Origin of the sequence: Mycoplasmopsis mucosicanis (assembly GCF_006546935.1) — a bacterium.
Taxonomy (GTDB): Bacteria; Bacillota_I; Bacilli_A; order Mycoplasmatales; family Metamycoplasmataceae; genus Mycoplasmopsis; species Mycoplasmopsis mucosicanis.
Map to the genome: position 1 here is coordinate 1 of NZ_SMDN01000005.1, position 57,671 is coordinate 57,671.

Here is a 57,671-nt window from a genome sequence, read left to right on the forward strand (position 1 = left end):
CATTAGACTTAACAACTCTGCAATATCTTGCTTTCCCGTTTCCCATCATCATAACTATTAGATTTTTCATAGTTTAATTATATCACAAAAATAAAATTATGTTATGTAATGTTATGTAATTTTTTTGCTTAAAAATATCCCTATGTACTACGTACATAAGGACTTAAAAATATTTTGATTTTGCTTGTAACTCCGAAACTCAGGACTTGATCCTACAGATCAAATGACACTATTTTAGGAGACAAATGAAAAATAAAATAAAGAAACCAACATTTTGAAATGTTTTTTTGCTCATTTTAATGGTAACTTTTATTGGTTTTGGTGGCGGTAATGCATTAATGCCGGTCATTAAAAGATATGCAGTTGATAAATATCATTGATTAGATGCAGATGAATTTGATAAGAATGTTGTAATTACAAATATGTTGCCTGGTCCTATGGCAATTCAAGCACTTTCGTACATATCGATAAGATCGCTAGGTTTTTGAAAAGGTTCATTGGTTGTTATACTTGCGGCCATGCCACATGTTGCATTAGTTGTTGGTCTATATTTTGCCCTAACTCAGCTACCACAAAAATATTTAGTTGTTGTGCAAATAGGTGTCTTAAGTGCAATTGTTGGTTGCTTAATTGGTTTTGGTTGAAATTATTTTAAAAAAGGAATAAAAGAGAGCAAAATTTCACTTTGAATTATTTTGTTTTTAAGCACTATATTATTTTCTCTTTTTGTTCCTACACCTTTTAATGTACCAGTCGCAATTATGCTCTTATTTATTGCAATATTCACCACTCATTACATAATAAAGAAAAAACGAATCAGTAAAAGCACACAAAATTCAGTACAAAAGACTGAAATTACTGATAAAAATGATGCAAAAGGAGAAAAATAATGGCTATAGTTGCTTTATTAGTTTCTCTAATTCTAATTGCGTTAATCTCACTTTCAGTCTTTGGTGGTGGACAAATATTTATGCCAATATTCACATGACTTTGGAATTCACTGAGTTCATGATTTGGCACTCCAATATCAAATGAGCAAATTTCAGCAATTTTTGCAATTTCAAATTCAACACCAGGTATTTTAAGTCCAAAATTCGCAACCTTGACAGGTTATCTGATAGCACAAGGCCAATGATGAGGCTATATTGCGATGTTTTTAACCTATTTAGCATTTGTTGTACCTGCGATATTGATGATGCAGTTGGCTCTTAAATATACAGATAAGTTTCAAGAATCTAATTACCTTAAAAAGTTAATTAGATTCATGAATCCGGTTGTAACTGGTATCATTTTTGCTTTAGCAATTCAACTTTTTATAGGATTAATAGCACCAAACGTCATATTTAATAAATCAGCTAATGAGTATTTAGGCTTTAAAACTTCTGGAGCATCAGTGGAGTTCTTGGTTGGTTATAGAAGAATAATTCTATGAGTTTATGTACCGGTAGCAATTATGATTAATTTATGACTTTATCTTAAAAAAGTACCACTTTTTGCACTGATTTTATCCAATGTTGTCCTTGCTATATTGATTTTTCACCCTTGAGTGTAGGATGAATAAAACTTATATACATATGAACTCATATGTATATTTTTTTTGTTGTTTTTTATAACATGAATATATTTAGTGGTTTTTTTCATAAAATACTCAAAAATGAGTGTATTCGTAAAATATTAACAGGCTCAAATTACTCTCTATTGTATAAAATTAAGGATGAAAAGATAATATATTTTGTTGATTATGTGTGGAATTTAACAATTTTTAATATAAATACTAATCATAATGTAATATAAATAGGAAAAGGAAAAAAAATGAAACTATTATCACATTTGGTCAATATTGCCTCTAATTCAATTAGTTTAACAAATCAGGTTTTATTCAACGATCAAACACAAATAGATAATCTAGGTTAAGAATATGACATTATCATTTATAGTAAACCCTTTTGGCATAGGTTCAATTTTGATGGCGTTTTATGGAGGTATATTAATCTATTGAGCCACATCATATAGAAAAAATGATTTTCTTTGTTATGGTTTGATTAAAAATTCGATGGTTCATAAATATAAGTATGAAAATAAATTTTTTAAGTTTTTACTTAAATATTCTCTCATAAAAATAGCATTAATACCGTTATTTATGATTTCTGCTTGAGTTCTATTGTTGTATGTTGTAGGTTGCATTATATATTTTAAGGATGATTTCGTTCGTTTATATATCAATAACAAAGACTTTGAATTTCTTGTTATTTGTACATTGCTATTATGTATCATAATTATTTTATCTTCAATACCAATCATAGTTAGACAAGCAAAAATTATTATATCACTCAAGAAAGTGTGAAAAATCACTGCTACCAAATACAATCAAACATTAGATTTTTCTAGTTATAAAAAAGACGTCGATTTTGTTAATAGCATTACTCAAAATAAGATACTAAAAATATGTATAAGTTTACCTAAAAAACATTCGTTTAATGAACATTCAAATCCGGGCTGAATAAAAATGAATGATGAATGAGTTACATTAGCACTTAGAACTTTAAGCTTTAAAAAGTATGAGATTGTTTTATATTTATTTTTATTTGCTTCCTTTAACCAAACAAATTCAATCAGTAATCAAGCATTGAGTTTTGATGAAAAAGCATTGATATGAGTAAATAGAAAAGAAATATTTGAAAGAATAATGTCAGAACTAATTTTGAAAAGTCGCTTAATTAAGTATTAATCAATTGATATTGCTTGATAAATAATTACATCATTACACTTTTGTTCAAATTTGAACTTTCAAACTCAGAAGTTGGCTCTTAAATATACAGATAAGTTTCAAGAATCTAATTACCTTAAAAAGTTAATTAGATTCATGAACCCGGTCGTAACTGGCATCATTTTTGCTTTAGCAATCCAACTTTTTATAGGCTTAATAGGACCAAACGTGATATTTAATAAATCAACCAAAGAGTATTAGGTTTTAAATCATCTGAGCATAATTATAGTTCTTGATTGCTTATAGAAGAATAATTCTATGACTTTATGTACCAGTAGCAATTATGATTAATTTATGACTTTATCCAAAGTTGCTCTTGCTTATATTGATTTTTCTCCTCGAGTGTAACATGAATAAAACTTATATACATATGAGTTCATATGTATTTTTTTATATACCGTTAAAAAAAATAAATGCAAAATTTACTAAAAGTACTCAAAAATGAGTATATTGGTAAAAAAAATATACAATCAAAAAAATAGACTCAAATTTCTTATATTGGCTTGTGTCTATTTTTATGTTTTTGTTTAATTGCTTTAAGATGAAAATTTTCACAAAAATGTATACAAAATACATCAAATTCCTTAATTTCGCATTCTATACTTGTTTTTTTTTTTTTTTTTATAATACGTGTGTAAATCCTAGACGGAATTTACAAATGATAAAGCATTTAGGTTCAACAATTCACACCTAAATCAAAAAATCAATATAAGAAACTAGGGATATATATTACAAATCTGCACACAAAATATATTTATTTTGAAAGGATATATGATGAAAAAAATCTTAAGTCTTATTCCGGTAGCGCTTACACCGCTCACCGCGTTCTCTTGTACCGTTACTAAAAAACAACAACCGCAACAACAACCGCAACCAGACGTTCCGCCTGTAAAACCACAACCTAAACCACAACCTAAACCCGAAGCACCACAAAAACCTAAAAAAGAAATTAATAAAGATATCACTAAAGAAGACTTCGACCGTCAAATACACGGACATCAAAAACCTAAAAAAGAAATTAATAAAGATATCAAAAGAAGTGATTACCTAAGACAAATTGGATACTATACTCCTTATACATCTTCATCAACACAATTTCAAAAACATTGAGATGAAGTTGCCGATAATATCTTTACAAAAAGTTTAATTGATGAAGATAAAGAATTTAAACTTAAAGATTTACAAAAATCTAAATATGATGAAATAGTTGTTAAAACTAAAGAATTAATAACTAAAAAACAAAGTGATATTAAGTTATTTTACTCAACTGAATTCATTAACAACAAAAACATTCAACAATTAACATCTTCTATTGAAACATATAATGAAGAATTCTTTAAAGATGGTAAAAAAACTCTTGAAGAATTCAAAGACCATTTAGCAAAAATAGATAAATATTTTGCTAAAGTAAGATTATTAGTATTCTGATACAGTGATGTAGCAGAATTTGGAGATAAATTTGCACTTCAATCAACAGGAAAATATGCTCATAAAGTCGATGTTAAAAAACTTATCGGACAAAAAAATGATGAATATTTTAAAAAATTAATTGAATATCGCAAAAATGCACTTCAAACTTTAGAAACTAAAATAGCATTCACAGAGTGAAACAAAAACACAAAAGATAAATTCTATGAATTAATTTCTAATGAAGAATTGAAAAAAATGCACAATTATAACATCACACTTTCACAAATAGATGCTATTACAAAAAATCTTGCAAAAGGTCAATTTATTCTTCATTTAGATACAAGTGTTTTAGATCCATCTAAATACACTGAAAGCCAAATTAAAGAAGCAATCAAAAACAAAACAAACAATACTGATTTATGAAATACAATAAATAAAGCATTCTATGCAGTGTATTTATATGAAGAAAACGGGCAAACTAAAGAAAAACGAATTTATTCACTTTTTGATAAAGGTGGTAAAGATAGATATATCAATCTTCCTGATGGAAATGGTTGAATTGAATATTTAGGTATTGTTGATAACAAAGATAATAAAATCAAAATTGCAGTAAGGTTTAAATATGATAATAAACAAAAAGATGGCTTCTATTTAGCAACCGATAGGTTTTATAGACAATCATTGCAAAATGTTACTTGAAAAGCAGAAAGCGGTAGCAAAAAATAAATAATAATAAAAAATAGATTCAAATCCTTAATAAGGATTAGGATCTATTTGGAAGCATAAAATTTAAGTACTGGTGCGCACCACACTTTAATTTTATGGTTCGAAAAAAACAAAAACACACAAAATTAGCAATATTTTAGTTATTTTTGTGTGTTTTTGTTTCTGATTGATTGGTTTTGCTTTCTATTAACTATAATAAATGTATATAAAAAAGGAGAATAATGAGATTAATTTTTCCCACAATAAATACTTTCACAAATGTTACAAGTATTGTTAATAGTTCTGTAGTACTAAATATTAATATGATTGATAGTGATTTAGGTGTTTATTTGGCCGATGAACGATGAGTTGTGATTAATGAAGGTGTATAGTAAGTCGCAAGGTTGATACATAAATACACTGCCAAATAAAATTAAATCAGATAATTTAGGTTAATTATGTTTATAAATTATTGAATAGATGTTATTCCAACTTTTTATTGATTTACTGACATCACAATATCACTCATAATATTTTTCTATATTGGAAGAAATTTTAGGTTTAAACAATGCCTAATTATGCAAGCAAGTCAAGAGATTAAATTTGATGATAAACTGTTTCTATCAAGACATTTTAAATATTTATTAAATGATTTTTTCGCCTTTTTAATATATGTTGTTTTTGGTTGTTTGCTTAATATAACGTATATATTTTTGTACGTTTCCCCCTTTATTGTAGATTATGCAAAAACTAGTGAAATTTTTTCAAATAATACTTATTTTTCAGTGTTTTTTTGCGTTTCTATCATTATTGTTTCAATTGTTCTAGCATGATTTGTACATTATTTAATTCGTATTTCACATTTAATAATAAAGTTAAAATTTCTACATAAAGCATCCCTAAATAACAGCGCCGAACCACCTATAATTTCGAGTTTCTCCAATGAACAAAATAAGTGAATTGAATCAATTATTTATCGAAATCTAATTCTTATTAACATTGAATTTGTCATCCAAAAACAAGACTCAAAACAAAAATATACCTTTAATGAGCAAAAAATTTCGCAATATCTTAAATCAAGAAAGTATGATGTATTTGAATCTAGACTTTATATATTGTTGTACTGCTCTCAAAAACATTTATTTAACACTGAGGGTGAATTATTGCAAGATTCTCAAATTGAGTTAATTTTAGAAAATAGAAAAAAGATTTTTGATGTTGTTAATAGTCAGTATGTTACATACTAAATTAGTATAATTAGGAACATTATTATGATAATATTTACAAATATTTTTATTTATATCTCAATTGTTGTTGCCGTCCCATTACTTTTAAATATAGTCTATTCAGCAATTTTTCAGGTTAAATGCTTTGTGGTTACAAGAGTTGTTGGAAATTTATTAAATTTAAAGACACACGAACAAGATAAATTGCATTCAAAACACTATAAATACCTATGCAAATTGATTATTTTGTGAATAATAACGGCGTCTATAAGTTTGTTTATTTTACTCATTTTGTTGAGTGTTTTTTCAGTTTTGTTTATTATTCATTATGCTAAAATAATTGATTTAATTATGACACAAAGCAGCACTCGAAATATGATGGTTTTTATTGTAACTTTTTTATTGTTGGCATTTACAGCAGTTTTTATAGCACTTCTTATTTTTTTCACAAAAACATATAGAGAATTTAAGGCACGTCAAACAAAACCTTATATTGAACAATGTACAAATATTGATCGTATTGATTATGAGCAAGAGGACTTGATTTTAAATAAAGTAACAATTCGTAATTTATTTGCTATTGAAGCAGTTGGAAAAAACACCATTATTCGCAGTAATTCAAAAATAAAACATATTGTAAGAAATTCTCGAATAAATGAATACTTAAGATGTAAAAAATATGAAGAATTTGAGATCAAACTATACCTTATTTTGTTTGGTTTATCTGAACATTATAATTTAAAAACACACGAATTCTTGACCGAACAAGAATTATTAAATACTTATGCTGCTCGTAAAAAACTTTTCATAATGTTAAACTCAAACACAAAACATTAGTATATTTGAATAATGATTTAATTTTTAGTTTAGAAAAATGAGCAACAAAGTGTGACTAAATTACACGTTTTTGAGTATTATATGTTAATAATTTAATGTTATTTTGACCAAACATCCAGCAATATTTAAAAATATATCACATACGTACCTGTATAGGTTGTAATAAAGAATTAACTGATTAATGATTGCAAATTGATTTATTGTTAATTTATTAGACGTCTAGACCAAATACAACATCATTTAATGTTTTAAATTCTTCTTTATTTGATGGTTTAAAATCTTTATCAGCAGTCGAGAGTGGTTGCTGAATTTTTTTTTGATATTCTGAGAGTGGAATAAAACCTTTTTTTCTTATTGATTCTTGAAAATTATTGCCAAGTAGATTTTTGACCAAAAGTACTGATTTTTGTGTATTAACGTCAAAAATAACATTCAATGGACGTACAAATTTGTATGTTTTATTTTGAACATTTTCAACAGTAGGAACTCAAATACTATTGCCTTTTGAAATTGATGCTAATTGAACATTCTCAGTCATATTTTGTAATGCATAACCTAGTGAAATATAAGAAATAGAGCCTTCTTTGTCATTAACTAATTTATGCACAATTGAATTTGGTTCAACAGTTTTGTTTTGTGGTTCCAAAACATTGTGATTCAATATATCTTCAACATTATCAAATTTTCTGTGTTCAATGAGTTTTTCAATAAATGCTTCAGCACTACCAGACTGCGACTTACCACCTATACGACCAAATGGAATCACGGTTTTTAATGATTTTGTTGATTCAAGGTTCATAACTAATTGAGATCAAAAAACATTTTTGCCTAGATAAACATCCACAAGATACTCAAAATTCAGTATTGGTGGTTCATTTTTGATGGTTTTTAGTTCTTTAGGCAAATGAACTATAAGCACAATTGCATCTAATGCATATGTTAATGTTCTTAAATTTGGATTTTTTCATTGACCCTGTGCAGGAATTTTACTTGAAGAAGTAAAAGCAACGTCTATTGAGTTGGTTGCTTGGTTAATAAGATTGAATGCACTCCCTGAACCTGTAGGTGTGTATTGAAATCTACCTTGATATTGAGACTCGAGTTCGCCAATAATTGGAAGTACTGTTGAAGAACCTTGAGCTCGTATTGTTTTTGAGTTTTCTACAGAAGCGCACGATGCACTTAGTGACACAGGTAAAGTCACAAGTGATAACGATACAAGAGAATGCAATCTTTTATTCATAGCACTATTATATAAATATTTAAAATTTGCAAAAAAATACAGACACAAAGTCTGTATAAAAGTGATTATTTTTTTTCTTTGTGAGCTGTGTGTTTGTTGCATTTGCCACAGTATTTATTTAGCTCAACTTTTTCTGGATGATTTTTTTTGTTTTTCTTGCTAATGTAATTTTCCATTTTGCAAGCTGTACATTGGAATGTAAATCCTTCTCTTGGCATAAGTCTCCTTCTATTAAATTATTGTGCTTTTGCTCACATAACAAATACACACGATATACGAATTATTGAGTGCATTTAACATACTTCTAATTGCTTTGAATGAAGTCAAGCATTATTATACTAAAAAGTTTTATTTTGATATCTTTAATTCCAAAATTTTAAGCTTATTTATTGCTTTTTTAACACTATCATATGCTGCCGAACGTGTAGTTGCTGTTATCTGTGCAATTTCTTGATAACTCAAATTCTCAAAAAAATATAAACTAAACGCTTGAACTTGTGTTTGTGTTAAAAAATTTTTGAACTTTTCAAAAAGGTTTATATAGTATTCTCTTTGTTCTATGTCATTAATCTCTGATTTCACTAGCATCTACCAATTCTTTGGTTAAAGCATAAATGAATTTTTCAAGGTCAAATTCCTCTAAATCATCCATTTTTTCGCCTAAACCAATATATTTAACATTGAGATCAAATTCATCTTTGATTGAGAGTACAATACCACCCTTACTTGTTCCGTCCATCTTAGTTAGAATTATTCCAGAAGGCTGAGCAACTTCAGCAAAATGACGAGCTTGAGAAACTCCGTTTTGCCCCGTTGTTGCATCTAGAACCAACAAGCATTCATGAGGCGCATCTTCTTGAAATCGTGCAATAATGTTGTACATTTTTTCAAGTTCTTTCATCAGATTTACTTTATTTTGTAATCTTCCTGCTGTATCAATAAGTAGTAAATCATAATTTTGTTCTTTTGCTTGTTTTAACGCATCATAAACAACTGATGAAGGATCAGCTCCTTCTTTTGAAGGTTTAACTATGTCAGCACCCGCCCTATTTGCTCACACATCTAGTTGACTTACTGCACCAGCTCTGAATGTGTCAGCAGCAGCCACAAGAACTTTTTTACCTTGTTTGATGTATTTATAGGCAATTTTGGCTACTGATGTTGTTTTTCCTGAACCATTTACACCCATAAAAACGAAAATATTTAATCTGCCATCCTCAAAATTAAGTGTTGTATCAACCACTGATTTATTGGTATAAATAACAAACATTTGATCAGCCACTAGTTCACCAATATCTTTGGTATCAGATAGGTTTCTTAATTTAACTTCATTTTTAAGATGAGAGATTATTGCATAAACGAGATTTGCACTAATATCAGCCATAATTAAAATTTCTTCAAGCTCATCAAAGAATTCTTCATTGATTTGCTTGTGTTTATTTTGTAAATTAAATATTTTACGACCAAGACTTGAAGCGTTTGAAAGACCAGCTGAATATTTATCCAATTTTTTGGATTCTAATAATTCCTGTTCTTGTTTTTGTTCTATTTTTTGTTCAGTTTTAGCAACTTTATCCTGTTTTTTACCAAAAAGCTTTTCTTTTAAAAATTTAAAAAATCCCATATAACAAATTTTAAATTATTTAAGCAAATTAAAATATAAATATTATTGAATCATAAAATATTTTAAAAGATATTCTTGCTTGATTTATTTAAGCAATATTTGAGCGATCGTTATGGATCAAAATTTTTGCAAAAACTTCTAAATATATTGAAATTTCTTTAACAAAATTGGATTATTGAGTATTAAATTTCACGTGTTTATATAATTTAATTATTATATTTCAATAAATTAGGAGAATAAAATGAAGTTAAAAAATATTGTTTCTATAGCTGGTTTTTCATTATTGACACTCCCTAGTTCTGCAGTCATTGCGAGTCATAAGTTGGAAAACAATAGTAAAAATGAAAACGATAATGATTCCGAACATTTAGCTACTTTAAAGTCCTCTGAAATAATTGAGACTGATTATTATGATGCAATGCATATGTATGATGAAGCATATAAATCGATCGGAATATTACCATTTAAAAATCACTTATTAAATGGTGGAGCAGGATATTATGAGAAGATTAAGGTTGGAGTTTTGGATAATGGACACATTAATTTTGATGCAATTATTAAACCTAAAAATATTAAACTAAATTATGTTTATTATCCAGATTCTTCAAGTAATAATAGTTTAGAATTTTCTAATCACGCTACACATGTTGCTACATTTATTGGTGGCGTTTCAGGTATTAACCCCAATGCAGAGCTTTATAGTTTAGGTACTGCTAATGGTAAAATTAATGAATTGCGCTCTAAACTTGATTGAGCTGTGAAAAATGGTGTCCGAGTAATAAATATATCAATGGGTGCTTTTGTTGATTTTAAGAAAATTAACAAAGAGTTAACACTGTTTGAAACGAATAATGATTTTAAACATCTGGATAAAGCATTAGAGTACATTAATAAACCATTTTCTTATGAATTAACAGGGGGCGTCCTTGATTGATATTCATATAAATATGGTTTAATTTTTGTTAATTCTAGTGGTAATGACTTAGATTCTTATGAAGATTTATTTGAGAGATTAAATGAATTAAGTAAGAAATATCCTGATAATAAAGGTATTGAGAACGTTTTGAAAATATACAATAATGATAATATGTATATTCCACTATGAATAAATAGCAGTTTTAATGCTATATCGGTAGCAGGAATTCTAAAAGATAAAAAAATAGATCCAACAGTAAATAACCCTGCTCATTATAAATACACTCCAGATAAAAATTTTATTTCAGCAGTTCAGAATTTTCGACCTAAATGAAAAAATACAAACTCAATTTACTTTAAAAAACTATGACCTATTTTAAATGGAACTAGTTTTTCTTCTCCGATTATAGCAGGGTTAATCTCTTTAATAATTTCAACATATGAAAAGAATAGTGATTGAAAATTTGACGCAAGTGATATCAAAAACATCTTGGCATTAAATTCAATTTATGTAAAAAACTCATCCTCTCAAAAACATCTATTTAATGATATTCTTGATAAACAAAATCGCGGCGGAAAAAAAACTATTTCAGGTTATGGTTACCCTAATTGAGTGCAAATACGTGATTTTTTTGAACATAATAATAAAGCAAAAATGTTTAAATTCAACAATACTGAAAATGGTATTTTTGGTACTTATAATAAAGATAATATAGTTAAAAATGTTGGTCGTGTCGCTCCTAATCATAGATATAAAGCAGCATTAAGTTGATTGCATTATGGTATCGATCCCTATAGATACAAATATCTTTTGAATGTTAATGATGATGAATTGCTAAACAAGTACTTTAGCACATCTGCCGATTATTCACTTGAATTACATAGTGAATATGCTAACAAATTGACTGATTTAAAATATGGAAATCATGAATTTATAAATTCTATTAATAGAACAGATAAAACAATTGACTTTGACTTAAATGTTCATTATTATAAAGACGAGTATGATTGATACCAAGAAGGAAACTTTATTGATAAATGGTCAAGAACCTTAAAATTTTATTTTAAAGAAGGTGAATATGCAAAACCGCGTTAAATTGCTTTCAATTATACCCTTAACATTACCTTTCATCGCAACATCGTGCAGTACGTCTTTAAACAAAATTAATTCATTGATAACTAATAATATTGATAAATGGAACCTTTTTACTGATTTTGATCATAAAATAATTTTTAATCAAGATAACTCGCCTAAAGATACAAATGTTGAACAAATTTCAACTAAAACTATTGAGTCAAATCAATATAAAGATTTTTTGACAAGTGAATTATCTACAATAGGTTTAGCAAAAGAACTTGCTTTACCTTTCGACATTTTTAATTCTGATGATGAACGAGTAGAGAAACTTGAACCCGACCATATTTATTCATTAATTAGGGGAAGGGACTCATCATTACCTAAAAGTTATGAATATCATTTCAAAAACTTTGAAAAGCAAAAAGGTTACAAAAACAGATATTTATTTGATTATAAAGATGAGTTTAGAATTACAACTGGTGCTGAATTACTAAAGCATAATCCAAAGATTGATCAACTTAATAAAATACTCTATACAGTCAAAGACGAAAACACTTATACTTATCTTGATACAAACAAACATACACAGGGCTGAAGACAGTATATTGATGGTTTTAATGGTTCTCTTTTTGAAGAAGATCATAGAAAAATAAATCCTATTAAAAAATATCTCGTCTTTAATACTGTAGTTTTAAGAAATTACAATTGAGTACATTATACAAATGAGGACAATATTTTTGATTGATTTATACAGGTAAAAGACCATAAATTATTATTTAATAGACTATTGATGAATCAAAAATTGAACGAGCGAGTAATAGATCAATCTTGAAGTTCTGCAGGTCAAAGTTTTTTTAATAACATAGTGCGCAATATTGTTGTAAAAAATTATATTTTCGAAATCGATAAATTGAGTGAAACTCTTAAAATTTCACCTGAAGAATTTTCAGTTAAAAATAATATTGTTTTAGATCGCAAAAATTACTATAAAAACTTTAGTGGTACTGCACCTAAAAACTGAATTAATACAAAAGAGGAGCTGTATCTATTTTTGAGATTAAGATTAATATCACAAAGCTCAATTCAAAAATATTTTGATAGTATTAAAAAGAACAAAGACAAATGAGAACCAACTATTGTTGCTACACCTACAGTTAAAAAATAAGTAAATATTAGATAAGTAAAACCATAAAATAAACCAACATATAATTTTGGCTCAATGCATTTGAATAAAAAACTTCTTTGAAATAATTTGTCAAAAACTGCAAAACACTGAAAAAATAGCATTTTTTCAGTGTATTTTTGCTTAATTGTTTAACAAAAAAGAATTTTTTAAACAGAAAGACTATAATTTTATTATTGTTTTTTAAAACAATAAATTTAGACAAAATTTGGTAAATAAAGCGATTAGAGCTTAAATAATAACTAGTTAACTAGTCAAGAAGGTATATATGCCATCAGATAAAAATAAAAATATAGTGTTTCCTCTGCTGGGAGCAATGGTTAATGTGCAAGGTTATAAGTATAATGGCTATCTTTACAGACAATGAAATGGTGTAAAAGTTATTCGAAATACTGAAGATCATTATGTGTTATTTATGTATAAAACAAAGGTGTCGGAAACTGAAAAATCATCGTGAGTTTATAGAGAACCAGTAATTTGATTCATGCCTAAACACGAGAATTATAATGCATTAGTTATGTTGAAAAAGAAACACAATTATATCTATGTTAATCTCGCGTCTAAACCTATTTATGAAGACAATACCATAAAATTTATTGACTTTGATTTAGATGTTAAATTGTATCCGCATCGCGATCTAACGATTGTTGATCGTGATGAGTTCAATTACCATGCTAAAAAATTTAACTATCCTAGTGAACTTAAACAATTAATTTTCACCACACTTGAAGAAATAGTTAATAAAAAAGAAGCACAAAATTATTTTTTTAATCCTAGACTTATCGATTATTATGTTGATGTTGTTAAGAAGGATTACTCATTACCTAAAACGTTTAGGTTGGCCAAATAATAGACATTAAATTTTTCCAAAAGTACTCAATAACGTGTGTAAACAAAAAAGTTGCAATAGCAACTTTTTTAAATTTTATTAAGTGAAACAATAACCATTGGCTCTTTATTAAATGTTTTGAAAATACGTTTTTTGACTATATGGCGTGCCTTATTTTGAAAATCTTTAAGACCATCAAATTTTTCTGTATCCATTAGGTTGCTAAGAACAGAAATAATGAGTTCTTCTGCATTTTTTTTGTCTTGTTTTGCTAGAGAACCAACAATATTTATATTAACTTTACCAACAATTTTTTTAGTAGCAGAATTAAATGAGGTTGTGATGATTATTGCTCCATCACGACCTAAAACCTCACGTTCAGCTATAACTTCAGTACTGATATCACCAATACCAAAACCATCAATTATGACATCGCCTACACCTTTAATTTTACCTTTTGTACTAGCTAATTTACCATTTACAAAGTGCGCGATTTTACCGTTTTGTAGTAGTAAGCAATTTTGCTGTTTCATTGATGTTTCTGATGTGATATATCTTATTGCGTCTGCTAAATATCTATAAAGACCTTGCACAGGGATTACATATTCTGGTTTAAGAGTTTTTACTAAATCAATAAGGTCTTGTCTAGCTGGTCTATGTCTATAGAATTCTTTGCTTGTTACATCAGATATTTTTGGTGTTATACGTGCAATTTCATCAAGAGATATAGCAGCAATACTTTCAAGACCAGCAATTGGTGGAGCAATCATTATGACATTATCAGTTGGTCTTAATTTAAGGAAAACATCATTATTATCAGTGATTCTTAAAAATCTTGCATAGAGGCGCTCAATTGAACCGGTGACTAAAATCACTGCATTATTGGCCTTATTTGCATTTTTATAGTCAATTAATTCCGGTAGTTTTAAATCTGGTTGTTCTTTAGACATAAGAGTGAATAATTGACCATAAGTTTTTCCATATGTAACAATTGGTCTTTTTGCTTCATATGCTAAATCTAATATTTGGTGTATTGCAACCATTTCTTCATCATATGCACCAATAATAATTCGTTCATCTGGACTAGCTGCTTGAAAAACATCTTTTATGTTGCGTGGCAGATTGATTTTATCAACTGCCTTACCTGAATAGTTTGCTCGACCAGCGTCAACAACTAAAGCTATTAATTTACGTTTGGTAAATGCTTTTTGTAAGGTTTCAAAGTGCAATTTACCATAGATTCCTAAATCACCCTCAACAAAATTAAACATAAACAATATATCACCATCAGGAGTAATGAAATCAAAACCAATATGACCAGGCATTGAACCTGCAAGTTCAATAGGTTGAATAAAAATATCACCTAATTTAGTCATTTTAGAAATTGTGTTAATTTTGAAGTTTTTATTTTCAATTTTATATTTTGAAAGTCTCTCCAAAATCATCATTTTATTAAATGCAGAAGTATAAATGTTTAGATTTGGAATATGCATCAATAATCATGGAAGTGCAGAAAAAGTTTCATTTTTGACATCGCTTATAAAGACTGCTTCGATTTTATCCTTATTTTTTTCCAAATATGAAAAGTCGGGAATTAATGTATCTACACCATTTTTTGAATTAATCGGAACCTTTGTACCTGCATTTATAACATATATTTTGTCATTGTATTCTAGTACATAACAGTTTTTACCATTTTCATCAAGTCCACCGAGTGCAAAAAAGTTTATGTTATTCATTTATTCTCCTTTTAATGTATTATTTTAATGAATGAAAAAAAGATAAATATTTTTGATTATTATACTAAAATAGTTCATATCAAATTTATAAAGGAATAAAAAAAAGTTGTGAAGAAAATTTTTAGTTTAGTGTCTATTCCGCTTGTGTTGCTGCCTGCAGCAAGTTGTTCAATATTAAATTTACACAACAATAGTTTAGCAAGCAAACGTGCCAAATTATACATGGAAGCCAAGCAATTATTAAATCGTATTTTAGACCAAAACACACAAAAATCAGTACTTTACGCAAAATTAAACAATGCGATCTTAACCATCAACCAACTTAACGAAATTTTAAGTGAAGCACGTAATATTTTAGATCACCAAACAAAAAATTCTCACCCTAAAAATTCAATTCCTTGAACACCACTTATTCCAGGACTCAAAAACAAAAACGATCTTCCACCAAGCATAGATAATGAAGATAATAAAATAGAAAAACATGAATCGCCTCTTATACCTCTCGAGGACTCTAAACCAGTTTATCCTCTCACTCCACTAGAAAAAGCAAAACATGTTATTCCTTGAACACCTTTAGAGAATGCAAAAAGACATAAAAAACCGCAAAGCAATCCATCAAAATTATTACGTCACACCTTTAGTTTAGAATCTATTTATAATAAGGCCAAAAATGAATTTATTGATGCTAATTCAATAGTTACTTCTACTCCTTTTTATGTAAAGACACTTGAAGAATTTAAAACTAACTTAAAAAATCATTTAGGCAAGACAAAGTACCTTGAATATGTCTCAAAAGTCGGAATTTATGGTGATTATGGTTCAACACCTGATGAAAAGTTAGACTACTTCTATGATGGTTACAATAAAGATTATATGATGAAGGCTTCGTTTTTAGATAGTTTTGACGAAGATATTCTCAATAGTGTAACGCAAATAGAAACGAGTTCTGAAATTGTTAATAAACTAAATAATTTTATTGAAATTAATCCTTTTGGGTTTTTGCCAAGCAATTTAAGTCAATTGCTTAACTATATTGATCTTAATGATTTATCTAATCATTTTGGTTTTGATAAACAACTTGTTGAAATCAAAGCTAATTCAGATGATAAAAAAGGTTCAGTAAAATTATTATTTAAGTTTAACGATAATACACAAAAATGAGTACTTTTGGACAAAAATAATTCTAAATTAAGATGTAATAAAGAGTTCTTTCAATATATTTATGATAGAACATTTTCGTTAGGTTGAAGTGCTGATATAACTAAAAAAGATGGTTTTGGTAGACCCGATCCAGGTTGGCGAACTAAAGTTTCTGGTACTGCCTGGTTAGTTGATAGGGTTGGCAAAGGACCAAAAATTAAAGGTCCTAATGAAATGGAGGATCAATATGAATTCTTAGTTGCTACAAATGCACATGTTGTTGCATTTGGTGATGTTTATGATCGAAGTATTTTTTACAATGACTTGATTGGTTATAAAAACAAAGATCAATTTGTTGGAAAACTACATAGTAACTTTGATTTTGGAAAATATAATTATGAATTTGAAAACGGTAAACCTATTCACGACTATAGTAAATATTTGTTAAAAGAAGCAACAAGTCATCTAGGAACATCTGCTTTAACACAATATCTAGATATGATTTATTACACTCCAAGATTTACCTCTAAATCAGTCAGAGCATTTAGAAATAACACAACTTTTATGGATAAAGTATACAATGAATCAACAAGAATTGGAGAAGTGAGAAATTCTGGAGCTGATTTTGCAATCATAAAATTGCGATTTACGAAGAAAAATATTAAAGAACTTTTCCCTACACTTTATGAAGTTTTTGGTACCAATAAAGAAAAAGATTGATATGTTGGCCTTGGAAACGAGAATAAAGACACAAAAGATCATGAAACTCCTATTAAAACACATTTTGTTCTTGGTTATCCTGACAGAAAATTAAATGCTTTTAGATCACAAGGTGGCTATATTGAAACACAGAACAGAATTGTGGATAATGATAGAAAAGGGAAAAACGAATTCAATAGACTTTGAGTCAGATACAACAAAGAAGAAAATGAAGACTGAAATAGATTGCGAAATTGATATAAAGAATATGAAAAACCATTTGTAAGTGAGGCAACGCATGGAATGGCTAAAGACATATTGCAACAAATGTCTACAATTTACTTTGATAATGAAGATGGAATTTCATTAATTGGTGGAAGTAGTGGTTCAATGGTTATTGATTCAAGATTTAATGTAGTTGGCATAAACTTTAAGCATGTTGAACAAATTGACTCCAACAATAAAGGTAATCAAGCAGTCTTATTTAAAGGTTATAGTGATTATGATCCTATGGAATTTTCAGGTGATATAAAACAAGAATTGCTACAAAAACTTAAACGTGAGAACCTCGAAACTATAAAATTAAATCCAAAAAAAGTCTAATTAAACATTAGACTTTTTTATTGGTTTTTGAAAATTCAGCATACTTGTTAACTTTTTGTTTTTGTTCAGCAAGTGGTTTTAGAACAATTGTAAATTCACCTTTTTTGGAAGTATTATTTAACTCATTTTTAATAGTAGAAATTTTACCAAAATACAGAGATTCGTGTATTTTCGTCAATTCGCGAGCAACAAAAACATCGATTTTTTCACCTCAAATTTCTTCTATATCGTCTAAAAACAAATCGAGTTTATGAGGAGAAACATAAAAAATATGGGCCATATCACAAGTAAGACTTTTAATCTGATCTTTTCGCTGTCCTTGTCGTTCTTTAGGGAAACCATGAAAACTAAAGGTGTTTGAGAGGGCTGATAGCGCAAAAGTTGAAATCGCAGCATTTACTCCTGGAATAAGTTCGATTTCAATATTATTTTGACGTGCAAGATTAATAAGTTCAAAACCAGGGTCGCTAATAAGAGGCATTCCCGCATCTGAAACTAGTGCAATTTGTAAGTTATTTTGCATTACTTCATTCAAAATGAATTGTGCTGACTTGGCTTCATTTATTTTGCTGTATGAGACTAGTTTTTTAGATATTGTAAAATGATTGAGTAATTTAGCTGTAACTCTTGTGTCTTCACATGCAATAAAATCAACATTTTTGAGTGTTTCAAGTGCTCGTAATGTGATGTCTTTTAAGTTGCCTATTGGTGTTCCAACAATAAAAATTTTACTCATAACACTCCATTAAATTAACTATCAATGCTTGAATTTGTAGAAAAATATTCACATTTGTTGATATTGAAGACAAAAACTTATCACAAGCTAGAAACGCATTTACAAAATTAAATTTTACTTTTTTGAATGTTTTTAGATATTGAGAGAAATGCTTATTGATATTATTTTGATTTAGTCAATTTCAAGAAATAATGAATTTTAGTGCATTGACTGCAAAGAATAAGTCCTCATGAAATTCTTTTTTATTCATTGAACCAAGAAAAACACCGAGTATTGATGGATTGTTAAAAGATTTTTTAAAGACATCAAGCAAGTTAGAAACTTTTTCAAATGTATAAAAACTGCGTTTTTCAATTAAGTCATTAATATCTGAAAAAATATTAGAAAAAAATCACGCCTCATATGTTTGAAATCCAATTGCAATAAATTGTTTTTCAAGTTCATCATTATTTTGTTTATTGATATTTATGATAAAAGAACGTGATTTTATTGTTGAAAGTAGTTGATTAATTTTGGTTGTTGTAAGTATAAAAATTACATTGTTGTTTGGTTCTTCGATTGTTTTAAGTAATGAGTTTAGTGCGATATGGCTAGCTTGTTCGATGTTTTTAAACACAATTATTTTCTGATTATTTTCTAAGTAATCAGTGAAATAACTAGATTCAAAAATTTCGCTTATTTCATCTTTTTTTATTCCTGAACCGCTAATCTTGGAAGCAACCGCGACAATTACGTTGGAATAATTATTTTGTTCAAGTGAATCAAGTTGTATTCCACTAAATGACTTAATCATGTATAAAATAATTTCATCAAGGTTGACACCTTGGTAAGTTTTGAGTAAATAACAATGGTTTATTTTTCCCGATAATACTGAATTTTCAATGATTTTAGTCAAATTAGCCGGTAACATTTTCGCCTACCTCACAAAGTCATTTTGAAAATTTTTCGTTATTTAAAAGTTTGCTAATAATCTCGTTTTTTACTTCTTCAACACTGCGAGATGCATCAATTACAATAAATCGATCAGGTTCATTTTCAATTAAAGCAAGATATCCTTCGTAAACTTTTTTTCTGAATATATCACTTTCCTTGTCCATTCGGTCATGTTCATCAACGATTCTTAAATCGTCAAGACGTGCTTTTGATTGTTCAGGTGTAATCTTTAAGAAAAATGTTATGTCAGGCATTGTATTTTCGATTACTAAGTTAGTCAAACTTCGAGCAAAATCTAGACCTAAATTACGTGCAATACCTTGATATGCAAAAAAACTATCAACATATCGATCGCAGATAACAAGATTATTTTCCTTTAAAGCAGGTCATATAACTCTTTCTAGATGAATTCGACGGCTTGCAGAGTATAACATTGCTTCAGCTTCTGGACTTAATACTGTATTTTTGTCTAGGATAATTTTTCTAATTTTTTCTGCTTCAACAATGTTTTTTCCACCTGGTTCTCTTGTTGTTATATATTTGAGATTTGGAAATTTTGCAGACAAAAATTCAGTAAGCTTGCTAATAATTGTTGTTTTACCACTAGCGTCAGGGCCTTCGAATGTTATAAACATATTTACTCCTTAGATTTTCTATTATTGATTGCTTGCTTAATTGTAAATGAATCGAGATACTCAATATTAGAGCCGAGTGGTAAACCAATAGCAGCCCGTGAAACGTTTAATTTCTGAGCTTCTAGCAGTGTAATTAAGTGATTTGTTGTTAATTCGCCTTCAAGCGTAGGCGAAAGAACAATAATCACTTCTTCAAACTCATGTTGGTTAATAAAACTCAATAGTTGCGGGTAGTTGTAGTCTACTGCTGAATTTGTTTTTTTTGCACTCATTAAATAAGGCAAAACAAAGTAGTAACCTAAAAAAACTCCCATTTCATCAATTTTATTCAATGATGTTGAACTTTCAACAATCATTAGATTTTTGGTTTTGAAAACATCATCACAATTTAAACATTTATTGTGCTCTTTGATGAAGTTGCACTTTGAACAAAAACTTATTTCTGTGTGAATATTATTTAACTTTTGAGTAAGTTCATCAGTAAAATCTTTTGGTTGGTTCAAAATAAATGATGTGATTTTGTCAGCTTGTTTTTTTGAAATGCCTGGAATTTTTCTTAAAAATTCATTAGCTTCATCTATTGTTTTTATTTTCATTAAAGTCCTAAACCACCTGGTAATTGTGGAGTTAGTTTATCTTCTTCCTCATCAATTGTTGTAAATAATTGATTAATAACTAGTGTCATCAAGTCTGTAAGAGTTTGATGATCGTCGGGGTCAATTAAATCTACATCTTTAATTGTGATTGATTTAATTCTTTTGTTTCCGTAAGCCTCAACTTCAAGGCCATGTTTTTCAAGTTTGAAAGTTAAGTTTTCAAACTCATTAATTTTTTCTTCGTATTCAGCTTGTATTTTTTTTACTTTTCTTAGCATTGATTGATCCATTTTTTTCTCCTAGATATTTTTTAATTCATTGAATAATTTTGCTGTTGCAGTTTCATTTAAATCGATTTTTATTTCAGGAATTTCAATTGTTTGTACTTGAACATTATTGTTGATTTCTGATTGAACTTCCAGAGCTGCCTGACGATACATGTTTCTATCTCCAAGCGTATATAAGTGTTTGTAATTTCCAAAATACTTTTTAATAAACGACTGTAAGTTGCTGTTATATTGAACATCTGAAATATATTTTAATTTTGATAAATCCTTGGCCGTAACTAATACAAAATTATATGCAGCCGCAAGAATTTTTACTTCTTTATTTTTGAACATATACAAAAAGTTTTCAAATTCAAGAGGTATTTCAGTTTTGATTGTTAAATCTATAAGTTTAGTGACTTTTTCAACTTCACTGAGTTCAGATAGTCTTAATAAGTTTTTGATTTCCTCATATGTTAATGAATCTTTATAAAGAAGTGAATTATGAGTATTTTCAGGGTCATAGATTGGTAATAATTGTGCTGGTTTGTTAAAATTTTTAGCCTGCAAAACTTGATCATCGAGTGTTATTTCAGTAGTTGAAATTAATGAGTCGTCGTCAAAATCAAAATCATTATTACTGCTTAATATATCATTGTTTACATCTTCATTGGCTACCTGTGTGGTTATTGTTTCGACAAGTACTTCTTGAGTTGCTTGCAATATAGCATTTATGTCTTCTTTGTTATTCTTGTCTTTTTCCATTTTATTATCATCTCCTTTATGCTGAGTGTTTGGTATATTATTTTTTTCGTCTTGATTTTTGTTTAATACACGTTTTTCAGTACTATTCGTCAATTTTAACAATGTTAACTCAATGAGTTGGAAAGGCGTTTCAGAATAGATAAGTTCCTTGCTCAATTTATAAAGCAATTCAGATGATCGCAAGCCATATTCATAATCAATTTTCAAGTTTTCGAGTTCTTCAAGTGTTAAAAGTTCCAACAATTTTGGTTCATAAGTACGCTCGTAAATAATAAAATCCTTTATTACGCTTGTTAGTCCGAGCATAAATTGGTTAGAATCTAAACCTGCATTTTTAAGTTCATTAAATAATGAAATTGCATCACTAATTTGACCAAAATATAGATAATTGAGTATTTTTATTAAATTTTCATTTGAACTAATTCCAAATGAATAAATAATATCATCTAATTTGATATGTCCATTTCCATAAGCCAATGCTTGATCTGCAATTGATAATGCATCTCTCATTCCACCTGTGGCTAATCTAGCAATATAATTCAATGCATTTTCTTCATAAGATACATTTTCATCATTTAGAACCGACTTTAATTGTTCAACAATTACCGCAGTAGAGATTTTTCTAAAATTGTATCTTTGAACTCTTGACAAAATTGTTAGTGGTATTTTTTGTGGGTCAGTTGTTGCAAGTATGAATATTGCGTGTTTAGGTGGCTCTTCTAATGTTTTAAGCAGGACGTTAAATGCTCCTTTAGACAACATATGAACTTCATCAATAATATAGACTTTATATTGACCATTTGCAGGAGAGTTTTGAATTCTTTCTCTTAAATCTCTTATCTCTTTAACTCCATTGTTTGAAGCAGCATCCATTTCAATAATGTCAAAATTTTCCTCAATGTTTTTTGAGCAAAACTCACAAATATTTATTAAGTTATCGCTATGACCGCAGTTTAATGTTGAAGCAAAAATTCTTGCAACTGATGTTTTACCAACACCGCGTGGTCCCGAGAATAAGTATGCATGCGATATTTTTTGGTTTAAGATGATATTTTTGAGAGTTTGGACAATATGATCCTGTCCCTTTACTTCGTCAAAAGATCGTGGTCTATATTTTCTATACAAAGCTTTATAGGTCATCTAATCTCCTTAATATTTAATAAATTATATTGATAATAATAAAACTTAAATTAAATTAGAGAAAAAATGTTAAAAGAGGCAATAAAGAGTGCAAAATGTGAAAAATGATTTTTACATTATTTATGTCATATTAAGCGATAAAAATACCTTGTACAATCTGTATTTTAAAGTGTTAATTACATAAAAATATAGCAATATATAGAAGTATTAAAATTTACAAATATACACATTTTTGAGTATTTTTGGTAAAAAATATTTAATAAACCTTTTCAAAGATAAACAAAAATATATTTTTAATAAAGTAATAAAATTTAAGCATTATATTGAAAGGTAATTAGTATGAAAAAAACAGTATTAATAGTAATTGATGGTTTAGGTTTAGGAAAAAAATATGCAGGTAATGCATTTGACATTGCTAAAACACCTACATTAGACAAATTTTTAAGCGATTATCCTCATTCAACAATTCAAGCATCTGGTGAGTTTGTTGGTCTTCCTGCAGGTCAGATGGGAAATAGTGAGGTCGGACACTTAAATATTGGAGCAGGACGTGTAGTTTACACTGGTTTAAGTCTTATAAATCATTCAATAAAAACTGGAGATTTCTTTAAAAATGATGTATTTTTAAACACAATTGAACATGTAAATAAAAACAACACAACACTTCATTTAATTGGTTTATTAAGCAATGGTGGCGTTCACTCACACGAGGACCACTTATTTAATTTAATTGATTTAGCAGCATTGAAAGGAGTTAAAAACGTCTCAGTTCATGTTATAGGTGATGGTCGTGATGTTGCTCCACAGTCTATTGAAGAGTCTCTTAAAAAATTGAGCGATAAAGTTGCTAAACATAATTATAAAATCAGTTCAATTGGTGGAAGATATTATGGTATGGATCGTGACAAAATGTTTGATAGAGTGCAATTACACGTTGATGCACTATTAGGTGAAAGTGAAAATAAATACACAAATATCAATGAATATGTCTCAAAAATGTATGCAGAAGGTATCTTTGATGAATTTATTGTCCCTGCGCAAAATGTTGAAGGGGACTTTATAAAAGATAACGATTCTGTCATTTTCTTTAACTTTAGACCAGATAGAGCACGTCAATTATCACATTGTTTGATAGGTTCAAAATTATTTGATTATCAACCTAAAAACAGTGTAAAAATAGCAAACTTTATCTCTATGATGAAATATGAAGGAATAAATTCTCAAGTTGCTATAGAAGAAATGAAGGTTGTTAATCCTATTGGCGCAGCAATCGCAAGTCAAAACTTAAAACAATTAAGACTAGCAGAAACACAAAAATATTCACATGTGACTTATTTTATGGACGGTGGAATTGATGTTGTTTATCCAAATTCTGACAGAATCATGGTTGATTCATTGAAAGTTAAAACATACGATTTAGCACCACAAATGAGTGCAGAAGAAATAACAAACAAATTGCTTGAAAGAGGTCTTGACTATGACCTAGTAATTGTGAACTATGCTAACCCTGATATGGTTGGTCACACTGGTGTATTGGATGCAGCAATTAAAGCAGTAGAATTTTTAGATACTCAATTAGCTAGAGTTCTTGATTGAGCAAATAAAAATGATGTTACTCTCTTTATTACTGCAGATCACGGAAATGCAGAAGTTATGATTGATGCTAAAGGTGGTCCAGCAACAAAACACACAGATAATCCCGTTATGTTAATATCATCAGATAAAAGTTTAAAACTCAAAGATGGTAAATTAGCAAACATTGCTCCAACAGTTTTAAAATATATGAACTTGCCAATTCCTAGTGAAATGAATGAGGAACCTTTAATTTAATATGCAACAATTTAAGCGTATTGTATTCAGTGATGCAGATGGAACCATCTATGAATTTCCTGATCATAAATTATCCCTAAATACACAAAAATCAGTACTTGACGCAAAAAAAGAAGGAGTGGAGTTTGTTGTTGTAACTGGTAATCCACTCTTTGAAAAAATGACTAAATTAGCTCATAATTTAGAATCAAATTACATTATTACTTCAAATGGTGCTGAAATTTATGATTTAGTTAACAAAAAACATTTGTTTTCTTGCGCAATTGATGATAATGAACTACATAAAATTGTTGAAATAGTCAAACAAAATAATGCAGGATTAATGTGAAATAATTTTGAACATTTTGGCCTTATCAATTTAGACAAATCAACTCAAGATTTCTATTGCTATTTTAATGATTTCAATGATTATAAAATTGACGAAAAGTACTTAAATTCAGTACTTAAGGTCGAAATTACATCACCTATAGACAACCTACAAACTATTTATGATTCAATTGCAAAATTAAATCTAAATATCAATATTATCAAGATGTCTAACTACATTGAAATAACACACAAAAATGCTTCGAAAGAACACGCTGTTGAATGAATGTGTAAGAATATTTTTAATGTTGAATTATCTAATGTAATGGCAATTGGAGATAATTTCAATGATCTTAAAATGCTTAAGTCAATAGGTTTTGGTTATATTATGGATAATGCTCCTGCAGAGTTAAAAAAAGAAGTTAATTTGTATGCTTGTTCGGTCGAACAAAATGGCTTAGGTGAAGCAATAAATGATTACATTTATAGAACAAGACTTCTTAAAGAAAAAGCCGATATAGCTAAAAAAATCTATGATAGAGAGCAAAAATTAAAAGCAAAATACAATTATTAAAAAAACTCGCTTGAGTTTTTTTGATTGCTTTTTGTCATCGATTCATCTAAATTTTCGTCAATAAAGACTCTAAAATACACAAAATCTATGCTTGCAAGTTAAACTAAATATTGAATTAGTAATCTTGCGTAGTTGAAAATTTTAATATTAAATTGTTGTAAAATTAGTAAATATGAAACTATTAGACTTTAAATCAACTGAAATGCGTATTGCTGAAAAGACATTGAAAAAAATCAATCAATATGAGCCTTTATTTGAAAAATTATCAGACAACGACCTAAAGAACAAGACTGTTCAGTTTAAATCTAGATTAGCGAACGGTGAATCTCTTGAGTCAATGAGGGCCGAAGTTTTTGCTGTGTCTCGTGAGGCTACAAAAAGAGTGCTAGGTAAAAGACCTTATGATGTCCAAATGATTGGAGGTCTTTTGCTTGATTTAGCATCGGTTGCTGAAATGAAAACTGGTGAAGGTAAAACAATTACATCGATTGCGCCAGTCTATTTGAACGCTTTAGCAGGCAAGGGCGCAATTGTTTCAACAGTTAATGAATATCTTTCTGAACGTGATGCTATTGAAATGGGTGAAGTTTTTAATTGACTTGGCATGACTGTAGGTATTAATAAAGCTCAAATGGAAGAAGACTTAAAAAGAGCAGCATACGCAGCAGACATAACTTATTCAGTGCATTCTGAATTAGGTTTTGATTACTTGCGTGATAATATGGTTAAAGATCCTGCGTTAAAAGTTCAACGTGGTTTGCATTTTTGTTTAATCGATGAGGCTGACTCGATTTTAATTGATGAGGCAAAAACACCTTTGATCATTTCTGGTGGTGAAGGTGAAGACACTCGTGATTATTATTTAGCCGATCAATTTGTTCGTACATTGACTGAAGATGATTATGAAATAGATGAAGAATCAAAAGCAATTTCATTGACTTTTAGTGGTATTAAAAAAGCTAATGCATATTTTGGTTTTGATAACTTGTACCACATTGAAAACTCGGAAATGGTACACAGAATCCAAAACTCTTTAAGAGCGCACAAAGTAATGAAAGAAAATGTTGAATACATTGTTCGAGATGGAAAAATTGAATTAGTTGACGCATTTACAGGCCGTATTATGGAAGGTCGTGCGTATTCTGAAGGATTGCAACAAGCTATTCAAGCTTGTGCAAATGTTGAAATTGAACCTGAAACAAAAACACTAGCAACAATAACGTATCAAAACTTTTTCCGTATGTTCACTAAACTTTGTGGAATGACTGGTACTGCAAAGACTGAAGAACAAGAATTTATTGACATTTACAATATGCGTGTAAATGTCGTGCCTACTAACAAACCAGTTATTCGTGAGGACTTACCTGATTCAATTTTTGCAACTGCTTATGGAAAATGAAGTGCTGTTACTGAAAAAATTAAAGAATTGCATGAAAAAGGTCAACCAATTCTTGTAGGTACTGCGCAAATTGAAGATTCAGAAGTTCTACACCAATTTTTAAATCAAGCTATGATTCCGCATACTGTTTTGAACGCTAAACAGAATGCTTCTGAGGCTGAAATTATTGCTAATGCTGGTCAAGTTGGCTCAGTAACAATTGCTACAAATATGGCTGGTCGTGGAACTGATATCAAGCTATCAGAAGAATCAAGAGCTCTTGGTGGTCTTTATGTTATTGGTACTGACCGTGCTGAAAGCCGAAGAATTGATAATCAGTTGAGAGGACGAAGTGGACGTCAAGGTGATCCAGGGGTTTCTAAATTTTATGTTTCATTAGATGATCAATTGATGCGTAGATTTGCTAACTATCAAGAATTTAAGGAGCAATTTGCTTCAGAAGGTGATAATGAAATCACTTCAAAATCACTGATAAAAGGTTTTATTGCAGCACAGAAAAAAATTGAAGGATTCAACTATGATTCACGTAAAAGTGTGCTTCATTATGATGACGTTATTAGACAGCAAAGAGATCTATTTTATGCTCAAAGAGATTTAATTTTAGTGCATGATGAAATTGATTTTATTATTGAAAGAATGATTATAAATGCAACTAATACAATAGTTACAAATCCTGAATTTTTAAACAAAACGGGTACATTTATCTATGAAAAATTAGTTGACTATTTAAACAATGATTTTCTCGGAAAAGGTGTTCGAGACAAATATAGTCTTGAAGAAGTTTCAAAAATTCATGAAACAGATATGAAGGAATTTTTAAGTAATGACTTACTTGCAAAATATCGTCATTGACGTGAAAATTATATGCATGCAACCGTGAAGGAATTGTTGTTATATACTGAAAAACAAACGGTTTTAGAAGTGATTGATAATTATTGACAAAATCATATTAACACAATGGATAAACTAAGATCAAATGTCAATCTAGTTCAATATTCACAAAAAAATCCATATCAAGTTTATACTCAAGAAGGCTCATTAAAGTTCAATCAAATGTTAGCAAACATAGCTACTGATGTTGTGCGAACTATCTTCAACGATCGCCAAGGTGCTGATACGTTAATTCCTTATGAAGTTAAAAATGATCCTCTATTTATTAGCATTCAAAACGCTATATATTTAGATGAAAACATGGATGAGAGTGAAAAAGAAAAACAACTTCTAGAAATGTATTATCAAGTTAAAAATTCTGAATCAGGTGACTTAATTGATACAGATTTTCTTAATAGTGAAGTGCAGAGTGATTTTCTAATGGATTTAAATGAGCAGAGTGGTGCGGATCTAGAAAATGTTGATGAAGTATATTCAGATGTGCAAGATGATGATGGTTCTCATGATGTTTATGATGATGAGACACAAAATGGTGAATAAAAATAACTCAAAAAGTTGAGTTATTTTTTTGTTTAATATAACCTAAAATTTTACGTTTATACACGTTTTTGAGTATATTTGGTAAATTTAGTCATTATTAACTGCGTTAATTTTCAACACTCATTTGAAGCAACCAAAATTAAACCAAGTAGTATAGAAGAGATAATTAATTGTGGTGTTTTTGTTATATCACTCATACGAAATACTTGAGCAATATTAGGCACTAGCGCAATAATTAAAATCGTTGAAGCAGAAAAAATAATAGCTAATCAAACAAGTCAATATTTTTTAATTGAACTTATAAATATTGATTTAGAAGACATGAAATTTATTGTGTTTATACCGCAAGCTAGACCTAATGTTATAAATGCACATGATGAAGCAATTTCAGCAAGGTTAGCATTATTGCTTTTGGCATATTCAGCTCCAATTACGTATGAAATTAAGGTAGCTAAACTTAATAGAATTGATTGTCAAAGTAGATTAGAACCCATTCCTCGGGCAAAAATACTTTCTTTTTTATTGTATGGATTTCTATTCATTACATCTTTATCGCTATTGACAAAACCTAAAGCAATAGCAGGCAAACCATGAGAAACTAAATTTATTCAGAGTAGTTGACTTGCTCCAAAAATATAGAATTCAGTGATATAGTAATCTTTGTAGGCTAAGAAAAATGCAATCATACCAATTAACATAACTATAATTTCAGCAATTGAGGAAACTAGTAGATTCATTATTATTGTTTTAATTTTATCAAATGCAGAACGTCCATTCTTAACAGCAGAAACTATAGTGTTAAAATTGTCATCAATTAAAATTAAGTCAGCAGCTTGTTTGGATACATCTGTACCAGTAATCCCCATAGCACAACCTATATCTGAAACCTTTAATGCAGGAGCATCATTAACACCATCGCCAGTCATAGCGACAACTTTTTCATGTGTTTGTCATGCTTTCACAATTCTTAATTTATCTTCTGGATTAACTCGAGCATAGACTGAAATTAGAGGCACTTTATCAAGGAGTTCTTTATCACTCATTTGTGATAATTGAGCACCTGTGACGCATAGATCACCTTCTTGATATATTGTTAAATTTTTAGCAATTGATTTTGCAGTTACAATATGATCACCAGTTATCATAACTGTTTTTATTCCTGCGTTTCGCGCTGTAATAACACTTTGTTTCACGTTGGCACGTGGAGGGTCAATCATTGCTATCATACCAACAAATTCTAGGTTATCTTCATCAGTAAAACTTAACTTTTCACTAGTCACATTTTTTTGAGCTATAGCGATAACTCTATAGGACTCATTGGCTCATTTTTCGTTCAATTTTAACATTTGAGTTTTGTCGATGTTGTTGCATTTTGAAATTAAAACGTCTGGAGCACCTTTAGTAATCATTAAATTGTTGCTCTCTTGTTTGACTAAAACTGAATGCATTTTTCTATCACTATCAAAAGGTAATGAATCAATAACTATTTTATCTACATTTAAATTTTGTTTGCTTATGTTAAAGGTTTTTGCTCAAATAAGCATACCTGTTTCAGTTGGATCACCAATTTCATTATGTTTTTGAGTTTGGTTATCAAACTCAATAAATGCATCATTACAAATTGTTAATTTTGTAGCTAAATTATTAAAGCTATTTTTGTCGTTAGATACTGAAAAATGAGTATTTGAGGCAAAATCATATGCATCAACAACAGTCATTTTATTTTCAGTAAGAGTTCCAGTTTTATCAGTACAAATTATTGAAGCAGAACCTAGAGTTTCAACAGCCATAAGGTTTTTTACGAGTGCTTTTTCCTTGCTTAAATTCTTTACACCTATTGATAAAAGTACAGTAGTGAATGTCAATAAACCTTCTGGAATAGCAGCAACTGCTAAACTAATTGCAGTTACTGTTGCATGCGTATAAACATCATAATTTGTTCAAATACCTGTGTATAAATTATTTAGTAATATTTGAATAATAAGGCTCACGAATAAAAGTATTACACCAGAAATACCGAATAATTTTCCTAATTTATTGAGTTTATATTGTAAAGGAGTAACATTTTTACCTTGTTTTTGTATTAATTCATTGATTTTGCCAATCTGTGTATTTTTTCCAATCGATTCTACTATAGCAGTGGCTTTTCCGTTTGTAACATATGTGCTTGAGTATAAAAGATGAGTGTTTTCAGCCAATATTGCATTCTCTACAGCATCTCAATTTGCTTTTTTTTGTATTGCTAAATTTTCACCAGTTAAACTAGATTCAACAACACTTAAATTGCTTGAAGTTATTATTCGACAATCTGCACTAATTGTGTCACCAGCAGCTAATAATAATAAATCACCAGGCAAAAGATCACTTGCAGGAATTTTTTGTACAACCCCGTCGCGAATGACATTTGCATATGTTTCATTGAGTTTTTCAAGTGCTCTAACCGCTCTATCAGACTTCACTTCTTGATATGCACCTAACAATGAGTTGAGAATAATTACTAAAAATATTATTGCTGGCTCAACATAACCAATTGTCAAATCAATACCACTTTTTTTGCCTAGTGAATGTTCAGCAACAATAATACTTAATGAGATTACTGCGCCTATAATTAACAAAATAATCATTGGATCAATAAATTGTTTTAAAAAAGCAACAAAAGGATTGATTTTTTTAGTTTTTAACAATGTGTTTTTACCGTATTTTGATTGCAAATTGTTTATGTCTTTTGAATTTAAACCTTTATAATTGAGTGATTCTTGTTGATTCATATTGCTCCTTATCACAATATTTATATTTTAATAAAATAGTAATTTAGCGATAAAAAATGAATAAAAAAAATGGCGGAACAGAGAGGATTTGAACCTCCGCGGGTGTTGCCACCCCTACAGTCTTAGCAGGACCGCCTCTTCAGCCACTTGAGTACTGTTCCGTTTTGCTAGAACATTATATATGAATTAGCAAAAAATGTATTAAAAAAGCTTAAAATGATTTTTTAATAAGTGTTTTTTATGTTAAACATCCTTAATTTTTTTTAGAAATAATAAGTATAAAGAGTTTAGTGAAGAAAGAACCAATTCATTTTGCAAAATATCATTAAATGAATGTTCATCGTACCATTTGTTATATGAAACAGATTCAAATATTGAACCATCAGTATGAATCTCGTCTGGTATCAATTCGCTTACATCAACGACAAAATTAAAAACTTTTTCATTCATTTGAGTAGTTGCTATAGAAATTGATGATGCCTTGATGTTTTTCTCACTGATTTTGTAGCCGGATTCTTCAAAAACTTCATTTAAGCAACATTCAATAGGACTTTGATTAGGCTCAATACTTCCAGTTAAAGCGGAAGGATAACATTGATCTCATGATTTTTTTTCGACAATCTCAGGTAAAGGTTGGTAATGAATCATAAAAATGTATTCATCATTTATTTTTTTATAGAGTAAAGCAGCAATAGAATTAATGCTTTTTCGTTGACAATATGTAAAACCTTTTTCAGATTTAAATACACTCATTCACTCGTTGCTAAATAACTCAATATTTTTTTCTTTCATATTAATCCTTATCAACTAGTGTGTTGAGTGCTATCTCAAACATTGTAGAGAATTCTAAAAGACGTTCATCTGATGAGAGTGATTCACCAGTGATTATATTTTCAGAAACAGAAAGAAGCGCAGCTGCTTGTTTATTGCATCTTTGTGCAGTTGCAAATAATGCAAAACACTCATTATCAACTACTTGACATTGAGTTATTTCTCTTGTCTTTTTAATGTCTCTAAGGCCATAAAAAACATCAGTTGTGTGACAAGAAACCTCTTTTAAGTTGATATTCATTTGCTGTGCTTTTTTCCCTAAAGCACTCATTAATGAGTGCGTAGGGAAAAGTTCATGTGTTTTAATACCTAGCATTAATTCAACAAAACCAAAGCCATCAGCATATGCACGATTGACTAAAACTGGTTGTTTAACTTTTAATTCTTCAATGTATGAACCTGTTGATCCAACACGAATTATTTTTTCTACATCATAAAATGTAAATAGTTCATAAGCGTAAATGCCCATAGAAGCAGCGCCCATCCCTGATGCACCAATAGTTATCGGTATGCCTTTATACTCACCTGTGTAAAAGTATATATTTCTTACTGATGATACTAGTTTAGGATTGGTTAAGAATTTTTTAGCCATATATTCTGCTCTCAAAGGGTCGCCTGGTAGCAAAACAAATTTTGCGATTTCATTCTTTTGAGCACTGATGTGTGGAGTAGACATTAGATTTCCCTTAATTTATTTATAATTGATTGTAATTCTTTAATTGCAAGTTTTGCATTTTCGTTACTTGTGTTGATTGAAACAACAGCATTATTATGTTTATTCAATACTTGTTGCGCCTGCTCAATTAGGTGTTTAATATCTTCAACTCTTTGAGCATCATTAATCTTATTTTCCATAATAGTTTTTTGAATACTTTTAACTAAATTTTCTGCTATTGTGTAATTTTGTCGAAAATTTCAAACATTTTGAGCTTGCAATGTGATTGAAATAAGTTGGTTTTTTAATTCAATAATACTCTCATCTTTGCTGTCTTTTTTGTTTATTTCACTTTGAACTTCATTAATTTTATTTTGCAACTTTTCTCTTGCTTCTTTAATTTCATTATTATTTTTTCAAGCATCAACATTTAATTGGTTAATGATGTTTTGAGCCGAGTTAATGACATTTGTTGCTTCTTTTTTTACTTTTGATTGACAACTACCAGCAAGTGCAATTACTGATATTGGTGCAATTGCGGTTATTGAATAAATCAGTTTTTTCATAAGACTCCTTATTTGTTTTTAATATATTCTTTAATTTTATCTTTGATTTCTTGATTTTCTAATGCATAATCAATTGTTGCTTTAACAAAGCCTTCTATTGAGCCTAAATCATAGCGAGTACCTTCGAATTCAAAGGCATAAATTTTTTGATTATATTTTGTAAAAAGTTCATTAAAAGCATCTACTACTTGAATTTCATTTTTACCATCATAAGGAATTTTTGAAAGAATTTCAAGTATTTCAGGATTGAAAACATATCGTCCTAAAATTGCTTTATGAGAAGGTGCTTTTTCTAAAGAAGGTTTTTCAATCGCTCCTTTAATTTCGAAGTATTTATTTTCCCTCTCACTTGAATTTGTAGGTTCAACTATTCCATATTTGTGTACATTTTCTGGACTGACAGTTTGGACACCTAGAATATTAAAGCCAGTTTCATTATAAAACTTGATAAGTTGACTTATTGTAGGTGTTTTTGATTTTATTAAGTCATCACCTAGAATTATTGCAAAAGGTTCATTGCCAACAATATCTTTTGCACATGCAAGTGCATGACCTAAACCATTTTGCACGTCTTGATAAACTAATTTAATTTTATCTGCTCTATTAGTTTTTTTGACTAATTCTAGTAATTTTTGTTTATTTTTGCTTTGTAATTCAGTCTCTAATGCTTCATTAACATTAAAAAGTTTCAAAATATCTTTTTTTCGTTCACTAATAATAAGAATAATTTCCTCAATACCTGAATCAAGCGCTTCATCAATCAATAAATCTAATGAAGGACGATTTAATATTGGAACTAATTCTTTATGAACTGCCTTTGTCATTGGTAAAAATCGTGTTCCTCATCCTGCTGCGGGAATAATAAGTTTTTTGACTGGTTTAATCATTTATGCCTCCTATATGAATTGCTAATCATTTAGCGTACTTGCTAGTGTGAGTAATTTTATGAACCTCATTTGCTGAAATTTTTATGCAATCACCTTTGTTTAAATTATATTCTACACCTCTTGAATCAATTATTGTTGCGTTGCCTTCGAGCAAAAAAGCAAATTCTAGATTGTTTTGCTGCATTCAATCACTTTTTGCACTATATGAGTGAATTATGCTGATTTTATGAGTATTTGAATCAAAGACATCAATAATTTGCTCATTGTTTTGGTTTAAACTTTTGTGCTTGGGTTCATTCAAAATGCTATTAAGAATTTTTAAATTATCTTTATTCATAATTACATTAATTAATTATATATTAAAGGCTAAAAACAAATAAAAAAAGAGTGATTATCACTCTTTTGGTCAATAAATGAAATGGTGCGAACGAATGGACTTGAACCATCGACCTCACGATTATCAGTCGTGTGCTCTAACCAGCTGAGCTACGCTCGCATATGCGTTGCGGGAATATTATACCGCAACTTTTTATTTTTGAAATAAAATTTATTAACGTTTTGAGAATTGACGAGAACGACGTGCTTTACGTAAACCAGGTTTTTTACGTTCTTTAACACGTGCATCTCTAGTGAGCATTCCTGCAGGTTTAAGTTTTGCTCTATATGAATCACTTGCTAACAATAAAGCACGAGCAATACCTAATCTAATAGCACCTGCTTGACCACTTAAACCACCACCACGAACATTAACAGTGATATCAAATTGACCAACAGTTTCAGTTAGTGTTAATGGTTGTGAAGCATCTTGAAGGAATAAATCTGAAGCTAAATATTCTCTTGCATCACGGTGGTTAATTTTAAATTCACCTTTACCAGGTCTTAAAATTACACGTGCTGTTGAACTTTTACGACGTCCTAAACCACGGTATTCAACTAAATTTTTAGTAGCCATATTATTTCACCTCTAAACTTTCTGGTTGTTGTGCTTGATGTTTATGTTCTGGTCCTGCATAAACAAATAGATTTCTCATTTGTTTGTTACCTAGTTTTGTATGTGGTAGCATTCCTGCAATTGCTTTTTCAACAATAGCGGTAGGTTTTTTAACTCTAAGTTTTGCTGCAGTAATGCTTCTAAGACCACCAGGATAACCGGTGTGGTGGTAGTAAACTTTGTCTTGTTCTTTGTTAGCTGTTAAAACAACTTTTTCAGCATTAATAACAACCACATAGTCCCCCATATCTGCATTAGGAGTAAAAGTTGGTTTATTTTTGCCTCTTAAAACTGAAGCAACCATTGCTGCTAAACGACCTAGAACTTGACCTTCAGCATCAACAACGTATCATTTTTTGTTAGCTTTTTCTTTATTTACAATTGTTGTTTGTCTCATTGTTTCTCCTCAATAATTTATTTTGACATCAGTCAATTCGTTAACGGGATTTATTACTGGATTTTTATTCGTCGAACCGAATTATATCGAGTTCCGCGACACAACTTCGCTCGGTATGTCTATAACTATACTATAAAAACAAAAATATCAAAATTAAATTATCAATTTTTATTCATTTTATATTAATGCAATAAAATTAATGATATGAAATCACTTCGCGACCATTTTAAAATGACCAAAAAAATAATTTATTTTGACAATGCTGCATTAGTTCTTAAACCAGATATTGCTGTGAAAGCATGTTCTGATTTTTACAATAAATATTCTGTTAGTGTTCGCACATCTAACTCAAAATTAGGGATTAAAAATGCAAATTTAATTGATGATTTACGTCGTAAAATTGCATCTCTATTAAACACAAATTTAATTGAAACTTCAATAATTTTTACTAGCGGAACAACTAATTCACTCAATAAATTTGCACGACTTGTTGAGAAAAAAATATCTCATAATGATCAAATAATAATAGAGGCTCAAAATCATTCATCAAATTTTATTCCTTGAGTTGAATTATCTAAACAAAGTAAGGCTGACTTATCAATAGTACAAGACGTATATTTAGCAATAAATAACAAGACAAAGCTTATTGCTTTGAGTCAAGTTACTAATAATTTCAATGTGCAACAAGATTTAGACAAAATCTATCAAAAAGCAACTGAAGTTGGTGCAATTGTAGTAAATGATGCTGCTCAAGCATTGGTTTATGAACCTGTTTCAATGCAAAATTGCGATGTGGTTGCTTTCAGTGCAAACAAGTTTTATGGCCCTACAGGTTTAGGTGTTTTAGCAATTAAAAACAAGTTATTAAAAGACCTTGACCCTGTTGATTTTGGTGGTGGTTCAGTTCTAAATATAGACACAAATGGTGAATGAATCAAATCAAATAATATTAGTCTTTTTGAACCGGGTACAGCAAATTTTTCAGCAATGTATATGTTTGATAAATCTATTGATTTTTTCAATGAGTATATAGGCTATGAAAAAACACGAAAAGTACTCAAAAATGTGTGTTTTTATGCATATAAAGAGCTCAAAAAAGTTCCAAATTTAATTCTATATTCACAGCCTGGAGATCATATAATTTTATTCAATATTAAAGGTTGTGATTCACATGATGTCGCACACTATTTAGGTATGAATGATATCTATGTTCGAAGTGGTGTTTTCTGTGCACACTATTTAAAAAACATTAAGAATGAAAACTCATATGTACGTGTATCATTAGCTATATACAACACAAAAAGAGAGATAAGAAAACTTGTTGAAGTACTAAAAAAAGGAGGTGATTTTGTCATTATTTAGTCAAACACAAAAACGCGAAATAATTATGCAACATTATTTGAGTCCTGAATTTAAAAGAAAAATGGATGATGAGCATAAAATTAAAAAATATGGTCAAGCGTGTGCTGACTATCTAGAATTTAATTTTGATGTTGTGGAAGGGACTATTCAAAATCTTTATTTTGATGCTAAAGGTTGTGCATTTATGGTTGCTTCTACTGACTTATTTATTAAACTAGTTCAAGGCAAAAAGATTGAAAATGTATTGCAAATTATTGAAAAATATGAGTTTTTGCTAAAAAATGGACATTGTGATGATCTTGAAATATTAGGTGAATTAGCAATATTTGACAATGTTATTCAGCATCCTAATCGTTATTATTGTGCTACCATGCTTTCAAGTGCCTTAAAAGAAGAACTAAATGGATAAAATTATCTTTCATGTAGACTTTGATTCTTATTTTGCTAGCGCTCATAGAGTTTTGAATCCTCAATATGAGAATAAACCTATTGCAATAGGAAAAAATCAAAGAAGAGCAATTGCCGCTTCAGTAAGTTATGAATTAAAAAATAAAGGTGTTAAAGCTGGTTGACCTAATTTTAAAATTATTGAAGTTGAACCAAAAACTATTTTTATTGAACCAAATTTTGAACTTTATGTTAATTTAAGCAATAAAATATTTGATTTTTTAGCAAAAAAATACACAGACAAGATTGAAGTATATTCAATTGATGAATGCTGAATTGATATGAGTAATCTTTGCAATGAAAAAAATGCAGTGTATGTTGCTCAAAAAATGCAAGCTCAAATTAAAGCAAAATTCCGTATTCCTGTGTCAATTGGAATTTCATACAATAAATTTTTAGCCAAAATGACTACAGATTTAGCCAAACCTTTTAATGTTTTATTCACTCATCCTAGTGATATAAAGGATCGTATTTGACCTTTGCATATTGAAAAATACTTCGGAATTGGTAAAAGTACTGCTGAAAAACTTATTGCATTAGGGGTTGATACAATAGGAAAATTAGCCGCAAGAAGCAAACATGACATATATTTGTATGAGATTTTTCGTTCGCAAACTCCAAAATTTGTTAATGAAGCAAGAGGTCAAGGCTGCGATAAATTAAATTATCAACATAACGAGCTAAAGTCAATAGGTAATGAGATCACATTTTTGTCAATTGACCTTGATGATAGAGATGAAATATTGAAAATTTTGTATAAATTATCTGAAAAAGTATCGCTTCGAGCTCAAAACAGAAATTTATTAGGCTATGTAATTACACTTTCTCTTCGCACAACTGAACGAGTATGAAAAAGACAACAAACAACTCTTAAATTTCCAATAAACGACCATGAGAAAATTTATGAATATGGAGCCAAAATTTTTAATCGGATTTTTAAAGATGACTATATTCGTGGAATTGGTATTAAATTGTCTAATTTAGTGAGCGAATTTGAGATCGGTCACCCACAGAACATATTCGAGCATCATCAAGCACCATTGGATGATAAAATTAAATTATTAGTTAAGGATATCAATAACAAAATTAAGTCTAAAGCACTCCAAACCGGAAGTGAATTTGTAAAGGATAAAACAAAAAATATTGTTCATAGTCGCTTCTTAAATGAAGACATGATTAAGAAAGGAATTTAATGAAAATAGGACTTTTTGGTGGTAGTTTTAATCCAATCCATAATGGACATATAAGAATCGCTAAACAAGCATATGCAGAATTGAAACTCGATAAATTAATTTTTATTCCCGCAGCTACAAATCCCTTTAAAAAAGGTCAAAAAAATTTACCTTGAGAACATAGAGTAAAAATGATTGAGTTAGCAATTGAAAATTGCGCTGAAAATTTTGAAATTTCTCTTTATGAAATTAAAAAAGGAGGACTAAGTTATACATATCAGACAATTGATTACTATGCAAATAAATTTAAAGGTGATCAACTCTACTTTATAATTGGCTCTGACTCACTTCCTGATCTTCATAAATGAGAATTTATTGAACAAAGTACTCAAAAAGCGCGTTTTGTTGTGTTTGCAAGAGATGCAAAAATAAACAAAACAAATATTAAACGCTTCAATGTTTTGCGAATGCAAAACATAATAACTCCTGAAAGTTCAACAGCTATACGTAATGGTGTTTTGAGTTACACACCACTAAAAGTCAATGAATATATTGGTCAAAATCGTCTTTTTGCAAAAGAAATTGTTCATTTAACTCTAACTGCATTGCGTGCTAAACACTCAGTAGCTGCAGCAGAATTTGCTGCAAAACTTGCTAAGTCACAAGGTCTAAGTTATAATCAAGGTTATTATGCTGGTCTTTTCCACGATATTTGTAAAGAGGTCGATGAAAATAATTCAAGACAATTTATAGCATCATTTGGATTAAATGGTTTTGATAAAAATGAATTTCCAAGACACAAATTACACCAGGTTTGTGGTGCTTTATGACTGAAAAATGTGTATAAAATCAATGATGATGAAATTGTAAAAGCAGTGTCCATTCATACAACAATGGCTTTGGAAATGTCATTATTAGATAAAATTTTGTTCATTGCCGACAAAATATGTGATGGTCGTGCGTTTAAAGGTGTTCAAAAACTACGCAAGCTAGTTTTTGAAAATTTCGATGAAGGATTTAAGCAAGTTGTACGTTGTGCTTTTGACTACAATACACAAAAAGGAGTAGTTTTCGACAAATTGCAAGAGCAAATTTATCAAAAATGAATGAACTAGGAGAGACATGAATGAGTTGTTAAGAGTGCAAAAAATTATTGCTCAAAGCGGTTTTTGTTCGCGACGTCAGGCTGAGCAATATATTGAGGAAGGCAAAGTTAAAATTAATGGCATTATTGCTAAAAAAGGTGATAAGGCTTCAATAAACGACACTATAAGCATTAACAATGTACAAATCTCAACTAATACTGAAAAACTAGTTTATTATGTGCTTAATAAACCAAGAAAAACATTAAGTACACTCAAAGATGAATTTGGACGAGCAACTGTTGTTCAATTGGTTCCTCAAAATCCACGAGTTGTTCCAGTAGGACGACTAGATTATGACACAACAGGCACACTTTTATTAACAAACGACTTGGAATTAGTGAATAAATTAACTCATCCGCGCTATGAAATTTCTCGAATTTACAGAGTGCGCATCGATGAACCTTTAAAGCTAAAAGAGTTTAATTTACTCAATAAAGGTATTGAAGTTAATGGTAAAATGTCTTATCAAGTTGTTGATCAAGTTGAAAATAAGTCTTATTTGGTTGAACTACATGTAGGTTCATATCACCATGTTAAAAAACTTTTTGAAGCAGTAGGTAGAAAAGTTTTGAATTTAAAACGTGTTTCATTTGCTAATATCAATGTTGAAAAAATGCCTGAAGGCACATATAGAAATTTAACAATTAAAGAGGTCAAAGATTTAAAAAATCTTGTACGTATGCAGGAAGAAAAATTACAAAAAACTAGCAAAAATGAATAATTTGCTAGTTTTTTTTGTTAATTAGTTCAATAATTTGAGGCAATACATCAATTGATTCAATATTGAAACCTGATGAATTTTTATGACCACCACCACCATAAAGATTTGCAATTTTAGATACGTCAAAGTCCTCAATCGATCTTATTGAGCAACGATAATGGCCTTCATCCTGTTTTACTGCAACCAGTCCTACTTCAGTATTTACAAGCGATAGAAATTGATTGACTAACGGACGCATAATATCGTTTGAAATAACTTTATGTGAGATGACATAAGACACGTTTTGATCGACTTTCATTGAATTAATAGTGTCAAAAATTAAACTTTTTTCCTCTTGATTAAGTTTAATTGCACTCAATGTTTTTTTGTATTCAAGGCCTCTTGACATTAGAAATACCATTGTTTCGAACGTCTTAGGGCTTATATTTCGTTCACAAAAGTATGCTGTATCAGTAATGATGGCTACTGCTAAACCTTGTAATGCCTTTTGATTAGTTTTTAGATCAAGTTCCATAATCATTTCAGTAAGTAATTGACCAGTTGCTGGTCAATTATCTCCACCAATACCATACATAAATTCATCTTCTTCAGGATGGTGATCAAATTTAAGTGATTCTTTAGGTTCAACACGTTGATCAAAAACACGTTTTTTTGAACAAGTATCGACAACTACTTTTAGACTTTTATTGAAGAATTCATCATCAACTAATTCTAATTTTTTATCAAGTAAAAATTCAAGATTACGTGGACAATCACCACCTGAAATTCTAACTTCCTTTACATTTGCTAAATTTAACTCTATTATATTTTTGAATGCAACTGATGAACCAATTGTGTCTCCATCAGGGTTTTTGTGTGTAAGTAATGTTATGTAATCGTATTCTTTTAAGATACTTCAAAATTTTTCAAATTTTTGTTTCATAAGGTTATTATATTTAATTATTTACTGAGCATAGAGTATTGATTTAAAATTATTTTTCACAACATAATTAATAAGCGAAAAACCAAAAAATGATTTTTTGTGTATTTTTTTCAATAAAAAACCACTTTTTACTTTTTCTTATGCTAAAATAAAGACACGAAATTAAGGAGAAAAAAATGAAATATACAAAATTAATACTTTCAACAGGAGCATTAGCGGGTGTCCCCCTTGTTGCTGTTGCATGTTCAAATGTTGAAGTAGATCCAAACAGAAAAGTACTTTACAATGTAAATCCATCACAATTTGGAATTAACTTATCAAGCAATGTGAAGACGAGAACATTACTTTTTGCTGCAGCAACAGGAGAGAACTTTTTGCATGATGATGGAGTATTTAGATTTGGCTTACATCATAGTCCTTTAAGAGGTGTTAGTGGTGATTGAACTGCTATCGCAGCTCGAGTAAAGTCAGCCACTGATAATACATTAGTTGAACCAAATGAATTTAAAATTGCTAAAGCAAGTGTCAAAAAAGTAAGCAGTGTTGAATTTGGAAGACCACTTTCATTTGAATGAACAGGAGACCAAAAACTCTCAAACAATGCTTTTTATACGTTTATTTTTTATAAAAATGATGGTACAGAAAGAATAGTTTTTAGTGGAAGAAATATACAAAGTAATAGAGATATTTTCCCTTCAAAAAATCCTAATGTAAAAGATGATTCTACTCAAGCTACTCCTAGCAAAAAAGTTCTCATCAATGAGGATGCAACACAATTTGAAATTAAATTATCAAGCGATGTAAAGACGAGAACATTACTTTTTGCTGCAGCAACAAGTGAGAACTTTTTGCATGATGATGGAGTATTTAGATTTGGATTACATCATAGTCCTTTAAGAGGTGCCACTGGTGAATGAGTTGCTGTTGCAGCACGAGTAAAATCAGCAAACGATAACTCACTAGTTGAACCAAAAGAATTCAAGATTGCGCAAGCAACAGTTAAAAATGTAAGCAACATTGATGCTGAAAAACCACTTGAGTTTGCTTGAGAAGGTGAACAAAAACTTTCAAACAACGCATTCTATACTTTTATTTTTTACAAAAAAGATGGTACAGAAAGAATAGTGTTTAGTCAAGCAAATATTGATGGAAATAGAGATATTTTCCCTTCTCGAAACAGTAAATTATCTTAATTTTTAATAGCCTCAATGGCTATTTTTTCAATAGATTTTATTGACTAATTACTGATTCTATTGAATTTCCACAGTATTAAATAATTCTAAATATGGTAAAAATATGGAAATTTGCTGATTATTATAATTAAATTGAAGCAGTTCTTAAAACACCTTCTTTTTTTTTTTTTTTTTGAAAATTAAGACACAAAAAAAGAAAGGAAAAATATGAAAAAGAAATTATTAACATTTAGCATTTTACCATTTATATCATTAGCTCCAGTAGCTTTAGCAGTGTCTTGTTCTCAACAATCAAGAATTAAACAAAAAGAGCAAAAATATATTGATTTATCAGTTAACAAGGGAATTGATGAAGGCTTGAAATTAGCAGGTGTTGACAAAAATTCTCCTGAAGCTAAAAAAGCTATTGAGGAAATCAAAAAAACAAATGAAGGCTTCGCAAAAGTTGCTCTTGATGCTATTAAACAAAGCGCTAAATCAGATGATGAATATGAAAAAGCTTTAGATCAAGCAATTAAAGAACTTGAAAAATCTAATAAAAAATAATTAACTATGATAATGGAGCATTGCTCCATTTTTTATTCTAATTAAGTTACTTGATTGAAATATTTCTCAAACTGCTATAGCATTTCACTATTTAATAATTCTAAATATGGAAATTTGCGAATTATTTTAAATAAATTGAAGTTGTTCTTAAAATAGCTTCTTTTTTTTTTTTTTTTTGAAAATTAAGACACAAGAAAAGAAAGGGAAATATGAAAAAGAAATTATTTATCGTTTCACCATTCATATTATTAGCTCCAGTAGCTTTAGCAATGTCTTGCCCTCAACAATCAAGAATTAAACAAAAAGAGCAAAAATTTATTCATTTATCAATTAACAAGGGAATTCATGAAGACTCGAAATTAGCAGGTGTTGTCAAAAATTCTCCTGCAGCTAAAGAAACTATTAAACAAATCAAAAGCACAAATGAAGGCTTCACAAAAGTTGCTTTTGATGCTATTGAATTAAGACACGAGAAAAGACGGAAAAATGTGAACAAGAAATTATTTAGCGTTTTTCCATTCACATTATTAGCTCTACTATGTCTAGTATATTATCGTTCACGAAAATATAGAATTAAAAAAAAGAGAAAAAAATATATTCATTTATCAGTTAACAAAGGAATTGAAGATGGATTAAAAATAGCAGGTCTTGACAAAAATTCTCCTGAAGCTAAAAAGACTATTAAGGAAATAAAAAAAACAAATAAAGGCCTTGCAAAAGTTGCTCTTGATGCTATTAAACAAAGTGCTAAATCAGATGAAGAATATGAAAAAGCTTTAGATCAAGCGATTAAAGAACTTGAAGAATCTAATAAAAAATAATTACTCATGATAATGGAGCAATGCTCCATTTTTTATTCTAATTAAGGCATTTGATTGAAATATTTCTCAAGCCGCGCAATAGCATTTTAAACTTTGCAGCAAAAAATAAAACTCCTTATATAATTTAGAAATTAAGGAAAAAAATATGAATAAAAAACTATTATCACTAAGTTTAGCTCCTATAATGACTTTAACACCGGTTGTTCTTTCTGCTTCGTGTGCTCAAAAGTCGAGAATCAAAGAGAAAGAAAAAGAAGTTGTTGCATTAATGGTTAAAAAACAAATTAAGATAACATTATCTGAAAAAGGAATCAAACCAAATAGTGAGGAAGCTAAAAAAGAAAGCAAAAACATAAAAGCAAATGTTGAAAAGGCTGCTAAAGATTCATTAGAAAAAGAAAAGAAAGCCTTAACTTCTGATGATGCATATGAAAAATTATTAGATGGTTGAATTGCATTTTATAAATTTTTGCTAACTAAATAAATATAAAAATTAAAAAATCAAAAGGATGAAGGAATTTATCATTAATTCTATTTTGATTTTGCAATACTAATTAAAGTCAAAATATTTAGCCTAATATAAGTATAAAAGGCAAGAAAATAAGTTAGAACATTAACTGTACTCTGACCAACATCACTCATTAAATATAAAATAAGGAAAAATAAAGATGAATAATGAAGATATACTAAATTCTGTAATGCAACTACTTACAGGCTCTGCAGATAAAAATACTTCACCGACTGTTGAATATCAAAAAGACAATTTTTTTGCAAAAGATTGAGAAGAAAAGACAATAAAAAGCAATAAATGAGTAAAAATTTATTATGAAATAATTGAAAAATTAGTGCAAGATGGTGCAATTGTTGATTCATACATGAACCTAGTTATTAGTAAGCATCGCAAAAATTTCAAAAATGAGATTGGTCAATGAAATTTTTGTAGACACCATATTGATGAAATAAAAATAAGTGGTGCAATATTTTCAAAAGCACCAGAAATGAAGAAATATTACGAAATTGGTAAATCAATTTTAATATCGTTTGATGAGCATTTATTTTTGCATTACATTATTGTGATGGCTCAAACAACAATCCCTAATAATGGTATGATGATTCCACTTCAATTATGATTTAATGATTGAAACAAGAGCCTTGATTATTGAGATAAAAAAGTCATACAACAATGCAAAAAATACTCTGTTCCTTATGTAAAAGATTGACAAAAAAATTTAATGTAGAATACTCATAAATTATTCAATAAAAAAGATTAAATCACGTTTAGGTGATTTAGTTTTTTTATGTGTGCTATGAATTTATTGGTTTTAAAGGCCAATTTATGAATAATTTTTAGCATTATTCAATATTTTAATTAATTAAAATGCATATTTGCTTTTTTGAAAAAAGTGCCTAAAATTCAATAAAATATTACACATATTTACTTAAATATAAGTTATAATACCTTACGCAATACATAAAGACAGTAACTGTGAAAACTTAATTTGTTACCGAGTGTATATCTTATTGATATCCTGAAATCATTTTTTTGTGTTGCAATAATAATGAAAGGGGGAAATCCATGCAAAAAGAATCTAATTTCAAATTAATGAAAAAAGAACAAAGTAAAGAGATTGCTAAAAAAATAGCTGATGCTAAAGCACTTGTTGTTGCTGAATATCGTGGTTTAACTGTTCAAGAATTAACTAATTTACGTGTTGAAGCTAAAAAAGCAGGAGTTGAATTAGTAGTTTACAAAAATAGAATCTTCAAATATGCATTAGCTAACACTGAATTTGAATCATTAGGCGAATTGCTTGTTGGTCCAAACATTTATGCATTTAGCAATGAAGATGAATTATCGGCTGCTAAAGTATTATCAAAATTTGCAAAAGAAAATAAATTGTTAGTGCTTAAAGCTGGTATTTTTGAAGGTAAAGTGATTGATGCTAAAGGTGTTGCTGAAGTTGCTTCTCTTCCAAACTATGAAGAAGCACTTGGTATTCTTGCTCGTTCACTTATCTCACCTCTACAACAACTATCCCTTTCTTTAAAACTATATAGTGAAAAAGAAAGCAATTAATTTAATATCGAAAGGAAAAATAATAATGGCTAAATTAGAAAAAGACACATTCATTTCTGCTCTTAAAGAAATGTCAATCAAAGAAGTTATGGAATTAGTTGAAGCAATGAAAGAAGAATTTGGTATTGACCCTTCAGCTGTTGCAGTTGCTGCTGCTCCTGCTGCTGCTGAAGCTGCTGAAACTAAATCAACAGTTAATGTTGTTATTACTTCAGACAACGGTAAAAAACTTGCTATTGTTAAAGTAGTTAAAGAAACAATTGGACTTGCTTTAATGGAAGCAAACAAATTAGTTTCATCTTTACCTGCTGTTGTTAAAGAAGGCGTTTCAATGAATGAAGCTGAAGAACTAAAAGCAAAATTAGTTGAAGCTGGTGCTACAGTAGAATTCAAATAATTTCACAACAAATAATAATAAAATTCTTGCCTACAAAGCAAGAATTTTTTTGTCATATTATACTCAAAAATGAGTATTTAGGTAAAAATTGAGTCTAGTTACCGCTATTAAATTTGAGCTAGCAATAAGGCTTTTTTAAACTCTTATATTTTTGAATTATTTTTCTTTTTGCGTCGTTGTACTGCTATATATATTCCTCAAATGATAAAACCAATCAACATTACACCTAAATAACTAGGCGCTAAAAATATAGTTTCTTTTGTGTATTTATCACCTACAATCGGAGGGATAAAGTTAACTATTAATATAAAAACAATTAAAATAATAGACAAAATAAATATTGTAGTTTCTCATCAAGGAAGTTTAAATGTTTTATGTTTGAATGCAATAACTAAAATCGAAATTATTGCTAAAAGGTACTGCATTAAGAAAACCACGTTACCAGCATTAAGAACAAAACTAAATTGATCTTTTATACCTAATGCATATGGTATTGCTGTAAAAATAATCATTGATATAACACTAAAAGCTGTTGCAAATAATAATGCATTTCTATATTCACCGTGTTTGTTTTTCTTGCCTAGTATTGAAGGTAAAAATCCATCGTGAGCTAGAGGAGCAACAATTCTTGAATAGTATATGTTTGATGAAAGGGTGCTTGAAATTCTATTAAATAGTGTACCTATCGTAAAAATTATAATTCCAGTTAAACCTCATAACGATTGAAAGAATTTTGAAAATGAAGTAGATTCACCAATAAATCCTTTTTGAAGCCCTAACAGTAAAAGATATAAAGTAAAGTAAATTGCAAGTACAGCAGCAAAAATTAGTAATAATATCTTTTTAAAGCGTTTTGTTTCTACTTCAGCACTTATTCCTGCAAGACCTTCTGCACCACCAAATGCATAAATAAAATTCAATACATTTAGAGTAATTATTGAGATTGAAACTTTGCTATTTGACAAGATGTTGTTAGCAAAATCATGATGACTAAAAGATAAATAAATACCTAGAGATACACCTAATATTACCGTTATTCATTTTACAGATGCAGAAACTAAAATAAATCATTTAGATGTCTTTATTCCAAACGTTGCAATTAACGTCAAGGAAAGAAAGAATACAAGAGAAACAATTTGATAGATTAATTGATGTGATTTATCAAATTCTGACAGAAGTGTTGAAAAGAATAGAATGGACGTGGCCGAAAAAAGCGGTATCTGTGCAAATTGATTCCAACCATTAAAAAAGACTCAAAATTTATTCGCTGAAGCCTTTTTGGCATAAACATATGAACCACCTGCTTCATTACCAAATGCTTGAGCTCCACGAGCAAATGCTAAAATAACACTAAAACTTATGAAAGCTGTTAGCGCAAAAACTAACATACCTCATAAACCTTGGGCAATTATTCCAGTGATTGTGGCTATAAAACCAAAACCAACTATAAAATTAATCCCGTATAAGAAGAAACTTTTTTCACTAAATTTATTTTTCATTTTAAATACCTAATGCTCCTATTATATAGATTATTTGCTAAAAAATGAAAAAAAAGCACTTTTTTTACTTAAAAATGCATTTTTTGTTATTTTCGTGGTTATTTGAGATCTTTAAGTTTAATTCCGTCCTTGGTTTTTAAATCATCTCAACCATTCGAACTAGAACCAAGAACGAAACTAGATAATGTTGAAGGAGAAGAAAATACTAAATCTTTTTGCAACACACAGTTTTCATCAATTTCTTTTTTCTTAATCAATTCTTCATGCAACGCAATTAATCTAGGTGGAACATATGTTGCAAAATTAGGTTCAATTATGCTACCTCTAAGTAGCACATATCCTTCATTTGTTTGGACACATTGACCTTGTGCAATAACATTTGCTCCTTTTTTCTTTCTTGAACAGTATAGAATTAGTGGTTCTTCAATTTGATTGGTTGTTGTTTGATTTTGGTCATTGGTTTTGTTAAATGAGACAAGTGGAATAAAAATTTTATAACCTAACACACCAACAATATTTTTTGAGTATTCAATGAATTCTTCTAATTCAGCAACCTTTTCTTCAGTAACATTTCCTTGTGGAGGCTCATTTTTATTTATTAACTCATATCTATCTGCTTCTTTTGCTAATGTTGTAAATTTGTTTTCAAGATAATTTAGTTCAGTAGCTCCTAAATAATTTCCAATCGCAGTAATCATCACAATTTCATTGAAAACTTTGGTGTTTTCATATTGGTGCTCAGTAACTCGTCTATAAAGTCCATCTTCATTCTTACGACCAGCAGCTTGACCTATATAGACTTTTTGTTCGTCGGTATTAAAAAGAAAATAGATTCCATTATGATTTGTTTCTTTGCGATCTTTGCAATTTTTAAGTAAATTGATTGGTATTTTTAAAGCAATACCAGTTCAATTTGACATAGTACATTTTATTCGACCAGTAGGCTCACCGTCCATTAAAAAATAGTTATAATTTTTTGGTTTTGACATACAAGACTCCTTATTTAGAATTGTATCATTTTAGTAATAAAAAACTCATAACCATAAGGTTATGAGTAAAAAATACTATGAAATGTTATTTGGTTGCGTCGATTAAAATTTTCATTGCATTGTGGTCTGACGCATGCATAAATGTGTCATAAGCTTTCATCTTGTCTGAGAAGCTAAATTTGTGAGTAATTAAGCCTTCAATAGGTAATTTTCCTGTTGATACAGCATTAATTAACATTGGAAGTGTGTTTGTATTAACAAGTCCTGTTGTAACAGTAATGTTTTTGATTCATAGGTCTTGTACGTTGAAGTCAACTTTTTTACCATGAACACCAACTACTGATACGTTTCCACCAGCTTTAACAATTTTTTGACATGTGTCTCATGATTGTGGAAGTCCAACAGCTTCAACAGCAACATCAACACCATCTGTACCAACAATAGCTTGAATGTTTTCTATTAGTTTTTCATCTGGTACTAATGTGTGTGTTGCACCTAATTTTTTAGCCATTTCTAAACGGTTTTTGTCAAAGTCAATAACAATTAATTGAGCTGGTGAGTATAATTGTGCAGTTAGTAAAGCACCCATACCAACAGGACCAGCACCAACAATAGCTACTGATTTACCTGGAGCAACTTGTCCATATTGAATACCAATTTCGTGTCCTGTTGGTAATGCATCTGATAGCATTACTGCAACTTCGTCTGAAATTGAACTTGGATATTTGTATAAACTATTGTCTGCAAATGGAACTCTAACAAATTCTGCTTGAGTACCATTAATCATGTATCCAAATTTTCAACCACCTTCTGATTCACGGCAGTGTGAGTAAAGTTGTTTTCTACAGTTGTCACATTTTCCACATGGTGTAACACAAGCGATAAGAACTTTATCTCCTGGTTTAACGTTTGATACTGCTGAACCAACTTCTTCAACAATACCAATTCCTTCGTGTCCTAGGATTCTACCATCAGCAACTTCAGGGTTTTTTCCTTTAACGATACCTAAGTCAGTACCACAAATAGTTGTTTTAGTAATTTTAACAATTGCATCTGTAGGTTTTAGGATTACAGGTTTGTCAACTGTTTCGAAGGCAATATTGTGTTCACCGTGGTAAACTAATGCTTTCATTTTCATTTTTATTTTCCTCCATTTCATTTTTTTGTCTGCACTTATAATACACTTTTTTATAGAAGTGTTAATGTTTTCATAAAAATTTTTTCATATTTTTTTTACACACATTTCTCTTATAAATTAATATTTTAAATATTACTTAAATATTAAAATTTATACCTTTATTATGTGTATGATAATTTTTCCAATTACATTGGAAAATGTGTATATACGGAAAATATAAAAGATAATAAATAATGAAAAATATTTATCTTTTTCTAATTTTTATATGAAAAAAGATAGCCAAAACAACAATCAATATAAGGCAGATAAATTGATAAAGCAAATGCTATATAGATAACGTATATACTCATAGAAAAACAATGCATTTAGAATAAAAATGCATTGTTTTTTACTGTAAATTAAATGTGTTTAGTAATTCATAATTTTTTCATATTCATCAAGTGTTCCATGATAAATAAAACTTTTATCAGGAGCAATTTCAAGAATAACGTTTGCAACTTGATTTACTAATGCTCGGTTATATGTTGTGAATATTGCACCACCCTTGTAGGCTTTAAGTCCAGCAATAAGAGAGTCAATGCTTTCAGCATCTAAGTGGTCCAATGGTTGATCTAAAACTAAGAAATTAGCTTCTAAAAGCATCATTCTTGAAAACATTAAGCGAGCTTTTTCGCCACCACTAGTTACAGCAACTTTTTTGAATACTGAATCATTAGAAAAAAGCATTCTTCCTAAAAATCCACGCATTCTTTGATCTGAAACATCCTTGGTTTCTTCAGTTGAGTTTTCAGGTGGTCATTGAGAAATTCATTCAAGAATTGTCATATCTTGAGTAAAGTAATTTCTATTTTCATTTGGATAATAAGTGTGTTTTATTGTTTGTCCTCATTTTATTGAACCTTTTGAAGGTTTTTTAAGACCAAGTAAGCATTCTAAAAAACGAGTTTTTGCAATATCATCTTCACCAATAAGTACCATTTTTTCGCCTTTTGAAAGACTAAATGACACATTTTCAAACATTACTTTACCATTTTCCTCATAACTTAAACCTTCAACACTTAAAATGTCTTTACCAGGTTCTCTATTTATGTCTCAACTTATGTATGGATATTTTCTATTTGAAGGCTTAATTTCATCTAGCGTAATTTTTTCAAGACTTTTTTTACGACTTGTTGCTTGTCTTGATTTTGATGCATTAGCACTAAAACGTGCAATAAATTGTTTAAGTTTTTCAATCTGAACTTCTTTTTTTGCATTCTGTTGCTTCATAAGTTCAAGAGCTAATTGAGATGATTCTTTTCAAAATGTGTAGTTTCCTGTATAAATTCGCGCTTCATTGAAATCTATATCAACTATATGAGTACAAATATTATCTAAAAAATCACTATCATGGCTTACTACAATAACAACATTTGGATATTCGGCCAAAAAGTTTTCGAGTCATTTTATTGCTCGCAAGTCAAGGTGGTTTGTAGGTTCGTCCATGATTAAAATATCAGGGTTGCCAAATAATGCTTTAGCTAGTAAAACCTTAATTTTTTGGTTTGCAGTCAATTGAGACATTGGAACGTCTCATTTTTCTTTTGGAATTTGAAGTCCTGAAAGAAGTTCTTGTGCATCATTTTCAGCAGTTCAGCCACCTAACTCACCAAATTTTTCTTCAAGTTCGCCAGCACGTGTGTAATCTTCCATTGTTGCTTCAGGATTTGCATAAATTGCATCTTTTTCATTTTTAATTCTGTATAAATCAGTATTTCCCATCACAACAACATCAGTCACAATTAAGTCATCATAAGCATTATGGTCTTGACTTAGCACGCTTAAACGTCGATTTTTTTCAATAATTATTTGACCACTACTTGGTTCAATTTCACCTGCAAGCATTTTTAAAAAGGTTGATTTACCAGCACCATTTGCACCAATTATTCCATATGTGTTTCCTTCAACAAATTTCAATGAAACATTTTCAAAAAGTTTTTTATCACTAAAGACTTTGCTTAAATTCTGTACTTCAATCATTATTTACCTCTCAATAATTAACATTTTTAATTATAACAAAAAGCACACAAATGCGTGCTTTATTGCTAGTTCGCTTTCTTGAGTTCGCTCTGATAAAGTCCTTCAACAATCCGGCCAAGTTTTTCCATATCTTCAATTTTTTTGTCTAATTCTTCTAGTGAATCGCTATCAGAAATTTTTATTGTTTCAAATTCCTTGTTATATTTATCTTTTGTATTTTGCTCTGAAAAACTATTGATAAATTTCTTTGCATATTCACTAGCACGCTTAAATGCACTTAATTTAGTTTTGCGTTGAAACATATTTCAAGCTTCTTCACCTTTTTTGTGATCTTCAAGATATGCATCAATAACGTCGTATTGTGAGTATGCTAAATATGGAATTTCGATATCAACATCCACTCCATTTTGTGTATAAGGAAGCTCTTCTTCTGAATTTACATCTTTGTTTGCATAAGAAACTCATGCATTGTTTGAACTAAATTCAAAGCTTGTTCCATCAGGTAAGACTAAAGGTAAAATTGAATACATTCCGCCACCTGATTTATTGCCAATTATTGTTGCAAATTTGCCTTCTTTAGCCAAATGTGTGAGTAAGTTTGCTGCACTAAATGTATTTAAACCACTCAAAATGTATCATTTATATTGGCCATATCCATCATTTTCATCATAATTGCCATCTTGATTTGTATCAACTTTAAATTCCGAGTAGGTTAATAGTTTATTGATTGTTTCATAGAAATAGAGGCGTTGAGTTTTGTTAGTCATAAAGCCAGCAACCTTTTCCATCGCAGCTATTGATCCACCACCATTGATTGATAAATCTAATATGATTTTATTGATTTTTTGAGTATTTTTTGAGTATTTTTCAATCTCTTTCAATGCTTTAGTCATCAACGAAAAAGAGTCATATTTGTATGCTTGTTCTGAATTTAACTGCTCATTTGTACCGACATTAAATTGATCTAAATATATGATTGCTGTATCGTTATGAAAATTAACAATTTTTGATTCATCTCCTGCTAAAATGGCTCGACGTATTTTTCGTAATGTTCCAAATGTAGACACATATTCATTGACTTTTGGACTCAATGCACCACCATATGGATGTGCTCTAAAATCTTTAGGATGGAAATATGATCCAGACTGAATTGAAGAGTGTAATTCATTGAGTTGTTTATAGATAAAGTCTTCATAAGCTCGCGTATTTGTGTAAATATTGGTTGAAAGTAGTCTTTGTTTGAGTGAAAGATTCTTTTCATTTTGTGGCACTGAATTGTCTTTTGAGTTGTCAATTACAGTTTTTACAAAGTATTCATCGAAGTTTTTTGCATTATGCTCTTTTAAAAATTCTTTTCTTAATCCATAGAAATTATCAAAAATTAAACGAATAAAGTTGTAGGTATTTTTTCGTTCGTTTTCAGTCTGCTCAGTATCATTTCTTGAGTTATTCATTACTGAATTATATTCATCACGACTGATGTCTTTGTTGATTACAGTTGTTGTTCCTATAAATCTATCATTATTGAAGTAAATATTGTAATAACTTTGACTTGAAAAGAGTAAATTAAAGATTGAAAAAGGAATATAAATCTCACCATCTATTGCATAGATTTTCATATCATAATCACCTAAATTTAACTGCGCATATTTGTCTTCAGATAGACGTTTAGTACTGTTTTTTGTGTATTTTAGGTTTTTTGTATAGTCAGTAGTTGATGAAGAAGTTGTGAATTGAAATGCATCAGTAGAACTCATTAAAATCTTATTATGTTGGTGATCAAATATGATTTCTTGGTCAAAATTATTGTATTTAATTTGTCCATTTTGATCGGAACCAATTTTAAGTCCGCTAATGTCATAAAGACCATCTAATTCAGTCAATATTTCTTTGGCATTCACATACAAATTTTGTGTTTTTGTGTCCCGATAACCCGAAATATGAGTGTTTTCAATATTAAATTCTTTTGATTTATTGACAAACTCATACATTTTGTCGAGTTTAAGATCTGTTGATTCAAGGCCAACTTTTTGAGACTTTGCACACGAAAGTGTAACTGCTGGAAGTAAGGTAAATGATGATAATGCACTGCTTAAAGCAATTAATTTGATGAATTTTTTACTGTTTTTACTTTGATTATTTGTGCTCATTTATCTCCTTGTGCTGTTTTAAGTGCTTTTTCATATTTGTCTTTTTCAAGATTAAACTCTGTTTTAATGTTGTCTTTATCCTCTAATTGAGTATCTTGAGCAATTCTCTCTTGAGTGATTTCGAACCCTGCGCTAGTAAGTAGTTTTGTTAGATTAGATATTTTTGCTTTTGTTTGATCTAGCGAGTGAGCTGAATTATATTTTTGTTTATGAATAAATGCATCAATCGCATTTTCAATGTCATTAGGGTAGGTTTTTAGTTCTTCTACAACTATTTCTTTTAATTTATTCATTATTTCTGTACTAAATGTTCTATACTTGTCTTTAACTCGTTTTTGAGAAAGAAAGAATAAATACTCAATATAGTATTCTGCAGCTCTAACAATTTCTTTTTCATCAGTATTTTTTGTATCTTTTGCACCAAATTTTGCTAATAATTTCTTTCTTGCTTCTTCATTTTCTACATAAATTGAATTCAGTTTAGGGAATAAACTTGTATCAATCACAATACCACGTTTTGCTGAACGATCTGTACTTATTGTTGCTTTTTCAAAGTCAAAGCCATCTGCAAAAGTAATTTCTGTGAGTTCTTCTAATTCTGTAATAAATTTTGTGAGTGATTTTGGCAATTTTATTGACGTTATTTTTGAACGTCTAAAACCATCAAAAGTTTCTAGTCCTTCGTGTAATTCAATAGATTTAATTCCACTATTATTGAAACCAGAAAGATTTTTTAATTTAGCATTAAGAGTAAGCGAATGAAGAGTCTTAACATTGTTGAATGCATCATGCACATTAATGAGTTCTTTTGGTAAGGTTAATGTTTCAACAAGCGTTTCATCAAAGCCACTTAAATAAATTAATGACTGAGGCAATTCAACTTGTTTAATTTTTGTTTTAGCAAACGCTTTATAGTCAATTTTCTTGATTTTCGAGCCAAATTTAACAGTGTTTAAATTATTAAAACCTTCAAAAGAATGCGAATTAATATATTCAATTTCTTTAGGAATTGTGATTGATGATACATCTTTATCAAAAAGTTTATTAATTCGAGAAGGTGTCAATGAAACATCTAATTTTTTGAATATTTCATCAACGTTTTTTCTCAATTGCTTCTCATATTCTTCATATTTTTGTTCAGAATTAGACCCTTTTACTTCATCATTGAATTTTTGATTATATTCTTTGAATTTTTCTTTAATTTCTTCTTGAATATTAATATAAAACTCGTCTAAACCATACTCAGTTTGAACTCTATTTACAATTTTGTTTTCGCTGTGTAAATAGAGTTCAAAAAGTTGTTTATTACTCATTTTTTCAAGTTTTTCAGCCTCTTGATAACTTTGTTCAAGCAAAAGTATTTCAGCCTTAATTTTTCTATAATATCTTGTATCTTTTTCTGATATAGATTTAGCCTTTTCAATAGCTTCTAATATTACTTTTTTTGCTGAAATTTTGCTTAGTTGTTTTTCCTTTTGTACTCCTTTTTCAATAGTTTTGGTAAATTCGTCTTTAAGTAAATCTTGCTTTTGTTCTCTTTTTAAATTGAAATATGCATCAGTTTTTTTTCTTGCTTCTTTAAGTTCTTCTAATGCTTTATTTATTGATTCTACAGTTGCTTTTTTGTCTTGTAAAGCAACTGATGCCTTGTCTATTGCACTATTTGCTTCATAAAATGCCTTTGTATCAAAATCATCAGAATATGCACCTTTTCTTTTGATATAGTCATTAATTTCTTTTTCAAGATTCTTTTTAGCGACTTCAATATCATTAATTGGTTCATTTTTCCTATCATTTTTTTGTTTTTTTGGAGGCATATTATCATCCAAAATACTATTTAGTTTGTCCTCTTCTTTATGAGAACATTGTGCAGCTAAAATTGGTATTGATAACATAGTGCTTATTGGTAATAAGATTCTAATTGACTTTTTCATTTTTTAATGCTCCTTCATTTGTTTGATCTTCAACATAGACACTATTTCTAAGTTCCTCTATTCATTCCTGATTTTCAAGCAAGAATTTACTTTTTATATTCACTTGTTTTAAATTTGATCAATGATCTTTTGAAATATCTGCATATCTAACATTTTTTGGTAAGGTTAAAATTTCAACATTTGATTCATGGAAACCTTCAAAAGATTCAATAGAATCAGGTAAATCTAATACATTTATGTAGCTTTGGTTAAATCCACCAATTTTATAAACTGAATGAGGAATATTAATTTGTTGAATTTTTGTACTATTAAAGCCTTCTAGAATTTCAAGACCATCAGGCAAAACTAACTTTCTTATTTTTTGATTAAAATTGAATGAATCATTGGTAATTTCTTTTAATTTTTTAGGTAATATCACTTCTCTAATACCTAATTCTTTACCAGCAAAACCACCCAGTACTCGCAGTTCATCAGGTAATTTTATTGATTGCAAACTTGAAAAACTGAATGTATTTGGCTCAATAATTCGTATTGAATTTGGTAAAGACACATTTTTAAGTTCTTTTGTGTGTGCAAATCCACCTATTCTAAGTAAACCGTTGTTCAAAATAAGTGAATTTAAAGGAGTTTTATTGAGTGAATTGGCAAAGATAACTTTTAAATATCTTGGAGCTTTAAAACTTTTTATCTTTGTTTCACTAAAACCACCAAATGCAATTAGGTTGCTAGGTAAATTTAACGATGAAATGTTTGTGTTGTTAAGTGTATCTTTCCAAATAAACAAAAGACTTGAAGGTAGGTCCAAATGATCAATTTTTGCTTCCTTAAATCCACCAAAACTTTCAAGATTTTCTGGTAGTTCAATTTTACTAATTGGACTGTAATCCAGTGTGTTTGGTAAAATATGTTGAAGAGATTTAGGAAACTTAATTTGATTTATATTTCAGTTAGCAAAACCACCAAAATATCTAAGTTTTGCAGGTAAATTAAGTTCAAAAGGTGTTGAAGACAAATTAATTGCTTCTTTATCCAGAGTACCTTGTTCAATAATTTGCAAACTATTAGGAAAATCAATATCTTCAATATTTGTGTTAGCAAAACCACCAAATCTAATTAATTTATTTGGTAGTTCTAGAGTGCTAATTGACGTATTATCGAGAGTGTGAGATCTAATTTCACGAAGATTTTTAGGTAGATTTACTGAATTAATTGCTGTGTGTGCTAGTCCTCCTAAAATTTTTAGTGATTCAGGAAGGTGAATTTGACGCAATTTTGAGTAATTAAATGCATCAGGTTTAAGTTCAATAACTCCCTCTGGAATTATGACATCCTCAATTTCACTGCGAGTAAAACCACCAAGAGTTCTTAAAGAAAAAGGCAATTCTAAATCTTTAACTTTTATCTCATTAAAACTATCACTTTCAATATTTTCAAG

Annotated in this window: 53 protein-coding genes and 2 tRNA genes (1 of these 55 running past the window's edge); 26 read left to right on the forward strand and 29 right to left on the reverse strand. The window is 29.2% G+C overall.

Annotation, left to right across the window (positions count from 1 at the left end):
* Positions 1–245 precede the first annotated feature (245 nt).
* From E1I18_RS01555 to E1I18_RS01580, 7 genes are all read left to right on the forward strand, one after another.
* Positions 246–890, forward strand: a complete 645-nt coding sequence (locus tag E1I18_RS01555; RefSeq protein ID WP_141483848.1) for a chromate transporter — start codon at positions 246–248, stop codon at positions 888–890.
* A complete protein-coding gene (locus tag E1I18_RS01560; protein ID WP_141483849.1) occupies positions 890–1,552 on the forward strand; it encodes a chromate transporter in 663 nt (220 codons plus the stop codon). Before E1I18_RS01555 ends, E1I18_RS01560 begins: the two co-directional genes overlap by 1 nt.
* Positions 1,553–2,140: 588 nt before the next feature.
* Positions 2,141–2,728 (forward strand): hypothetical protein, encoded by a 588-nt coding sequence (locus E1I18_RS01565; RefSeq protein ID WP_141483850.1) that lies wholly within the window; start codon positions 2,141–2,143, stop codon positions 2,726–2,728.
* Between the two features lie 813 nt (positions 2,729–3,541).
* The gene (locus E1I18_RS01570) at positions 3,542–4,903 is read left to right on the forward strand and encodes a hypothetical protein (protein ID WP_141483851.1); all 1,362 of its coding nucleotides are present in this window, start codon (positions 3,542–3,544) and stop codon (positions 4,901–4,903) included.
* A gap of 221 nt (positions 4,904–5,124) precedes the next feature.
* Positions 5,125–5,274: a hypothetical protein gene (locus E1I18_RS03720; RefSeq protein WP_170218506.1), complete on the forward strand. Its 150-nt coding sequence runs from the start codon at positions 5,125–5,127 to the stop codon at positions 5,272–5,274.
* A gap of 393 nt (positions 5,275–5,667) precedes the next feature.
* Entirely contained in the window at positions 5,668–6,129 is a 462-nt protein-coding gene (locus E1I18_RS01575) for a hypothetical protein (RefSeq protein ID WP_141483852.1), read from the forward strand.
* Between the two features lie 24 nt (positions 6,130–6,153).
* The gene (locus tag E1I18_RS01580) at positions 6,154–6,945 is read left to right on the forward strand and encodes a hypothetical protein (protein ID WP_141483853.1); all 792 of its coding nucleotides are present in this window, start codon (positions 6,154–6,156) and stop codon (positions 6,943–6,945) included.
* A 211-nt stretch (positions 6,946–7,156) separates the two neighbouring features.
* Here E1I18_RS01580 and E1I18_RS01585 read toward each other — a convergent pair whose 3' ends face one another.
* The 4 genes from E1I18_RS01585 to ftsY form a co-directional block, all read right to left on the reverse strand.
* Positions 7,157–8,188, reverse strand: coding sequence for a PstS family phosphate ABC transporter substrate-binding protein (locus tag E1I18_RS01585; RefSeq protein ID WP_141483854.1), 1,032 nt, complete (start codon positions 8,186–8,188; stop codon positions 7,157–7,159).
* Positions 8,189–8,253: 65 nt separating this feature from the next.
* Entirely contained in the window at positions 8,254–8,406 is a 153-nt protein-coding gene (gene rpmG / locus E1I18_RS01590) for a 50S ribosomal protein L33 (protein ID WP_141483855.1), read from the reverse strand.
* Between the two features lie 130 nt (positions 8,407–8,536).
* The gene (locus E1I18_RS01595) at positions 8,537–8,776 is read right to left on the reverse strand and encodes a sigma factor-like helix-turn-helix DNA-binding protein (RefSeq protein ID WP_211334697.1); all 240 of its coding nucleotides are present in this window, start codon (positions 8,774–8,776) and stop codon (positions 8,537–8,539) included.
* Positions 8,754–9,812 carry a signal recognition particle-docking protein FtsY gene (gene ftsY / locus E1I18_RS01600; RefSeq protein ID WP_141483856.1) on the reverse strand — a complete coding sequence of 353 codons (1,059 nt, stop codon included), beginning with the start codon at positions 9,810–9,812 and terminating at the stop codon, positions 8,754–8,756. The genes E1I18_RS01595 and ftsY overlap by 23 nt, the downstream gene beginning before the upstream one ends.
* Before the next feature lie 241 nt (positions 9,813–10,053).
* On the opposite strand from ftsY, the gene E1I18_RS01610 reads away from it, so the two are divergent.
* From E1I18_RS01610 to E1I18_RS01620, 3 genes are all read left to right on the forward strand, one after another.
* Positions 10,054–11,823, forward strand: coding sequence for a S8/S53 family peptidase (locus E1I18_RS01610; protein ID WP_141483857.1), 1,770 nt, complete (start codon positions 10,054–10,056; stop codon positions 11,821–11,823).
* A complete protein-coding gene (locus E1I18_RS01615; protein ID WP_141483858.1) occupies positions 11,807–12,970 on the forward strand; it encodes a hypothetical protein in 1,164 nt (387 codons plus the stop codon). Before E1I18_RS01610 ends, E1I18_RS01615 begins: the two co-directional genes overlap by 17 nt.
* Before the next feature lie 286 nt (positions 12,971–13,256).
* A complete protein-coding gene (locus E1I18_RS01620; RefSeq protein WP_141483859.1) occupies positions 13,257–13,838 on the forward strand; it encodes a DUF402 domain-containing protein in 582 nt (193 codons plus the stop codon).
* 68 nt (positions 13,839–13,906) lie between these two features.
* Here the strand turns inward: E1I18_RS01620 and E1I18_RS01625 are convergent, their stop codons facing one another.
* Positions 13,907–15,556, reverse strand: a complete 1,650-nt coding sequence (locus E1I18_RS01625; RefSeq protein ID WP_141483860.1) for an MBL fold metallo-hydrolase RNA specificity domain-containing protein — start codon at positions 15,554–15,556, stop codon at positions 13,907–13,909.
* A 108-nt stretch (positions 15,557–15,664) separates the two neighbouring features.
* Between E1I18_RS01625 and E1I18_RS01630 the strand changes: the two genes are divergently transcribed.
* Entirely contained in the window at positions 15,665–17,998 is a 2,334-nt protein-coding gene (locus E1I18_RS01630; protein ID WP_141483861.1) for an MAG2960 family serine endopeptidase lipoprotein, read from the forward strand.
* A gap of 7 nt (positions 17,999–18,005) precedes the next feature.
* Here E1I18_RS01630 and rsmI read toward each other — a convergent pair whose 3' ends face one another.
* From rsmI to dnaX, 6 genes are read right to left on the reverse strand one after another with little or no spacing between them, the layout of a single operon-like run.
* Positions 18,006–18,734, reverse strand: a complete 729-nt coding sequence (gene rsmI, locus E1I18_RS01635) for a 16S rRNA (cytidine(1402)-2'-O)-methyltransferase (RefSeq protein ID WP_141483862.1) — start codon at positions 18,732–18,734, stop codon at positions 18,006–18,008.
* The gene (locus E1I18_RS01640) at positions 18,727–19,644 is read right to left on the reverse strand and encodes a hypothetical protein (protein WP_141483863.1); all 918 of its coding nucleotides are present in this window, start codon (positions 19,642–19,644) and stop codon (positions 18,727–18,729) included. The genes rsmI and E1I18_RS01640 overlap by 8 nt, the downstream gene beginning before the upstream one ends.
* Complete coding sequence (gene tmk, locus E1I18_RS01645; protein WP_141483864.1) at positions 19,631–20,302, reverse strand: dTMP kinase; 672 nt, start codon at positions 20,300–20,302, stop codon at positions 19,631–19,633. Before tmk ends, E1I18_RS01640 begins: the two co-directional genes overlap by 14 nt.
* Before the next feature lie 2 nt (positions 20,303–20,304).
* Entirely contained in the window at positions 20,305–20,898 is a 594-nt protein-coding gene (locus E1I18_RS01650; protein ID WP_141483865.1) for a toprim domain-containing protein, read from the reverse strand.
* A complete protein-coding gene (locus tag E1I18_RS01655; protein ID WP_141483866.1) occupies positions 20,898–21,188 on the reverse strand; it encodes a YbaB/EbfC family nucleoid-associated protein in 291 nt (96 codons plus the stop codon). The genes E1I18_RS01650 and E1I18_RS01655 overlap by 1 nt, the downstream gene beginning before the upstream one ends.
* Before the next feature lie 9 nt (positions 21,189–21,197).
* Positions 21,198–23,069: a DNA polymerase III subunit gamma/tau gene (dnaX, locus tag E1I18_RS01660; RefSeq protein WP_141483867.1), complete on the reverse strand. Its 1,872-nt coding sequence runs from the start codon at positions 23,067–23,069 to the stop codon at positions 21,198–21,200.
* 339 nt (positions 23,070–23,408) lie between these two features.
* On the opposite strand from dnaX, the gene gpmI reads away from it, so the two are divergent.
* From gpmI to secA, 3 genes are all read left to right on the forward strand, one after another.
* Positions 23,409–24,899 carry a 2,3-bisphosphoglycerate-independent phosphoglycerate mutase gene (gpmI, locus tag E1I18_RS01665; RefSeq protein ID WP_141483868.1) on the forward strand — a complete coding sequence of 497 codons (1,491 nt, stop codon included), beginning with the start codon at positions 23,409–23,411 and terminating at the stop codon, positions 24,897–24,899.
* A gap of 1 nt (position 24,900) precedes the next feature.
* The gene (locus tag E1I18_RS01670; RefSeq protein ID WP_141483869.1) at positions 24,901–25,779 is read left to right on the forward strand and encodes an HAD family hydrolase; all 879 of its coding nucleotides are present in this window, start codon (positions 24,901–24,903) and stop codon (positions 25,777–25,779) included.
* Positions 25,780–25,951: 172 nt separating this feature from the next.
* Positions 25,952–28,609, forward strand: coding sequence for a preprotein translocase subunit SecA (secA, locus tag E1I18_RS01675; RefSeq protein WP_141483870.1), 2,658 nt, complete (start codon positions 25,952–25,954; stop codon positions 28,607–28,609).
* Between the two features lie 56 nt (positions 28,610–28,665).
* Here the strand turns inward: secA and E1I18_RS01680 are convergent, their stop codons facing one another.
* The 10 genes from E1I18_RS01680 to rplM form a co-directional block, all read right to left on the reverse strand.
* The gene (locus E1I18_RS01680; RefSeq protein WP_141483871.1) at positions 28,666–31,377 is read right to left on the reverse strand and encodes a cation-translocating P-type ATPase; all 2,712 of its coding nucleotides are present in this window, start codon (positions 31,375–31,377) and stop codon (positions 28,666–28,668) included.
* 70 nt (positions 31,378–31,447) lie between these two features.
* Positions 31,448–31,538 (reverse strand) — tRNA-Ser (locus tag E1I18_RS01685).
* A gap of 82 nt (positions 31,539–31,620) precedes the next feature.
* Positions 31,621–32,169 (reverse strand): NUDIX hydrolase, encoded by a 549-nt coding sequence (locus E1I18_RS01690; protein ID WP_141483872.1) that lies wholly within the window; start codon positions 32,167–32,169, stop codon positions 31,621–31,623.
* Position 32,170: 1 nt separating this feature from the next.
* A complete protein-coding gene (locus tag E1I18_RS01695) occupies positions 32,171–32,884 on the reverse strand; it encodes a purine-nucleoside phosphorylase (protein WP_141483873.1) in 714 nt (237 codons plus the stop codon).
* Complete coding sequence (locus tag E1I18_RS01700; protein ID WP_141483874.1) at positions 32,884–33,429, reverse strand: hypothetical protein; 546 nt, start codon at positions 33,427–33,429, stop codon at positions 32,884–32,886. Before E1I18_RS01700 ends, E1I18_RS01695 begins: the two co-directional genes overlap by 1 nt.
* A gap of 8 nt (positions 33,430–33,437) precedes the next feature.
* Positions 33,438–34,316: a UTP--glucose-1-phosphate uridylyltransferase gene (locus E1I18_RS01705; protein WP_141483875.1), complete on the reverse strand. Its 879-nt coding sequence runs from the start codon at positions 34,314–34,316 to the stop codon at positions 33,438–33,440.
* The gene (locus E1I18_RS01710; protein ID WP_141483876.1) at positions 34,309–34,653 is read right to left on the reverse strand and encodes a cupin domain-containing protein; all 345 of its coding nucleotides are present in this window, start codon (positions 34,651–34,653) and stop codon (positions 34,309–34,311) included. The genes E1I18_RS01705 and E1I18_RS01710 overlap by 8 nt, the downstream gene beginning before the upstream one ends.
* 82 nt (positions 34,654–34,735) lie before the next feature.
* A tRNA-Ile gene (locus E1I18_RS01715) sits at positions 34,736–34,812 on the reverse strand.
* Positions 34,813–34,866: 54 nt separating this feature from the next.
* Positions 34,867–35,268, reverse strand: a complete 402-nt coding sequence (gene rpsI / locus E1I18_RS01720; protein ID WP_141483877.1) for a 30S ribosomal protein S9 — start codon at positions 35,266–35,268, stop codon at positions 34,867–34,869.
* A 1-nt stretch (position 35,269) separates the two neighbouring features.
* Positions 35,270–35,704, reverse strand: coding sequence for a 50S ribosomal protein L13 (rplM, locus tag E1I18_RS01725; RefSeq protein ID WP_141483878.1), 435 nt, complete (start codon positions 35,702–35,704; stop codon positions 35,270–35,272).
* A 204-nt stretch (positions 35,705–35,908) separates the two neighbouring features.
* Between rplM and E1I18_RS01730 the strand changes: the two genes are divergently transcribed.
* Genes E1I18_RS01730 through E1I18_RS01750 form a run of 5 tightly spaced genes read left to right on the forward strand, consistent with a single transcriptional unit; the run spans position 35,909 to position 40,551 of the window.
* Positions 35,909–37,066, forward strand: a complete 1,158-nt coding sequence (locus E1I18_RS01730) for an aminotransferase class V-fold PLP-dependent enzyme (protein WP_141483879.1) — start codon at positions 35,909–35,911, stop codon at positions 37,064–37,066.
* Positions 37,053–37,475, forward strand: a complete 423-nt coding sequence (locus E1I18_RS01735) for an iron-sulfur cluster assembly scaffold protein (RefSeq protein WP_141483880.1) — start codon at positions 37,053–37,055, stop codon at positions 37,473–37,475. The genes E1I18_RS01730 and E1I18_RS01735 overlap by 14 nt, the downstream gene beginning before the upstream one ends.
* Positions 37,468–38,706: a Y-family DNA polymerase gene (locus E1I18_RS01740; RefSeq protein ID WP_141483881.1), complete on the forward strand. Its 1,239-nt coding sequence runs from the start codon at positions 37,468–37,470 to the stop codon at positions 38,704–38,706. Before E1I18_RS01735 ends, E1I18_RS01740 begins: the two co-directional genes overlap by 8 nt.
* Complete coding sequence (locus E1I18_RS01745; RefSeq protein ID WP_141483882.1) at positions 38,706–39,800, forward strand: nicotinate-nucleotide adenylyltransferase; 1,095 nt, start codon at positions 38,706–38,708, stop codon at positions 39,798–39,800. The genes E1I18_RS01740 and E1I18_RS01745 overlap by 1 nt, the downstream gene beginning before the upstream one ends.
* Positions 39,801–39,807: 7 nt before the next feature.
* Complete coding sequence (locus tag E1I18_RS01750; protein ID WP_141483883.1) at positions 39,808–40,551, forward strand: pseudouridine synthase; 744 nt, start codon at positions 39,808–39,810, stop codon at positions 40,549–40,551.
* Positions 40,552–40,555: 4 nt separating this feature from the next.
* Here the strand turns inward: E1I18_RS01750 and E1I18_RS01755 are convergent, their stop codons facing one another.
* Positions 40,556–41,473 carry a DHH family phosphoesterase gene (locus E1I18_RS01755; protein WP_141483884.1) on the reverse strand — a complete coding sequence of 306 codons (918 nt, stop codon included), beginning with the start codon at positions 41,471–41,473 and terminating at the stop codon, positions 40,556–40,558.
* 176 nt (positions 41,474–41,649) lie between these two features.
* Between E1I18_RS01755 and E1I18_RS01760 the strand changes: the two genes are divergently transcribed.
* The 7 genes from E1I18_RS01760 (at position 41,650) to rplL (ending at position 46,507) form a co-directional block, all read left to right on the forward strand.
* Positions 41,650–42,666 carry a hypothetical protein gene (locus E1I18_RS01760; RefSeq protein WP_141483885.1) on the forward strand — a complete coding sequence of 339 codons (1,017 nt, stop codon included), beginning with the start codon at positions 41,650–41,652 and terminating at the stop codon, positions 42,664–42,666.
* Between the two features lie 207 nt (positions 42,667–42,873).
* Positions 42,874–43,212, forward strand: coding sequence for a hypothetical protein (locus tag E1I18_RS01765; protein ID WP_141483886.1), 339 nt, complete (start codon positions 42,874–42,876; stop codon positions 43,210–43,212).
* Positions 43,213–43,421: 209 nt separating this feature from the next.
* Complete coding sequence (locus E1I18_RS01770; protein WP_141483887.1) at positions 43,422–44,033, forward strand: hypothetical protein; 612 nt, start codon at positions 43,422–43,424, stop codon at positions 44,031–44,033.
* 145 nt (positions 44,034–44,178) lie between these two features.
* Complete coding sequence (locus E1I18_RS01775; RefSeq protein ID WP_141483888.1) at positions 44,179–44,517, forward strand: hypothetical protein; 339 nt, start codon at positions 44,179–44,181, stop codon at positions 44,515–44,517.
* 184 nt (positions 44,518–44,701) lie between these two features.
* Positions 44,702–45,271 carry a hypothetical protein gene (locus E1I18_RS01780; protein WP_141483889.1) on the forward strand — a complete coding sequence of 190 codons (570 nt, stop codon included), beginning with the start codon at positions 44,702–44,704 and terminating at the stop codon, positions 45,269–45,271.
* A gap of 338 nt (positions 45,272–45,609) precedes the next feature.
* Positions 45,610–46,110: a 50S ribosomal protein L10 gene (gene rplJ, locus E1I18_RS01785; RefSeq protein WP_141483890.1), complete on the forward strand. Its 501-nt coding sequence runs from the start codon at positions 45,610–45,612 to the stop codon at positions 46,108–46,110.
* Positions 46,111–46,135: 25 nt separating this feature from the next.
* Entirely contained in the window at positions 46,136–46,507 is a 372-nt protein-coding gene (gene rplL, locus E1I18_RS01790) for a 50S ribosomal protein L7/L12 (RefSeq protein ID WP_141483891.1), read from the forward strand.
* Between the two features lie 143 nt (positions 46,508–46,650).
* Here the strand turns inward: rplL and E1I18_RS01795 are convergent, their stop codons facing one another.
* The 7 genes from E1I18_RS01795 to E1I18_RS01825 all read right to left on the reverse strand — a co-directional run.
* Entirely contained in the window at positions 46,651–48,006 is a 1,356-nt protein-coding gene (locus E1I18_RS01795) for an APC family permease (RefSeq protein ID WP_141483892.1), read from the reverse strand.
* A gap of 98 nt (positions 48,007–48,104) precedes the next feature.
* On the reverse strand, positions 48,105–48,995 hold the full coding sequence (locus E1I18_RS01800) for a GIY-YIG nuclease family protein (RefSeq protein WP_141483893.1): 891 nt from the start codon (positions 48,993–48,995) through the stop codon (positions 48,105–48,107).
* Between the two features lie 85 nt (positions 48,996–49,080).
* Positions 49,081–50,133, reverse strand: a complete 1,053-nt coding sequence (locus tag E1I18_RS01805) for a zinc-dependent alcohol dehydrogenase family protein (RefSeq protein WP_268926445.1) — start codon at positions 50,131–50,133, stop codon at positions 49,081–49,083.
* A 408-nt stretch (positions 50,134–50,541) separates the two neighbouring features.
* On the reverse strand, positions 50,542–52,152 hold the full coding sequence (locus E1I18_RS01810; protein ID WP_141483894.1) for an ABC-F family ATP-binding cassette domain-containing protein: 1,611 nt from the start codon (positions 52,150–52,152) through the stop codon (positions 50,542–50,544).
* 65 nt (positions 52,153–52,217) lie between these two features.
* Positions 52,218–54,302 carry a S41 family peptidase gene (locus E1I18_RS01815; protein ID WP_141483895.1) on the reverse strand — a complete coding sequence of 695 codons (2,085 nt, stop codon included), beginning with the start codon at positions 54,300–54,302 and terminating at the stop codon, positions 52,218–52,220.
* Positions 54,254–56,236, reverse strand: a complete 1,983-nt coding sequence (locus E1I18_RS01820) for a leucine-rich repeat domain-containing protein (RefSeq protein WP_141483896.1) — start codon at positions 56,234–56,236, stop codon at positions 54,254–54,256. The genes E1I18_RS01815 and E1I18_RS01820 overlap by 49 nt, the downstream gene beginning before the upstream one ends.
* A protein-coding gene (locus E1I18_RS01825) for a leucine-rich repeat domain-containing protein (RefSeq protein ID WP_170218508.1) crosses the window boundary here: on the reverse strand, positions 56,220–57,671 show its 3' portion. 867 nt of this gene lie beyond the right edge of the window; only the last 1,452 of its 2,319 coding nucleotides appear in the window; its start codon lies off the right edge, out of view — the gene reads right to left on this strand; it ends in the stop codon at positions 56,220–56,222. Before E1I18_RS01825 ends, E1I18_RS01820 begins: the two co-directional genes overlap by 17 nt.